Raw genomic sequence first — 57671 nt, forward strand, 5'->3', positions numbered from 1 at the left:
CCATCATCCCGCACCTCGAGCACCAGCCTGTCCCCCCGGCGCCAGGTTCGCACCCACACGTTCCCTCGAGACGCACGCCGCGAAGTCCCATGCTTGATGGCGTTCTCGACGAGTGGCTGGAGGACGAGCGCGGGAACCCGAGCCATCAACGTCTCTGGCTCCGGCTCCAGGTGGGACTCCAGCCGTCCACCGAAGCGAAGCTGCTCGATGCCCAGGTAGCGGCGGACCAGCTCCAGTTCCTCGGACAGCGGCACCTCGTGGTCCCCGCGTCCTTCCAGACTGGCCCGCAGCAAATCCCCCAGCTCCACGAGCGCCTCCACGGCCTCCGGGTTGCGCGACTGGCGAACCAACCCGACGACAGCGTTCAGCGTGTTGAAGAGGAAGTGTGGATCCAACTGCGCGCGCAGGGACTGGAGGCGGGACTCGGCCAGCCGCGCCATCAACCGGGACTCCGCCAGCTCCCGCTCCCGCGCCCGACGGACCGCGTTCAGCGCCGCCCAGGCCGCGAGAAACAGCAGGTACTCAAAATATCCCAGCGCTCCCCGCTCCAGAAGGAGCGCTCGCAGCCCCTCGCTGAACGCCACGCCCCGGGCGGCCCACTGTTCGAGCCCGGAGCGCACCAGGGCGAGCAGGAGCGCATGCACCAGGACGAAGCCACTCCCGATGGCGATGAGCGGCCCCACCTCGCGAACCCCAGGAGTCGCATCGCGCGTTACACGGCGAAAAGTGGCCAGGATGAGAGGCCCCAGGAGCGCCCAGACGCTGTAGGGCACCATCGCCAGCGCCAGCTTGAAGCCAAAGTCCCGAGGCTCGTGTGCATACGCGCCCACCGCATGAGGCAGCGCGGCGAGCAATCCCGCGCCCATGCCGAACATCCACACGCGCCGAGGGGACAGGACACGCGTCGGGGCTCGCGCGTCCGGCGCCTCCCCCTGGTTCACGGCATCCCTCGCGGCCACGGTGACGCAGCGTAGCGGAAGCGCCTGGTTTCGAGAGCCCCCCGCGAAGCGAAACACGTGCTTCGGCTATGCTGCTCGCGCTCCGTGAACAGGACCACTCCGGGCCACGAGCCCGATGAAACACGCCCGCCGTCTCCACCGTCCTCCCATGTGCGCGCCGGCACTCTGTACGCATTGGACGACACACCCGACACCGCCCCTCCTCCGAGCCAGGCCGCGCGAGGGCTCCGTGTCACGGGTATCGGCACGGCCTTGCTCATCGCCCTGGGACTCGCCGTCCCCGGCGTGGCCGCGTTCCTGCTCCGTCCCAGCACCACGCCCCCCCTCACCGCCACCCCGACCGGGAACACCGCGCCGGCGCGCGAGCCTCCGCCTCCCGCCCCCACGGGTCCCGTGCGGGTCTGCGTGTTGAAGTTCCGCAACCTGAGTGGAGACACCTCACTCACGCCCCTCGAACTGGCCCTGTCCGAAGCAGTGGTCACCGACGTGGGCCACCAACCCGGGATGCGACTCATCGAGCGCGGGCAGTTGGACCTCCCGATGGAGGAGCAGGACTTCACGCAGGGCGCGCGGGTGGACCCGGAGACCCGGGCCCGCCTGGGTCGCATCGTCGGCGCGGAGGTGGTGGTGCTCGGCGGCTTCCAGCAAGCGGGCGCCGTGCTGCGCATCTCCGCGAGGTTCGTCCACGTGGAGACCGGTGAAGTACTCGACACGGCGCGCGTGGAGGGGCCCGCGAGCAAGCCCTTCGAGGTCCAGGACGCGCTCACCGCCGAGGTGCGCGCGCTGCTGCCCCGCCTGCCCGCGAGGCTGAGACCATGAAGGCCCCACACGCGCTGCTGCTGCTCCTCTTCCTGTGCTCCCACCTGGCGCACGCGGCGGCACCCGCGAAGCCTCCGCCAGGGCCCGCGGCGGTGATGCCGTTCCGCAACCTCAACACGGACACCTCGCTGGACTGGCTCGCGCGTGGCATGACGGAGACGCTCATCTCCGACCTGCGCGCCAGCGGACGCATCCAATTGGTGGAGCGCGAGCAGCTCGACGCCGCCCTCGCCGAGCTGGACCTCCAGGAGCGAAAGCAGTCCACGGAGTCGACAGCGGTCCGCGTGGGCCGCCTCGTCGGAGCCCGCACCGTCGTGCTGGGCAGCATCCAGCGCGCGGAGCAACAGGTGCGCATCAACGCGCGCTTCATCGACGTGGAGACCGGCGTCGTGCTGGACACGGCGAAAGTCACGGGCCCCGTGGACCGCATCTTCTCGCTGCAGGACCAGGTGGCGGCCCGGCTGATCGGCTCGCCGGTGAAGCCGCGCGCGAAGCGTCCCTCGGGGAGAGAAGCGGTGCTGGCCCTGGAGACCTATGGTCGGGCACTCCAGGCCCCCACCGAGGACGAGCGCGCGTGGCTTCTTCGCGCGACGTTGGCGGGCAGCCCGAGCTTCGAGTACGCCCGAGAAGAGCTCTCTCGTCTGGAGAAGCGGCTTGCCGAGCACGCCCTGCGCGCCACCCCCGGTCGCGAGGCCGCCGACGCGGAGCTGCGGGCCATGATGCTGGACCCCCAACGCGCCTCCGAGGAGCGCTCCTCGGCCGCGTTGCGGTTGTTGGACGCGAACTACATCCGGGGCCGCTGGCGCACGCTGGTCCAGGACACCGAGCGGGTCCTGCCGCTGGGGCTTCCGCTGTATCAACTTCGCCTCCCAGCCGAGACGGCCTTGTGGTTTCGCATCATCGCGCTCGGCAAGCTCGATCAATTGGACGCCGCGCGGGACGCCGGTGACACCTTCCTGCGGACCTATCCCCAGAGCCTGATGGCAGACGGCGTCGACTCCATGATGCGAGCCTCCGCCCTGGCCCGCGCCGCCAACGAGCAATCCCACAAGGCGATGATCGAGGGGCTGGCGACCGAGGAACTCCTCTTCGCCCGGCGCATCGAGGAGCTCGAGCGGAAGGGCCAGCCCACCGTCTCCGTGCGGATGGAGCGCGACTACAACCGCTGCTTCAAGCCCGCCACCCATCACGTGAATGCCCAGACCCTGGTGGCCTGCCGGGCGTTCTACGAAACGTGGGGAGGCGGAGCCTCCGCCATCGAGAAGACCTACGCCAGGAACGCACGCGAAGCAGAGATTGCCGCCCTCGTCCGCCTGCGCCGCTACAACGAAGCACGTGAGCGGCTGGCCGCCTACCGCGCCATCGACCCCAATGGGGAACAGGCCAGTGTCGCGCGCGTCCTCGTGGTCAACATCCGCGCCAGCGACGAGGAATGAAGGCGCGGCACCTGTCCGGCGTGCCGCGCCTCCAGTGCCCTGGCTACGGGGCGATCTTCGTCAGGAACGAGTCGGGGGCACCCTGCAGCGTGTTGCCCTCGAAGTTCCCGTCCAGGTAGCCGCCGACGTACATGTTGTCGTTCTGGTCCACCACGACACCCATGCTGCGCACATCCTTCTCCACGCCGTTGAGCACCGCGGTGGGCTGCTGCTTGATCCACTGGAGCGTGCCGGAGAAGTCCACCTTCGCCACGTAGTTGTGGACCATGCCGCCCGTGGTGTCGGTCGTCTGCGTCACGTCCGCCACCCCGCCTCCCGTCACGTAGATGCCGTCGTCATGGGCGAAGATGCCCATGCCCCACGAGCCAGAGCCCGAGTCCAGCTCCCACACCCACTGCTTGACACCCGCCGGGTTGAACCGCGCGATGAAGACGTCGATGGCCGGGGTGACGTTGGGCACGCCATCCATGCCACCGCCGCTGTAGCCCGTCAGGTACACGTTGCCGTTCGCATCCAGCGTGGAGCCGTAGAGCCACACGGCCGTGGCGGGAGCACCCGCCAGCCGCGTCCACTGCTTCACGCCGTCCGCGTCGTACTTGGTGATGAAGGCGTCCTGAGGCCCGGTCAGCGTCTGGCCGTCCAGGTTGCCGTCCGTCCAGCCGGAGACGTAGACGTTGCCGGAGTTGTCGGCGGAGGCCCGCCGCGCATGGGTCGACTTCCCCGCCACGCCCAACAGGCGCGTCCACTGCTTCACGCCCGTCGCGTTGTACTTGGTGACGAACGCATCGTAGTTACCGGTGCGCACGTTGCCATCCAGGTTGCCGTTGGTGGAGCCCACCAGGAAGGCGTTGTCCGCCGAGTCGAGCGACACGCCGTAGCCCTCCGTCTGCGCTCCCGCCAGGCCAATCTGCCGCGTCCAGCCAAACACGCCGGTGTAGCGGTAGCGGGTGATGAACGCGTCCCGGCCCCCGCTGCTCGTCGCGCCCGGCAGGGCGCCATCCGTGAAGCCCGCGACGTAGATCTCCTCGAACGACCGGTTGCGCGCGATGCCGTAGCCCAGGGTGACAGTGCCCGCCACGCCGAGCTGCTTGTGGAACTGGAGGTTGCCGTTCCAGTCGCGGGCCGTGAGGAAGCCGTCCATCAATCCGGCCATGGGCTGCCCCTCCACGCCCACCGTCGTCATGCCCGTGGAGTACGTACGCCCCGCCGGGTCGCCGGCCAGGTCATGGATGCGGGTGAAGCCACCCGGGGCGCCGGACGTCTTCGTCCACAGGTCCACCACCGTGGGGAACGCGTCACACTGGTACAGCTCCAGCCGACCAATGGACAGGACGACGATGCCCGCGCGGTTGTCGTTGTCGTCCGACACGTTCAGCCGGTACTTCTTGTACTGACCGGGGTGGGCCACGTCGTACTCGCGCCGCTCGTTGGTCCAGCCCGTCACGTTCGTGCGCGTGTCCACCACCACCCAGGTGCTGCCGTTGGAGCCCTCCAGCGTCCAGTTCTTCGGGGACCGCGTGGTGATGGAGCCGTTGGAGTAGGAGATGGCGTAGCGGCGCACCGTCTTCATCACGCCACTGCCGAACTCGTACCCCAGCCATGCGGGCGTCTGGTTGGCCGTGGAGAGCCAGAAGGTGGTGGCGTTGTCGAACGCCTTCCAGGGCTCGTAGGCGGCCGGATTCGAGCCGTACACGCCCGAACTCGTGACGAAGCCCGAGGGCGCCGAGTTGCTCGTCATCACCGGCACCAGGCTGGTGCAGTTGGTGAGCTGCTGCTCCTGGCTCCCCGGAGCGTCCGTCGGGGCATCCTCGCCCGGCTCCCCACCCTGGCAGCCCACGAGCGCCAGCGCGCTCGCCAGGAACATCCCTCGTACCGCGTTCAAGAATCTCATGGTGTCTCCCCTCGTTCCGCGAGCGCGAAGGTGCGCGCGGCCATCCGGCGGCCCCGTGACTCCAGGCCCTCGGTGGACCAGGGAGATACCGACCCCGGGGCGACCTCTGGCGCGGGATGTGACGAAACCGCCCTGGCGAGGGACGAAACCGCCTCACCCGGGGATGAGACCTGAATCACGGTTCATATTTTCCGGCGCATTGCAAGCCAGCCCGTGTTGCACGCGCTGCGTCGAAAGAATCGGTCTTGCTCGCGACGAACCAAACCCATTGAATCGCGCCCATGAAATTCCTGCGTGAGCTGCGCTCGGTCCTGAACCTGACGGTGCTGGTGGCCGGGCTCGGTTACTTCGTCGACCTCTTCGACATCACGCTGTTCGGCGTGGTGCGCGCCGCGTCGCTCCGGGACATCGGCATCACCAGTCCGGAGGAGGTGCTGTCGAAGGGCATCCTCATCTACAACTGCCAGATGGTGGGGATGATGGTGGGCGGCCTCTTGTGGGGCGTGCTCGCCGACAAGCGCGGCCGGCTGTCGGTGATGTTCGGCTCCATCCTGCTCTACTCGTTCGCGAACCTGGCCAACGCGTTCGCCTGGGACGTGACGAGCTACGCGGTGTTCCGCTTCCTGGGCGGCGTGGGCCTTGCGGGCGAGCTGGGCGCGGCAATCACCCTGGTCGCCGAGTCGCTCCCCAAGGAGAAGCGCGGCCTGGGCACCACCATCGTCGCGACGCTCGGCATGCTGGGAATCGTGGCGGCGGCCTTCGTGGGCCAGCACCTGCACTGGAAGACGGCCTACTTCACCGGCGGCATCATGGGACTGGCGCTGCTGTTCGCCCGCTTCAAGGTCTCCGAGTCGGAGCTGTTCACCAAGAAGACGGACCCGTCGCGCGCCAACCCCTTCCTGCTGCTCCAGGGGGGCCGGTTCCTCAAGTACATCTGCTGCATCCTGATTGGCGTCCCCATCTACTTCACCACCGGCATCCTCTTCACCTTCGCGCCGGAGCTGACGGCGGGGCTCAACGTGCAGGGCACCGTCACGGCGGGCAACGCCATCCTCTATGGCTCCATCGGCCTGACGATTGGCGACCTGCTCGCCGGCCTGTTCAGCCAGTGGCTCAAGAGCCGCAAGCGCGCGGTGGCGCTGAACCTGGTGGGTGGCTTCCTGCTGATGCTCGTCTACGGGCTGGTGCCCGGGCTCACCAGCACGACGGTGTACCTCCTCAGCTTCCTCATCGGCATCATGGTGGGCTACTGGGCGGTGCTGGTGACGATGGCGGCCGAGCAGTTCGGCACCAACATCCGCGGCACGGTGGCGACGACGGTGCCCAACTTCGTCCGGGGCTCCGCCGCGATTGCCGCCAGCGGCTTCGCCGTCCTCAAGGGCTACATCTCCGTGCCCATGGCGGCCATCACCGTGGGCAGCATCTGCTTCGGACTCGCGCTGATCGCGCTCACGCGAATCGAAGAGACCTTCCACCGCGACCTCGACTTCGAGGAGGCCGGGCCGGACGCGGCCACCGAGGCCGCCGCGCGCTCCCAGCCCTCCTGAAGGGCCGGCGTCAGCCCTTGCGGGCGCTCACCCGCATGGGCATTCCCCGCTTGGGCACGAAGGTCAGCCGCGTCTGCCACTCCACGGGGTTCTTCCCCAGGTACTCCACGTCGCACTGCTGGAGCAGCGTGGCCAGCGTCTGCACCGTGTCCACCTGGGACATGTGCTGGCCCACGCAGATGCGCTGGCCGGCCCCGAAGGGCACGTAGGCGCACTTGTGCATTCCCGTCATGCGCTCCGGCAGGAAGCGGTCCGGGTCGAACGTGTCCGCGTCCTTCCAGTGGTCCGGGTGCCGGTGGATGGCGTACGGGCACATGAGGAGCTGGGTGCCCTTGGGCAGGAGCACCCCGCCCACCTCCACCTCGCCCGCCGTCTCCCGGAGGATGGTCCACGCGGGCGGGTTCAGCCGATTGATCTCCTGCACGACGCGGTTCGTATACGTCAGCTTCGCCACGTCCTCGTACTTCGGCGGCTCGCTGCCACAGACCGAGCTCACCTCCTCGCGGATGGCGCGCGTCACCTCCGGGTGCTGCGTACACGCGTGCACGGCCCACGTCAGGGAGGTGGCGATCATCTCGAAGCTGGCGCCGAAGAGGTTGACGATTTCGTCGCGCACCTGCTTGTCCTCCATCGGCTCGCTGGTGTCCCGGGCCCGCGCCTCCACGAGCGCGGACAGCAGGGTGATGTCTCCGTCCTGCGTCCCCCGCTCGCGCCGCCGGGAGAGCCGCGCGTAGATCCACCCGTTGATGAGCCACAGCGCCGTGCCTATCCGCTCGGGGTTCGGGTCGAGCCGGGGCAGCAGCTTGAAGTACAGCGTGCCCCAGGGCCCTCGCCGACGACCGAACACGTCGATGGCATCCATGATGCTCGCGAAGAACTCCTCGCGGGGCGTCTCATCGAAGCACGTGCGCCACATCACCCCGAACATCAGGCGGGCCGCCTCCGTGTACATGTCGAAGGACTCGCCCCTGGCGCCCAGGTCGGACCACCGCCGCACGCCCTTGGACAGCTCGTCGCTGAAGATGCCCGCCCACTGCCGGACCTTCTCCTTGTGAAACATGGGCTGAACCATGTGTCGCTGCCGCTTCCAGACGTCCCCCTGGCTCACGGTGAGCCCGTTGCCATTGAAGGGATTGACGATGCGCGGTTTGGGGAAGACCAGGGGCTCGTCGATGAGCACCCGCTTCACGTCCACCGGGTTCCTCAGGAACGCGATGGGGTAGCCGTAGACGCGAACCAGGGACACGTCGCCGTATTCGGCGTGGAGCTTGTTGGCCAGGGCCAACGGCTCTTGGAGCATGGGAAAAAAGCTACCCAGCACGGGCAATCCCCGAGGGCCGGCCTTGCGGCGCACGGAGGGCGAAGGAGCAGAGGTGTCCATGACCCCCGATTTGTTCCGGTCGGCTCCGCACCGTCAAGACCGCCATGCACTGACTTGAAACCGACGTCCCGAAACGGGCCAGTTGCGCTGGGAGGGGGAAGAGCCCTATCCCCTCTACCCAGCCATGGCTTCCGCCCCCATCCGACCCATCCAGAAAGTGCTGTGCGCCAACCGCGGTGAGATCGCCATCCGCGTGTTTCGCGCCTGCAACGAGCTTGGCATCCGCACCGTCGCCATCTACAGCGACGAGGACCGGACGCATGAGCACCGCCACAAGGCCGATGAGGCCTACCGGGTCGGTCACGGCAAGCGCCCCGTGGAAGCCTACCTGGGCATCGACGAAATCCTCGACGTGGCGGAGCGAGCCGGGGTGGACGCCATCCACCCGGGCTACGGCTTCCTGTCGGAGAACGCCGACTTCGCCGAGGCCTGCGAGCGCCGGGGCATCCGCTTCATCGGCCCCCGCTCCGCGGTCGTGCGGACCATGGGAGACAAGGTCGCCGCCAAGGCGCTCGCCCAGCAGGTCGGCGTGCCCACCGTGCCGGGCACGACGCTGGAGGGTGACGACGCCCAGGTACTGGCCCGCGCGCGGGAGTTCTTCTCCACGCACGGCGGTCCGGTGCTCGTGAAGGCGGCCCACGGCGGCGGCGGGCGCGGCATGCGCGTGGTGCGCGAGGAGAAGGAGCTGGAGGCGGCGCTCGCCTCGGCGCGCTCGGAGGCGAAGAGCGCCTTTGGCTCCTCGGCCGTGTTCCTGGAGAAGTTCCTGGAGCGGGTGCGACACATCGAGGTGCAGCTGCTCGGAGACCTGCATGGGCAGCTGGTCCACCTGCACGAGCGCGACTGCTCGGTGCAGCGGCGGCACCAGAAGGTCATCGAGATCGCTCCCGCGCCCAACCTGGCCCCGGCGCTCAAGCACGCCATCTGCGACGCGGCGGTGCGGCTGGCGAGGGAGGCGGGCTACAGCAGCGCGGGCACGGCGGAGTTCCTCGTCGGCGACGACCACTTCTACTTCATCGAGTGCAACGCACGACTCCAGGTGGAGCACACCGTCACGGAGCAGGTGACGGGCGTGGACCTGGTGCAGAGCCAGATTCGCATCGCGGAGGGCCACGCGCTGAACTCGCCCGAGGTGGGCATCCCCTCGCAGGAGTCCATCCAGCCACGAGGCTTCGCGGTACAGCTGCGCGTCACCACGGAGGACCCGTCCAACAACTTCATGCCGGACGCGGGAGTCATCACCGCCTGGCGCGCGGCCACCGGCTTCGGCATCCGCCTGGATGGCTCGAACGGCTACACCAACGCGCACATCTCCCCGTTCTACGACTCCATGCTGGTGAAGGTCATTGCCTACGCGCCCACCTTCCAGGGCGCGGTGATGAAGGGCCAGCGCGCCCTGCGCGAGTTCCGCATCCGAGGCGTGAAGACGAACCTCCCGTTCCTGGAGAACGTGCTGCACCACCCCGACTTCCAGGCGGGCAAGACGTACACGCGCTTCATCGACGAGACGCCGGAGCTGTTCCATCTGGCGCCCCGGAGAGACCGCGCCAGCAAGCTGCTCACCTACCTGGCCGAGGTCATCGTCAACGGCCACCCCACCATCAAGAGCCACCAGCGGCTCAAGCCCACGCAGTTCATGGAGCCGCGCCTGCCGGTGGCGCCTCCCGGCCCTCCGCCCCGAGGCACCGCGCAGATTCTCGCGGAGAAGGGTCCTCGGGGACTGGCCGAGTGGGTGCTCGCGCAGAAGCGCGTGCTGCTGACGGACACGACGATGCGGGACGCGCACCAGTCGCTGCTGGCGACGCGCATGCGCACCCGGGACGTGCTGCGGGTGGCCCCCGCCACGGCGCACCTGGCGTCGGACCTGTTCAGCCTGGAGAGCTGGGGCGGCGCGACGTTCGACACCGCGTACCGCTTCCTCAACGAGGACCCGTGGGCCCGGCTGCGGGCGCTGAAGGCCGCAGCGCCCAACCTGCTGCTCCAGATGCTGCTGCGTGGCGCCAACGCCGTGGGCTACACCAGCTATCCGAACAACGTGGTGGAGGCGTTCATCGACGAGGCGGCCGAGGCGGGCGTGGACGTCTTCCGCATCTTCGACAGCCTCAACGACCTGGGCAGCATGGACGTGTCCATCCGCCGTGTGATCAAGACGGGCAAGGTGGCCGAGGTGGCCATCTGCTACACGGGCGACGTCGCGAACCCCAAGCGCAAGAAGTACACGCTCGACTACTACGCGGACCTGGCGAAGCGCATCGAGGACTCGGGCGCGCACTTCCTGTGCATCAAGGACATGGCGGGCCTGTTGCGTCCGCGCGCGGCGGCCATGCTGATGGACCGGCTGCGCGAGGTGACGAAGCTGCCCATCCACCTGCACATGCACGACACCGCGGGCAATGGCATCGCCAGCTACCTGGAGGCCATCGAGCACGGGGTCCACATCGTCGACGTGGCCCTGGGCAGCATGGCGGGCCTCACCAGTCAGCCCAGCCTCAACGCGCTGGTGAGCGCCCTGCGCGGCCATCCGCGTGAGACGGGCCTGGCCAACGCACGGCTGCAGCCGCTCGCCAACTACTGGGAGGACGTGCGCGAGTACTACGCCCCCTTCGAAAGCGGCCTCAAGAGCACGACGAGCGAGGTCTACTACCACGAGATTCCGGGCGGTCAGTACTCCAACCTCCGGCCGCAGGTCGCGGAGATGGGCCTGCTCAGCCGATGGAACGACGTGAAGGACGCCTTCGCGCTGGTCAACGTGCTGGTGGGTGACATCCCCAAGGTGACGCCGTCGTCGAAGATGGTGGGCGACTTCGCCATCTTCCTCCTGAAGAACGACCTGATGGTGCGCGCGCCCACGCTGGCGGAGGCCGCCACGCTGACGCACGTGAAGCTCATCGCGGAGGCGCCCCGGTTGGACTTCCCCTCCAGCGTGGTGGGCTACTTCCGGGGCGAGCTGGGCCAGCCGCCCAACGGCTTCCCCGAGGATCTGCGCGCCGCGGTGCTCAAGGGCCTGCCGCGCGTGGAAGGCCGCCCGTCCGCGAGCCTCCCCGCGTTGGACCTGGAGGCCCTGCGCGCCGAGCTGTCGAAGAAGACAGGCCAGCCGCTGTCGCGCGTGGACGCCATCTCCAGCGCGCTCTACCCGCGCGTCATGGCGGGCTACCTGGACGATGCCGCGCGCTACGAGGACGTCTCCATCCTCGACACGCCCAACTACTTCTACGGCATGGAGGTGGGCCAGGAGATCTGGGTGGACCTGGAGCCGGGCAAGACGCTGGTCATCAGCCTGTCCGCGGTGGGCGAGCCGGACGAGGACGGCCTGCGCACCGTCTACTTCGCGCTCAACGGCCACAACCGCACGGTGCAGGTGAGGGACCGCAGCCGCGCGGCTCGCGTGGAGTCGCGCCGTCAGGCAGACCGCGCCAATCCCAACCACGTCGCCGCGAGCATGCCGGGCACGGTCATCGCCGTGCACATCAAGGCGGGGGCCAAGGTGGACGCGGGTGCGCCGCTCGTCACGCTGGAGGCGATGAAGATGGAGACGGTGGTGCGCGCCCCTCGCGCGGGCACCGTCGCGGAGGTGGCGACGACGCTGAAGGCCTCCGTCCAGGGCGGAGACCTGCTCGCGGTGCTCCAGTAGGGCCGCGAGAAGGAACAGCCGGCCGTTGAGTGTGGGCGCGGCCTTTGACATGGTCGCGCCCCATGAAGCGTGCACTCCTGTCCTTCCTGGCCCTGGTGTCCTGCGCCACTCCCTCCAACACGTCGCCGTCGACCTCCGAGACCGCGGCGAGCTCCGGCCCCGGAGGCACCGCGCCCCAGGTGCCCGCGCTCCCGGAAGAAGTCCGGCTGGCAGACCTGCGGCAGATGACCTTCGGCGGAGAGAACGCCGAGGCCTACTGGTCCTTCGACGGCAAGCAGCTGTCGCTCCAGGCCCGGCACGAGGGCATGGGCTGTGACCGCATCTACCGGATGGCTGTGGACCCCGCGAGCGGCGCCGCCGCCACGGTGACGCCGGTCTCCAGCGGCCAGGGCGCGACGACGTGCGCGCACTTCCTGCCCGGCGACCAGGCGATCATCTACGCCTCCACGCATTTGGGTGGCGAGGCGTGCCCGCCCAAGCCCGACCACTCCATGGGTTACGTCTGGGCCCTGTACGACACGTACGACATCTTCAAGTCGAACGCGGATGGCAGCGGGCTGACGCGACTGACGGAGACGCCGGGCTACGACGCGGAGGGCACTGTCTGCGGCAAGGACGGCTCCATCATCTTCACGTCCGTGCGGGATGGCGACCTGGAGCTGTACCGGATGGACCGCGACGGGAAGAACGTGAAGCGGCTGACGCACACGCCCGGCTATGACGGCGGCGCGTTCTTCAACGCGGACTGCTCCAAGATTGTCTGGCGCGCGTCGCGTCCGCAGGCCGGCAAGGCCCTGGACGACTACCAGGGACTACTCAAGCGCGGACTGGTGCGGCCGACGAAGCTGGAGCTGTACGTGGCCAACGCGGACGGCTCGGAGGCGAAGCAGATCACCTGGCTGAACGGCGCCGCCTTCGCTCCCTTCTTCCACCCCAATGGCCGGCGCATCCTGTTCGCCTCGAACCACGGCGACCCCAAGGGCCGCGAGTTCGACATCTGGGCGGTGGACGTGGACGGCTCCAACCTGGAGCGCATCACGTATGCGCCGGGCTTCGACGGCTTCCCCATGTTCTCGCCGGACGGCAAGTGGCTGGCCTTCTCCAGCAACCGCGCCACCGCGCAGGGAAAGAGCGACACCAACCTGTTCATTGCCCGCTGGGTGGATGACGTGAAGCCGGCCTCGGGTGCGCCGTCGGCCGCCGCGGACCGCATCCGCGAGGACGTCTCCTTCCTCGCGGCGCCCGCACAGGAGGGTCGGGGCATCGGCACGAAGGGCCTTGAGGCCGCCGGAGGACTCATCGAGACGCGGTTCCAGGAGCTGGGTCTGACGCCCGCGGGTGACACCGGGACGTTCCGGCAGGCGTTCCCCGTCACCACCGCCGTGCAGCCCGGGGCTGGGACTCAGGTGCGACTCGGGAAGACGGTGCTCCCGACGGATGCGTACACGGTGCTCGGCTTCTCCGGACAGGGACAGGCGCAGGGCGCGCTGGTGTTCGCGGGTTACGGAATCGTGGAGCCGTCGCTCAAGGTGGACGACTACGCGAAGCTGTCGGTGAAGGGGAAGATTGTCGTGGTGCGCCGCTTCGTCCCGGACGCCCCCGAGTTCTCCGACACGGACAAGCAGCGCCGCTTCGGTGACCTCCGCTACAAGGCCTGGCAGGCGGCGCAGCGTGGCGCGAAGGCGCTCATCGTCGTGGACTGGCCCCAGGCTCCCACGCCCGCGCCCAAGGAGTGGCGGATGCCTCCCGAGGCGACCCTGCCCGTCCTGCATCCCGAGGGGGTGGGCGACGCGGGGCTCCCGGTCGTCGTGGTGAAGCGCGCGGCGATGGAGCCGGTGATGGGCTCGCTGCTGGCGCGCAAGCGCGTGGACGCGCAGGTGGACGTGAAGCTCGAGTTCGAGCAGCGCGCGGCCTTCAACGTCGCGGCGGTGCTGGAGGCGGGCGAGGGCAAGCTGCCGGGCCTCGTCGTGGTGGGCGCGCACTATGACCACCTGGGCTTCGGTGGACGTGGCTCGCTGATGCCGGACCGGCACGAGGCGCATGGCGGCGCGGATGACAACGCCTCGGGCGTCGCGGCGCTGTTGGAGATTGCCCGCACGCTGAAGGAGCGCCGCGCGGAGCTGAAGCACGACGTGCTCTTCCTCGCGTTCTCGGGTGAGGAGACGGGCCTGCTCGGCTCCACGCACTTCACCCGGCAGCGGGGGGACGCGGGGATGAAGCAGGTCACCGCGATGCTGAACCTGGACATGGTGGGCCGGCTGCGGTCCGGTGGCCTGTCGGTGCTGGGCGCCGAGTCCGCCACCGAGTGGGGGCCACTGCTCGCGCGCGCGTGCGACGAGGCTCGCGTCACCTGCAACCCGAGCGGTGACGGGTACGGCCCGAGCGACCACTCGCCCTTCTACGCGGCGGGCGTGCCGGTGCTGCACTTCTTCACGGGAGCGCACTCGGACTACCACAAGCCCACGGACACGGTGGAGGGCATCAACGCGGTGGGCACCGCGCAGGTGGCGCGCATCGTGTCGGCCGTGACGGTGGGCCTGGATGGGACGGCGGCGTTGACCTACCGCAAGGTCCCCTCCCCCACTCCGCGCGGAGACCTGCGCAGCTTCAACGCGTCGCTGGGCACGGTGCCTGACTATGCGGGCCCGCCCAACGGGCAGAAGGGCATGTTGCTCGCGGGAGTGCGCGCGGGAGGCGCGGCGGACCAGGCTGGAATGCTGCGGGGTGACATCCTCGTGCGACTGGGCAAGCACGTCATCGGCGGCGTGGAGGACCTGATGTTCGTGCTCAACTCCTCCAAGCCGGGTGAGACGGTGGAGGCGCGAGTGCTGCGCGAGGGCAAGGAAGTCCCGCTCGAGGTGACGTTCCAGGAGAGCAAGCGCCCTCGCTGAGCTGATTTGTATTGGGGCTCGAGTCGAGCCCCCGAAGGTGAATCACAGCGCGGGCCCGGATGGCGTTCCAGCAGGACGCCCCGGGCCCGTGGTGCTTCCGCTGCACCTGAGTCAGCGGGACTCAACCCCACGGACCAGGTCCGGGCCGAAGCTTGAAAGCAAGACAGTGGGAACGGACACGAGGTCGACAGCCAAAAGCCATCGTCTCTCGTTGGGTCGATCACCCCTTGACTGCCGTTCCTTGACGCCTCGCCTGGACGGGCAGTTGCAGATAGGAGGCGTGCTTGCCGCCGGTGTGGACGACGTGCTGTCCGCTGTTGGCAGGCGTGTACTCGCGGATTCCGGGCATCATCGTTCCCAGAAGGCTCCTGCCGCTGATGACGAAGCGGAGCTGTTCGCCGGAGTGGAACGCGAGGCCGATCGGGAGCAGATCGATTTCGACCTCGACGACCTCACCAGGTGAGAGCTTCTCGACCCTGTCGAAGCTGTGGGCGGGCACCGCATCGGTCGACAGCGTCTCGTCCAGGTGGCGCAGAGAGACACGCAGGCGTCCGTCCGAGCCCTTGTACCGGAGAATCGATGCGCCGCGCTCGGTGATGTCCTGCACCAGCGCGCTCTGGTTGGGCACGGTGAACTGCTGCAGGGGCGTGCCGTACGCATCGAGCTTCTGGACGAGGATGAAGAGGTCCATGTCGTCCGAGCCGCGTGCTTGGACCCAGAGGTGCGCCTTCGGGTAGCCGACCAGGACGGTCTCCTTGTCGAAGCGCGTGATGAACGACACCGCATCGGGGTTGGAGCTCACGTCGTAGACCACCGTCGCTTCAGCGCTCGGGGCTGTTGTGGTCAAGGCGCGCGAGCGGCCGTCGAGGTAGTACTTCGTCGGCGTGACGTCCTTCGGGGGGAACTCGCCCGCACCGACCGCGACCTGATCGCCGCCTTCGAGATCCAGGACCGAGTACCGGACGCGCGGCGTCTGCTCCCACCCGTTGTTCTCGCCCTTCAGGTAGCGGTCGAAGAAGCGGCGCAGCTCCTCCCTGTTCGCTTCGTCGTAGTAGTCGGGCCACTCCTGGGAGTTGTGGATGCGGAGCCACTTCTCCTTCGAGGCCATCCGGCGCCATGCGCGGAACGTGCCCGCCGTGTGCAGGGTGTTCGAGTAGCTGGCCACCACGTATGCCGGAACGGTGATCTGCTCGAAGCGCGGGATCTTGTTCTCCCACAGTTCGGTCATGAGGGGATACCGCTCGGCCTCCGCGAGGATGTCCTCTTTGCGCCCCTTGCCCCAGTAGCTGTTGTCCTGCAACTGCCTCGCGAACCCCGTGTCGGGCATGCCGCCGCGCAGGACGAGGTCCCTGTAGACGTCACTGACGCCCTCCCAGGGGTTGATCGCCGCGAGGTGCGGGGGCTGTTCGGCGGCGGTGAACCACTGCGACACCGCGAGATAGGACGTCCCGCTCATCGCGACCTTACCGGTGCACCACTCCTGGACGGCCAGCCACTCGATCAGGTCGTAGCAGTCGCGTCCCTCCTGGCGATCCCAGATGACGCTGTCCCCGTCGGACTCGGCCACGCCCCGAATGTCGGGATTGCAGATCGCGTAGCCCCGCGCGCACCAGTACGCCGGGTCCGGCCCCTCGAACTTCTCCAGCCCCGACACAATCCCGTTGTCGAGCCCGACCATCTGGAAGATGCCCATCACGCTCGGGGAGGTCCCCTGGCCCTTCCCGTACGGGCTCCATGCCACGATGACCGGCACCTTCTGCGTTCCGGCGGGGCGAAGCACATCGACGTAGATCTTCACGCCGTCCCTCAAGGTGACGGCAACGTCCTTCTCGAGGACGATTTCGACCGGCACCGACTGGAACGGGGGCGCGATCTTGAATCCGGCCGGCAGGGTTCGCGTGCCTGGTTCGAACCCACTCAAGACGCCGTACCTGGCGCCCGGCTTCAACGGCTGGGACGGTACGAACACCTTCTGGTCATCGCTCATGACGAACTCCTCGTGTCTCTTCAACCAGGGACCAGCCCCGTGCCGGTCCGCGTCCTTCGGGCCCCGGACATGGATATCCGCGCTCCCGGCCTCCTCGACATAAAGAACGTTCATTCTGTTTGTCAAGTCGAACGGAGGTGTGACGAATCTGTCGTGAGTGGGATTAATCTTCCGTCATGCCCAAGCTGAGCGAAGGTTCGAGGCAGCGGCGGCGCGAGAGCATCGCGGCTGCAGCCATGCGCTGCTTTGCTCGTCAGGGCGTCACCAGCACCTCGATGGCGGACATCATCCGCGAGGCGGGCTCATCCGCCGGCTCGGTCTACTCGCACTTCTCGAGCAAGGCCGAGCTCTTGCGCTTCGCCGCCTCGATGGCGCTGAGCGAGCTGGTCGCGACGGTGAGTGACGAGCTGCCCGCGGAGCGCACTCCCGCCAGCGTCCTCGCGCACCTGCTGCGGTCGAGGAGCGACAAGGCGCACGCGCAGACCCTCCTTCAGATATGGGCGGACGTGCCTCGCGACGCGGAGATTGAAGAGATCGCTCGGGACAGTGTGATCGAGTTTCGCGCACTCGTGCGGTCAGCGTTGCTACCCTGGTGTCAGGCTCCCGCGCGAGCAAGAACGAGGAATCCGGACACTGCCGCGGACGAGATTTCCGACGCCGTCGTCACGGCCGTTCAAGGCTTCGTGGTCAGGGTCAGCATCGACCGTGACCTCGACAGTGAGCTCGTCGCAAGCCGCCTGGTCGCCTTCTTCGAGAAGGTCTGAGCCCATGTCCGAGGAGCGTGGGACCGCACCCGACGCCCGGGGCGTCCCGTTGACCGAGAGGCGCACTTTCCAAGGCTGCATGATTAACAGTGCGGGAGGAGTCCGCGTTGCGTGCGGCGGAACCGCTCAGGAGAGCGAGACATCATGGCCAAGAGCTGGTTCAAGATCCAAGTCAACACGGGCCACGAGAACAGGGTGAAGGACGCGCTCCTTGAACGGATGAAGGCCTATGACTTGCATTGCCAGACATGGATTCCCGCCGACGGAATGAACTCTCCAGGATACGTGCTCATCCAGCGAAGAGCCTGTCGCGGTATTCGTAGCGAGGGCTTGCCCGGCCGGGGATGAGGATGCTCAATGTTGGACCGGGCAGCCGCCCACCTCGAAGCGGTGCCCCGAAAGCTGAGCGCGGACGCAGGCTACTTCTCCGCGAAGAATGTCCACTGGCTGGAGTCAGTTGGCGTCGAGCCATCCATCGCTACCGGCCGCCAGAAGCATGGGGAAGCGCCACCGAAAGTCAGCGGCCGTCTGCCCGCGGGACGCACCCCGAAGGAGCGGATGGCCCGGAAGATGGCGGTGACCACGACGCCGTTGTCGTCGTTCACGGGAAGCTGCCCGAACGGGTTCTTCGCGCGGAACTCCGGTGAGTCCAGGTCGTGGTTGGGGTGATCCATGCCCACGATCTCGTATGGCATTCCGATCTCTTCGAGCGCCCAGTTCACGCGCAGGTCACGCGTGATGCCGCGCGCCATCTTGTCGACTCGCGAAAAGCTGTCGATCTTGAGCATGCGCCCACCCTACTTCTCGCGGGCACCCCTCTCCAGCCTCCGCTCTCGAGCTCGCACGCATACCGAGGGGACACCCCCACCAAGCGTTCACCCTTCTTCGCGATGCCCGTGGTGAGCACAATCGGATTGCGGCGCGCTGCATGCCCGGTCCTACCGTATCCGTTTGCCCGTCAGCAGCTTTCAGGAGGCCGGCCGATTGCGGAGCTCCTCGAACAGGGGACTCTCACCCGGTGCGCCGCGCGCGAAACACGCGGCGCACCGATTCTCCTATCGAGACCGCGCTGAAATCAGGGCACACCGCCCCATTGCGGCATCGCGGACAGCTCCTCAGAGTCCGTTCGGGACCACGGTCACGGTGCCGGAGCCCCTGTTGGTCAGGATGAGATCGGCGTACCCATCCGCGTCCATGTCCGCGGTGGCGATGGCGTTGAGGCCAGGCGAGGCGCCGGTCGTGACGACGGCGCCCGCGGTGAAGCCTCCGTTGCCGTTGCCGGTCATCGGGCGGACGCCGCCCGAGGCCGCTGTCACGAGGATGTAGGCGTCGAGCTTGCCATCGCCATTGAAGTCATCGGCCACGACGCCCAGCGCCGAGTTGGCGGCCGTATTGGCCGCGGCGGTTGACTGAACGCCGCTCGCGAAGGTGCCATTGCCGTTCCCTCTGAAGAAGAAGAGGAACCGGCCGGCCGCGCCGTTCGAGAGGATGTCGAGCGTGCCGTCGCCGTTGGCGTCGCCGAAGGCGATGCCCGCCGTCTGGCCGCTGGCGGAATTGCTGTAGGCGACGGGTGCGGCGAACGAGCCGTCGCCCTGGTTGATGAGGATCGACAGGCGTGCGCTGGCGGGGCTCGTCACCACGATATCGGAGACGCCATCGCTGTTCAGGTCACGGCAGGCGATGGTCGACTGCGCGCCGCCGGTGTTCGGGATGCCGATGAACGTCGGCGCGCCGAAGCTGCCCGCGCCGGTACCGAAGAGCACGCTCACCTGGCTCAGGGTCACGCTTGTCGTGGCGATGTCAGCCACCCCGTCGTGATTGAAGTCCCCGGTGCAGAGGTGGACGGAGCCCGGGGTGCCGGTGGTGAAACTCGTGGGCGCGCCGAAGGTCCCGGGCGCGCTCGGACCCAGGTTCTTGTACACGCTGATGTTTCCGTTGATGAGGAGCAGGTTGGTCTGTCCGTTGACGGTGACGGCGTCGAGCCACCCGTCGCCGTCCACGTCCACGGCCACGACCGCGTTGCTGGAGAGCGAGGCGCTCCCGTAGTTGACCTCCGGCTGGACGCTGGCGTCGCCGTTCCCCAGGAAAACGGAAAGCGAGCCAGAGGGGAACAGGATCGACCCCGATTCGGCGTTGGCCACCAGGATGTCGAGCTTGCCGTCGCCATTCACATCGGCGACCGCCGGGGCCAGCGGGTTGTGGTTCGCGGGGGTGCTGACCGGCGTGCCGGGGACCTGGCCGGGGGGGGCGGCCTGGCAGGTGGCGTTCGAGCAGATCTGGCCCGTCGCGCACACGATGCCGCAGGCGCCACAGCTATCGGCGTCGCTCTGGAGATTCACCTCGCAGCCGTCGGACGAGTCCCCGTTGCAGTCCCCGAGGGTGCCGGAGCAATCCTGGCAGTTGGGCCCCTCGTAGGTAGGCGCGCACTCGCAGGTGTAGCTACCCACGCCGTCGATGCAGGTGCCGCCATTCAGGCAGGGGCTTGCGGCGCACTCGTCGATGTTGGTGCAGGTCACGCCGTCGCCCTCGTAGCCCGCATTGCAGGCGCAGGTGAAGGAGCCCACGGTGTTGGTACAGGTGGCGTTTTCGCTACAGTTGTCGGTACCGGCGACGCACTCGTTGACGTCGACGCAGGTGCCGCTCTGGCACGTGAGGCCGTCGCAACAGGGGACCGTGGCGTCGCACGGCGCGTTCACGGACAGGCAGCCCTGGCCGCTGCACGTCGGGTCGTAGATCGGCGAGGTCGGGTCGAGGCTGGTGACGTAGTCGCCGTCGTGAGCGCTGTGCGCGTTGATACACGCCTGCTCGCTAACACGGACGATTGTGTAGGGATGAGTCGTCGAGCTGGTCTTGTGGCAGATATGGACCTTACCATTGACGTCGAAGTAGTCGCACTGGTCGGCGGTGAGGGCGGAGTCGGCCGAACCGACGTACGCGTCATTGTCTTCGACGGAAATCGGGCTGCAACCGCCGATGAGGCCGAGCAAACCGGCCCCCGTGATCATGATGACGAGCGAAATTGATTTGTGTTTCATTGAGTTCCCCCCTGAAAGGACGCACCACGGCCTCGCGACGGCTTGCGCGGAGCTCGCGGGCACCAAGCTAGACTGACGTTGAACGCGGGCTGTTTTTATTCACCCGCAGTGAAATTTATAACGCCCCGATGGTGGCCTGTCAATTACCAATTCATGACCGCGGTAAGATTCCTGCCGATTCGGCACAATGCCCGTAGTTTCGCACAGCCAAACCATGCATGAGTCAGCACAAACCCATCACAGATTCGACGCTGAGTCGCCCGCAGGTGGGCAGCGCCCCGACGACGCAGACGTCCTTGGGCGTCTTGCCCGCACGTCCCTTCGTGTGGAGACGAAGGCGAAGAGGTGACGAGCCGCCTGATCGCCTTCTTCGAGAAGGTCTGATCTCATGTCCGAGGAGCGTGGGATCACACCCGACGTCCGGGGCGTCCCGTGGACCGAGCGGGATGACGAGAGGCGCTCTTTCTACAGATGCATGATCCGATGCCTCCTTCCTGCGACGCTGCTCCCAGGAGGAAGTCCATGCACATCGCACGTGTCGTCGTCTCGCTGTCCGCGCTCTTCCTGGTCTTCGTCGGATGTGGGGGTGAATCGTCACCGGAGCTGGAGCCCAAACAAGAGGCTCACTCGACATCGCACGCCCTCGCTGGCGTCTGCGACGGCGTCACCTGCAGCGGTCATGGCGTCTGTCGTGACGAGGCAGGCACCGCGCGCTGCATCTGTGACGAGGGCTTCACCGACGCCGCCTGCGCCACGCGCGGTGGCGACTACGGACGGCGCACACTGCTCGTCCCGGGGATGGCGGACCCCGACGTCTACAAGGAACACGATGACCTGTTCTTCCTGTCCGGCACCGGCAACGGGTGGCAGTTACCCATCTACGAGACGCGAGACCTGACGAGCTTCCAGCTCAAGCGCTCCTATGACCCGTCCGTGGCCGACCCCGTGTATGACTATTGCTTCCTCTGGGCCCCGGACCTCGGCAAATACGAAGGCGTGTACCAGCTGTACTTCTCGGCGCACCGGGTCCCCAACGGCGCCGCGTGTCCTCCGTCCGGCCAGGAGGTGACCACCTTCGTGGCCACCGCTCCCGACCTGAACCTCCAGTTCGGCGCGCCCCAGCCCATCAACGCCAACACCACCTGGCCTCGCACCTCCACCGGCACCGGGTGCCTGCCTCAGGGCTGCAACCGGAACATCCGCATCGACTCGGCCACGTTCAATGACACATCGGGCCGCTGGTTCTTCTATGTCTGGTTCGACCGGGGCAACAACATCTCCTCCTTCAACACCGCCGCCCCCGGCACCGTCTACAACCACGCGGGCCCGGCCATCTTCTCGACGCCCGCCTACGAGGAAGGCATCAACGAGGCCCCCGAGGTCTTCAAGCGCAACGGCCAGTACTACCTGCTCCTCAGCGGTGGTTGGTACAACAGCCAGTACGCCATGTATTATGTGATGGGAGACTCCATCCCCCAGCTCACGCGAGCACGGGCGGTGCGGCGACTCTCCCAGCCCCTGCGCAACACCGCTGGCAGGCTGGTGCAGAGCCACGGCCACAACGTCATCGTCGAGCGCCGGGGTGAGTATTTCAACATCTTCCACGTCGGCGCCTTCGACGCCTCGGGCAACCTCACCTCGCGCAGCACGTACAAACAACGCGTCGCCTTCAAGCCGGACGGCTCGCTGCACTCGCTCAACCAGGTGAACGTCCGGTGGAACAAGCTGACCGGGTACAGCTACTCGCTCGACGTCGTGCTGCGCGACGGCACGGTGGTTGGCCCGTGCCTCTCCGTGGCCGTCCTGGGACAGGCCAACAAGACCGTCTTCGACGGGGTGTGCCGCAGCGCTGGAGACCGCGTGGTGACCAAAGGCGACATCGCCGCCTTCCGCATCTTCTATTCGAACAACAACGTCTGGGGCCCCTTCGTCGAGCGGGCCTATGACGGCATCTCCGACGACGTCACCCTGGACCTGCCGGGTGGCTACACGCCCTTCGTGGACTTGAGCTGGAGCGAGGAGGAGACCACCGCTCAGTACTCCATCGACGTGCAGCGACGAGACACCGGCGCGTGGATTGGCCCCTGCATCGGCGTCACCTCCGTCAACAAGAGCCTCTCCTGGACCTACCTGGGGCGCTGCGACACGCCCGGCATCAACGTGCCCTCCTCCAACATCCAGGCCTTCCGCATCTGCTCCGCGGTGAATGGCGACTGGGCCCGTGCCCGCTGCGGCGCCACGCCATATGACGGGCGCGGCATGCACTCGCACATCGTCATCCCCTGAGCCGCCTGTAGCTCCCCTCCGGGTGCGCAGGCACGACGATGCCACCCGGAGGCCCATACATGCCTCCCCAGGACGGCCTCGCAACCCATGGACTTCCCAGGGAGGTGCTGGCTCCAGGAGGCACGCAGCAGGCGCCCCGACGGTGACTGCGGTCATGAGGAGAATGGCGCCAGATATCTCACCGGGGCGCTGTTCTCCTCGCCATGTGACGGTCCACCTCACTAGCGTCTGGTCCGAGGCGCGCCACGTTCGGCGCGGGAGTGGACAGCCATGGCGCGGGACGAGGTCGAGGAAGCAAGCTCCAACGAGCTCAGCGAGAGCACGCCGGAGGGCAAATCCAATCCGGAGTTCGAAGCCACCCTCCTCAAGGACCCGGACAACGTAGAAACGTACCTCGTCTATGGAGACTGGCTCCAGAGCCAGGGCGACCCACGCGGTGAACTCATCGCGCTCCAGCACGCGGCATCGAAGGCCGAAGGCGCGGAGGCCAGCGACCTCAAGCGCCGGGTAACGGCGCTCATCCAGAAGCACCAGGCGCTGCTGCTCGGCTCGCTGGCGACACCGTGGGCCGATGAGGAACTCTCGCTGGAGTGGCACCTGGGGTTCATCCGCGCCGCGAGAGTGGGTCGCAAGGAATTCAACTCCACGCTCGATGTATCGGAGACGGTGTCGACGCTGCTTGCCCACCCTTCCGCGCGATTCCTCAAGTCACTCACCGTCGGCATCGTGACGGCGGACGGGGGGAACGACTACGAAGACGTCACCCAGGCCATCATCCAGGCCAAAGGCTCATCGACGATTCAGAGCCTCTTCCTCGGCGACTTCGACTACCCCAGGGAATTGGAAATCTCCTGGACCTACCTGAACGGCGTCTCGGGGCTCTACGCGGCGCTGCCCCACCTGCGCTCGCTGCGGCTGCGCGGCGCGGCCCTGGACCTGGGCGAAATGGACCTGCCAGAGCTGCGCGACTTCACCCTCGAGACAGGGCGTCTGCCGTTGGCGGTCGTCAAGTCCATTGCCAGCCCTCAAGGCCCTGGGCTTGTGCAACGCGGAGTTCACGGACGAGCTGGCGAAGGCGTTGCCCACCGCGAAGGTGCTCCCCCAGCTCGAGAAGCTGGACCTGTCCATGGGCTGTCTGTCTGACCTGGGCGCGAAGGTGCTCGCGGACAATGCCGAGGCGTTCAAACACCTCAAGCACCTGGACGTGACGGAGAACACGCTCACCCCGGAGGGGGCGAAGCTGGTGGCGAAGCTGGCGGACACCGTGGCGGCGGGCAACCAGCGCAACTACGACGAGGATGAGCGCTACGTCGCGGTGGGCGAGTAGCGGCCAGGTCTCGTCAGGGACGAATTTTCAGCAATCGCGGAAGCACCTCGCACATCGACAAACCGTGAAAGGGATACGACCGAAGCCAAAGGCTGGCGGCGTATCCCCTTTGTCATCGAGTCGGGCCGGCCCCTCTCGGCGGCACACACGTCTTGAACGGAGAATCCCTGTGCGCGTTGCCTCGTTCCTTGCATTCATTCCTCGCTTGATCGCCCTGGGGTTGGGCCTCTTCGGTGCCCAGGCACTCGCGGGCTATGCGCCCTACGCTGACGGTCATGTCCTTCGCGCCTCCGACACCACGAACCGCTATGTGGTGGCGGGTGGCGCGAGGTTCCTCATTCCCGCTGGGGAGTGGATCCACTACGTCTTCGCCCCCTCGGTGACGCAGCCCCAGGCCACCATCAACACCTATGAAGTGATTCCCAGAGACGGCACGCTGATCCGCGAGCTCAGCGAGACAGCCATCTACGTCGTGGTGGGCGCGAAGGACTGGTGGGTTCCGAATCCCACGGAGCTGGGCTTCTGGGATGACACCACGAGCGTCAACAACGTCCCGACCGGGTCGCGGGACGTCTTCCCCATGCTCGTGTACAGCGCGCTGATCCAGGACCGCACGTCGAGCGACATCTATCTCTTCGTCGCGGGCGCGGTGTTCCCCGTCACCACCCCCGCGGACCTCGCCTACTTCGGCGGCTCGTCCGCCGTGAAGGTCGTTCCCCTGGGCACGGTGGGTCAGTACACCAACGAGGTGTATTGCGGAACGCTCCTCCGCGAGCGCTCGAGCAGCACCGTGTACTACATGGGGTATCGCTCCAGCTCTCCCACCATGTGGAAGGGCGAAGTGACCGGAGTCACCGCGGATGGCGTCGTGCCGGATGGCGCGCTCTCCTCGTTCCCGCTGCTCCCCGGCATTCCGTCCTGCATCTGGTAGTGCGCTGACTCCGAGGGGGCCGGGAGTTCGCCGGCCCCCTCCTTCTCCGTGGAGCCACGAGGCCGCAGTTCACCGCAAATTCACGTATTACGACTCTCTCTTTCTTGGTAAACGAGTCACTGAAACCAGTGAAACCGACTCGGGAAGGACCCAAGAGAATGCGCGCGCTGAACAAGCTCTTCGTTGCGGCGGTGTTTGTCCTGATGTCTGGCGGCTGCGGAGTCACTGACACGGACCTGGGCGGCGATGGTGCCGCCCGTCAGCTCGAGCAGGACTTCGGCGGCCCGAGCGGTCTCATGGAGTTCTTCGAGCACCACACGGAGGAGGAGATCCGGGGGGCGCTGAAGCAGTACGGCGTCGGCTACGTCATCCACGGGGAAGTCTCAGAGGCAGCCATCCGCGACTGCCCGAAGTACTTCCCGTCGGCCGACCGGAACATCTGGCACAACTTCGACGGCGAGTACTACTTCATCGACACGGCGGGCCGACCGAGCCGGGCGTACAAGAACCTGCCGCCCATCACCGCCGCGCCGCGCGTCGACTCCTGTCAGACGACCGTCGGGCAGTGGGGCGACGCGGAGAACTCCAGCAACGACTATGACGGGGGACACCTCATCGGCTCGCAGCTTGGAGGATGGGGCGGGCGGGCGAACCTGGTGCCTCAGGATGCCAACTTCAACCGTGGCAACTGGGTGCAGCTCGAGAACAAGATGGCCAAGTGCGGGAGCCTCCCGAGCGGCCGTATCCGCTACACCATCGGCGCGAACTACCCGAACTCCACCACGCTCATCCCCAACAACATGACGATGGAACTCAGGAACCAGTCCTCGGGCGCCAGCGTGTCCCTGTCCTTTTCGAACACGGACGGCGGCGGTACGAGCGGCACGGCCACGCGGACCCGGGGCGTGGACTGGCTGACCAGCCAGGGCTGCAACTGAGCAGACCTTCGCAGTCGTACGCTATTCGCGCGCTTCACAACCGCGCGCAGGGAAGTCTGGTGTGCAGGCACCCTCCCGCGACACGCACGGGGGGGTGCTCGGAGCGAACGCGGAGGGACGGACATCGGCGAGGGCCGTGAGGACTGACGCCGTGTCGAGCGCCACCCTCTGAGTGCCGGGCGAGGCGTGGACCCCTGGGGACGATGAGTCCGAGGGGGCCGCGCCACAGCCCGTGTTGCTCGGCGACAGCAGCGCGAGGCCCGTGAGGCAGAGGGAATACAGCGCGCAGTCGACGACGTGTCGCAGGAGATGCACCGAGGCAGGTCTTTCGCGAGAGGAACCGCGGCCCAGTGCAAGTGAAGCGCCACGCGGCCTCCCGTCAGGTGTCGTGCAGGCACGTCCTCGCGTCGCGTGCGCGAGGGACGCAGCGCGCAGGCAGGGCGTTCCTCCAGGACGCACACCTCCCGCGATGTGACAAAGCCGCCCTCTGACGGGAGCGGCCGGCCAGGACATGCGCCGGGCCACGCACGCCACAAGAACGACTCCCCGTACGGGTACCTGTCCCTGGCGGAAGTCCGCGACCGCGCCACGGCGCCGCTCGAAACGAGCGCCATGAAACCCCATTGACAGGTTACGGATTCTCGAACATACCTCCGTCCGTAACCTTCTTATCGGGTTACGGAGTTCATCCGACGCGGAGGCGCACCCATGCAGTTGGAAGGCAGGAAGGTGATTGTCGTTGGGGCTGGCTCAGGCATCGGCCGGGGCGTGGCCATCGTGGCATCCGAGGCAGGCGCCCACGTGGTGCTGGCGGGCCGCAAGCGCGAGACACTGGAGGCCACCTCGGAGTTGATGAAGGGCCCCCGTGAGGTCCGTGTCCTGGACGCCACGGTGGAAGCAGAGGTGGCGGCCTTCTGTGAAGGGGTGGGCTCCTTCGACCATCTGGTGAGCACCGTGAGCCAGGGCGCCGTCGGCCCCCTCTCCGGACTGGGCGCCGCCGCCATCGAGCGAGCCTTCGCCGCGAAGCTCTGGGCTCCCCTCTTCCTGGTGAAACATGCCGCGCCGCGCATCTCCCCGGAGGGCTCCTTCACCTTCTTCTCCGGGTTCCGCGCCTGGAAGCCCGCGGTCGGCACCTCCATCACCAGCCTGGTCAATGGAGGGCTCGAAGCCTTCACCAAGGCCATGGCCGTGGAGCTGGCGCCGGTGCGGCTCAACGCCATCTCTCCGGGCGTCGTGGACTCCGGCTCCTTCTGGGACCGGCTCGGTGCCGAGGCCCGCGAGCGACTCTTCGCGGACTACGCCAGCAAGGCTCCTGCCCGCCGCGTGGGGAGGACGGAGGACCTGGCCGCCGCCACCCTCTTCGCCATGACCAACCCCTTCCTCACTGGCACCGTCCTCAGCGTGGACGGCGGTGGGGTGCTGATGTGAACGGACGGAACCCGATGACTCGAAGCCAATTGCGCGCCCTCCCCACCGTGTCCCTGCTGCTCCTGGCGGTGTTGCTCCCCTCACGCGAGGCGGACGCCGGGGAGAAGTCCTTCAAGGAGCAGCTCGTGGGGTCCTGGACGCTCGTCCTGGTCGACAACGTGATCCCGGATGGGAAACGCGTGCAGCTCTACGGTGCCGAGCCCCAGGGCCTGCTCATGTTCGATGGCCAGGGGCGCTACTCCATCCAGATCCTCCGAGCGGGACGCGCCCGGTTCGCGTCCAGCGACAAGAACCAGGGGACGCCGGAGGAGAATCAGGCCACCGTGCGCGGGACCAACTCCCACTTCGGCCGGTACTCGGTGAACGAGGTGGAGCGCACCGTCACCTTCCACATCGACCACGCCTCGTTCCCGAACTGGGAGGGAACGCAGCAGCGGCGCACCTTCACGCTGACGGGCGACGAGCTGAAGTACATCGTCCCCGCGCCGACGACCGGTGGAACGGGCGCCGTCGGCGAGGTGAAGTGGCGGCGCGCGAGGTAGCCGCGACGTCCGCGAGCCCCCAGCCCTTTTCTTCCAGGGGGCCTACCCCTGGAGGAAGCAGGCGCCAGCAGGCGGCGAGTTCCCACCGCAGAGGCGTGTCAGCCGACCAGGAGGCGAGGCTGATCGACGAGGTGCTCCGTGTTGGACTCGTTGCTCGGCCGCTCCCGCCTCGCGTTGGGGCGGCGGGCCACGACAGGGGCGCTCCCGCCGAGCCAGTCCCACTTCTCTCCGTCCCAGAGCTGCTCGCGCCAGGTGAGCTGTGCCGCGGCCTCGCGCGCCTTGTCTCCGTGCGCGATGAGCGCCCAGCCCGCGCGTGACTGCTTGCACTCACCACTCTTGAACTTGAGCAGGCGGCGGTGCCCCTGGGCTTCCTCGCGGTCCGCGTCCCAGAGCGCCTGCTGCTTGCCGCCCGGCCCCTCGTAGTCCACGCCGTTCCACTCACACCAGGCGATGACGTCCTTGAGCCGGACCAGCTTCGCGCTCCTCGACAGCGAGAGTTCCGTCACGGCCGCCACGAGGAGGCCTGGGGAGATGACACGCATGGAAGAAGCCCCGTTGCAGGTCAGCGAATGCAGCCAACCTACTGCGGCGGTATAGGTGGAAGGTCCATGGCGACTCCATGCCTTTGTCATGGTTCTGTCATGGCGCACTGAGCACTTGACTCACGGCGTTGAAATCAGCGCGCGGCGTCATCGCACGACGCACTCCGACAGGGCCCGCGAGCCCCCACTGCCGGTGGCACCTGCGCGCAGCGAGGGTGAGGGCCGGACTGGTGGCACAGGCCGAACACACCTGGAGTCCACGAGCCATCCGCGGCCCCCGCCCTCCCTGGGTGGTGGCTGGAACCGACTCAAGCAGTGATCGGCTGTCTGCCAAAAGGCGTGCGCTCACGGGCTTCAATCAAAGACTGTGATTGCCTATCTCCCTGCCCTTCCTGGATACCCTCCGCATCCTCTCACCGGGCGGGCCCCTCTGGCGCGTTCCCGTCGTCGGCACGAAGGCGGTGAGGGCCGCCTGAGACGGTGGGTGAGTTCATGGGGGCTCGAAGGACTCGGACGGAGACTCGGGGCGAACCCCGCGAGAACGAGGGACTGTCACTTTCATGGAGTGCTAGCATTCGCCGCCGCCGCGCCGCCAAGGCTCGCACTCCCTCCCGCGTCATGAGCTGGCGCTGGGAGTCAGGTGGGGTCCTGGCGCGCTTCGAGGGTGGGGACTGAATGAGCACAGGTCGTGTGATGGGATTCGAGGCGCGTTGCGCCCTGCTTGCGGTATGGGTCTGTGTCCTGGGGGTGTCGTGTGTGAAGCGCCCCGTGGACTACGCGCGGGAACATGCACAAACCCTCGCGCCAGCGAAGCTGGAGACTTCGTCGCAGTCCTCGGCGGGTCCGGTTCGGAAGGTTCGGGTCCGCGTCTACGCGGATGCGGACTACCGGGAACAGGTGATTCGCTGGCGAAGCAGCATCGTGTCCCAGTTGCAACGCGCGAGCGCGGTGGTGCGAGGGCCGCTGGGCGTTGTCTTCGAACTCGAGTCGACGCGCGAGTGGGCGCATCGCGGCGTCGAGGGCGAGCTGGAGGGCTCCCTGGCCGCGCTGGAGCTGGCGGACCCGGGTGAGGACGTGGACCTGGTGGTGGGCTTCGTCTCCTCGCTCAAGTTCTTCTCCTCCGCGCAGCATGAGCTGGGCATGGCCCGGATGTTCGGGCGCCACTGTGTGCTGCGCGAGATGGGAAACCCGGAGGAGGTCCGCGCCATGATGGAAGCGCTGATCCACCTGCCGGCGGACGAACAGCAGACGCTCTACCAGCAGCGCAAGGCGCACAAGGAGACGTCCGTCTTCCTCCATGAGTGGGCGCACACGCTGGGGGCCTTCCACGTGCGCAGCTCGCACTGGATGATGTTCCCGAGCTACGCGCCGAATCAGGCGGCCTTCGCGTCGCAGACCCTGGCGTTGCTCGCCACCAGCCTTCGCCATGCGTCCGCGGGTCGTCGAGATGACGAAGCCGCGCGGGCCTGGGCGACCGAGCTGGGTGGGCAACTGGCCTCGACGACCTCACCGGACTGGGAAGGTCCGGAGAAGCAGGCCGTGGTCGACTGGCTCGCGAAGGTCCGCGAAGGCAAGGCGCCGCTGGTCCAGCACGAGCCCAAGACAACCCTGTCGCCGGACGACCGGCGTCGGCTCAACGAAATCCTCGCGCTCGAAAAAGAGGGGCGTGTCGAGGTCGCCGCCCAGCAGATGGAGCCCCTCGCTCGACGCTACCCGGAGGACGCCCACCTCCAAGGTCTTGCCTGCTACCTGGACACGCGGGTCGCCCCCAAGCTGCCGGCGACCCGCGAGAAGTGCGAGTCCGCCGCCGAGAAGTTCCCCGACCAGGCCGCCGCCCTGCTTCAGCTCGCCGTCCTGGAGCTCCACCAGGAGCGTCACCTGGAGGCGCAAGGCCACCTCGTGCGCGCGCGGCAGCGGATGGAAGCGAACGCCGGAACGCCGCCGGAAGGCTGGGGAGACCTCGCGGCGCTCTTCAAGCAGACCTCCGCGCTCACCTGGGCCGAGCAGGCCACCCTGAAGATGGGCAATGGGTCCCGGACCGAGCCGTTGCGGACGTGGGCCCTGCAGACGCGACGATGGATGGCGCTGCCGGTGGATGCGACCGTGAGCGGTGTCGCGGTGGAGCGGGAGGGAGAGCTCATCCGCGCGGTGAAGGACATCGAGGTGTACCTGGAGAAGGGGCCGGCGACGAAGGCGCAGGCGCGGCTCGCCTGGCTGAAGCGGGAGTTCCCGCGCGCGGCGGTGCAGCACGTGCTCGACTGCGAGGTCCACATGCGCGCGGGCAGGTCGGGGCCCGCGCGAGCGGCATGTCGGCGGGCGGTGGCCGCGCACGAGGAGGCGGTGCAGGCGCACTTCATCCTCGGCTGGCTGGCCTCCACGTCCGGCCCTCGCGAGGAAGCACGGACGCACCTGGAGCGCGTCGTGGCGCTGGAGCCCCAGCACATGGAGGCGTGGCGACTCCTGGCGGACCAGTACCGTGCCGTGGGGATGACGGAAGCGCTGAAGTCGCTCCAGGGGCGCTATCGCGAGCGGTTCTCCCAGGAGCTGCGCTGACGCTCGACGCGCCGATAGAAAGCGGAAGCGGGCCCGGCTGGCGTTCCAACAGGACGCCCCGGGCCCGCGGTGTTTCCTGGAGCCAGCGCCGGGCTACGGAGTGCCGGGCACCGTGAAGGCGAAGCGGATGTACTGCGAGTTGGTGCTGGAGCTATGGGCGACGCAGCTCCGAGCCACGCTCGACGCGGGAATCGCGATGTTGAGTTGCTGCGTGTCGGAGTACGTCACCGTGGCGCTCACCGGCGAGCCATTGCAGACAATCTGCCCCACCGAGAATCCGTTGACGCAGCTGAGCGAGTTGAAGCTCGCCGTCCCGATGCTCGGGTTCGAGCTGGTGAAGTTGGAGTAGTAGAGCTCCAGGTAGTGCAGCCCTCCCGCCGCGCCCCGGTCCACCGCGCTCCCCACCGGAAGGGCGGCACAGGGACACCCCTGGGGACTGGTGTTGGACTGACACTGCGTCGCGTTGACCGTTCCCCCACCGCAGAAGCCGCAGCTCAGGTTGCAGACGAACGCGATGGCGGAGAAGCCCGCGGGGCACCCCAGCCCGCATTGCGTGATGGTTCCGCAGTTGGGCGTCACCGCGCACGTCGTCGCGTTCGAGTTGTTGAAGTTGCAGGCCAGCGCGCCACAGGCGAAGCGATCACAGTAATAGGCCGTGGGATGCTGCCCAGGCGGACAGCCAATGCCACAGATGGCCTGCTCGGAGCTCTCCTCGAAGGACGCCTCGTCCTCCAGGTTGGAGTCGGTGCCGACACAGCCCACCAGGAGAGACGCCAACAGGACACAGCCAAGGTACTTGAACATGGGTGCCTTTCCGCGCGAACGCGAAGGACGCCCGTTCAGTCAATCCCAGCCCGAGCGCCTTAATTCCAATTTATCATGAAATTCAGGCATTCTCCGTTGGAGGGCATTTCCATCAAGCGTTGCGAGGGAGCAGCTCCTGGAGGGCCTCGGCGACGAGCCCCTTCGCGCCCCGCGCCGCCGCCGCCAGCGTGTCGCGGATGCGGCCGAGGGTGGCGGGCTCCACGCCCTCCAGCGCGCTGAGCGCGGCGCCGACCTTGTCCGGGTTCTCGGCGGACGCCAGTTGGGCTGCCAGGAGCGAGGCAGCCTCCTGGGGAGGAGCCCCGACGCGCAGCAGGGCCACGGCGGCGCAGGCAGCCACCGCGGGGCTCTCATCCTGGAGGCGCTTGCGCAGCGCGGCCACGGTAGACAGCGAGGACAGGCGCCCCAGGCCCAGCAGGGACACCGCCTCCAGGCGGACGGGCGGCTGGGGGTCCTCGGCCGTCTTCAGCAAGACGGGCTCCAGGGAGGCCAGCTCCGGGGCGGGCTTGCCCTCTCGGCGGCCCTCTTCCACCAGGCTCCGGAGCGAGGTCAGCGCCAGGTACTGCCGCGTCCCCTCCGCCCGGCTCACCTGGTCGAACAACGCGGGCAGGGCCACCTCCGGCGCGGCGGAGGCGAGCGAGCCCAGCGACTCCAGCGCGGCCCCCGCCACGGACTCCGAGTCGTCCAACACCGTGAGCAGGCGAGGAAGCAATGACACCGCCGCCTTGCCCACGCGGCCCACACAGCCCGCGGCGACTCGACGGACCGAGGCCTTCGCGTGGCCCAGGGCTCCCTCCAGCGCGCTCAGCGGCAACGGGGCTGCCCGGTAGAGGTTCGCGATGAGCAGCGCCGCTTCATCCAGCTCGGGCGCATCAACGTCGATTCGAGCCACCGCGGTCAGCACCGCCTCCAGCGCGGGCTCGGCCAGTTGCACCTGCGGCGGCCACCAGGACGTCTGGAGCAGGCGGAGGATGGGACCGTGGGCGGCCGAGCCAGCCCGGGCCAGCTCCTTCACCAGCAGTTGTGCCGCTCGCTCCCGGACCGCCTCATCGTCCGCGCAGAGCGCCTCGCCCAGCACTTCGAGTGCCGCCGCCACGTCCTTCGGGTTCGAGGTGGAAAGGCGGGATACCCACTCATCCAGGGGACGGACACGGTTCACCAAGGCTCCTCGAAGAGAATCACCCGGGTGGTACCACGGGCGGGTGCGCCGAGGGTGCCAACCGTTCCCTTGCGGCGGAACTGTCCGTCAATCCCCTGCACGCGAGCGATAGGCACGAGGCGAGACGCCGAACGCTCGCGTGAAGCTCGCCGTGAAGTGGGACAGGTCACCGAAGCCGGCCTCCAGGGCGACGTCAGTGACTCGAGCGCGCGTCATCCGCAGTGCCGTCGCCGCCGCTCGAAGCCGCGTGGCGATGACGAACTGTCGAGGCGTCTGCCCTGTCATCGCCCGGAACACGCGCAGGAAGTGGAAGCTCGCGAGCCCCGCGACGTGGGCCAGGGTCTCCAGGGAACAGTCCTCCGCGCTGTGGGTCTCGATGTAGCGCAGGCTCCGCGCAATCCGGCGCGCCTGCGGCTCCGAGACCGCCAGCGACGCCTCCCCCGGCTCACACCCCAGCGTCAGCGCCGTCCCCATCACCGTCAGCGCCGCCTCACGCAGGGCCTCTGGTTCTCCACTCGCCAGGGCGTGATGCGTGAGCAGGACGGCCTCCGCCGAGGCGACCGAAGCGGGGATGCAGACCCGCTCGAAGGGACGCTCGACATGCGCGTGGCGCCCCAGCGAACGCAACGCATCCTCCAACAGCGACTCCGAACAGTCGAACACGATGGAGCGGTCTCCCCCATCATCGACATGTCGGTACTCGTACGGGGCGGAGCGGTTTCCCAGCAGCAATGCTCCGGGCCCCACCACGGCGGCCCCCTCGCGAGCACGGACGTGGAAGACGCCTGACAACACCACGCTGATCCGGACGCGAGGATGCTGACCGCCGAAGGCCGGGCTCCCCGCGCCCTCCTGACAGACACAGTCCCTGACGTCGAAGGCCTCGCCCTGCCCGAGCAGGTGATAGCCACCAGGGCGCCCGGGCAGCGTGGACGGAGCCGACGCAAGATTCCCAAAGTTTCGCCTCATGCCCGGATGCTACCGCTGACCTCCCAACGACGGAATGCACGTCCAGGAGGGACTGACGATGACCGGAAGGCAGTGGATGCGAGGGGTTCTCGGAGTGCTGAGCCTCACGACGCTGGCATGTGGCGCCCATTCGGGACGCACGGCGATGCCTCGCGCCGCCTGTACGCCCGAGCTCTACGGCGCGGGCCTCTTCACCACGGGCGCCTGGGACTTCTTCATGGCCTTCTCGCCAGACCAGCGCCGCGTCCTCTTCGGGAGGGCCGACGACAGCTTCGAGCGGTACACGATGTACGAGACGCGGCTCGGGGACGACGGGGTCTGGTCTCGCCCCGTGCTCCCTCGCTTCGCGGACCAGTGGAGCAACGCGGATCCCCACCTGTCGCCCGATGGGCGTACTGTGTACTTCATCTCCAATCGTCCCCAGCCCGGCGAGCCCGGTCCGCGCGCGTCGTATGACATCTGGGCCGCATCCCTGGGCACGAACGGCAAATGGGAAGACGCACGAAGACTGCCCGCGCCCGTCAACGACGCGAGCCTCGACGAGTGGTCACCCGCGGTCGCCGCCAACGGCAACCTCTACTTCGGAGGCGAGCGCGTGGGCACGCTCGGAGGGAGCGACCTCTGGGTCTCCCGTTGGGTCGACGGCGCATACCAACCGCCAGAGAACCTGGGCGCGGCCATCAACTCCACGGTCCACGAGCTGGAGCCCTGGATTGCTCCGGACGAGAGCTATCTGCTCTTCAGCGCCCTGCGCCGCGCGGACGGGCTGGGAGGTTATGACCTGTTCCTCAGCCGCCAGGTGAACGGCACCTGGGAGCCCGCGCGGCGCCTCTGTGAAGGGCTGAACACGCGCGCGAGTGAGTACAACCACAGCGTGTCTCCCGACGGGAAGTGGCTCTATTTCAGCAGCACCCGCCCCTTCACGGGGGACGTCGGCGAGCGCTTCGACACGCCTCGGGACGATGGCTCGCTCAAAGGCATCGGGAGCGGCACCGGGGACATGTACCGCATCCCCATGAGCGAGCTGGGGCTGTAGGTCAGTCGTTCGGGCATGAGCCTGGGTGAAGACCTGACGAACGAGGCGGCCTCCTCGGAAGGAAGCCGCCTCGCGGCCATGCTCCGTACGCCTACTGCAACGCGCTCGCAGGCAGCTCGACCACGTACGAATCGATGTCCGTGTCGCTGCCATTGCCCCAGTTGGAGTTGAAGAGCACCCGCGTGAAGTCACGGTTGACGCTGGCGACCGGCTCCGTCCAGTAGCCGTTCGAGGCGGTGCGGTGGTGCGCGAGCGTGTAGACCGTCGGATTGGCCTTGAGCTGCACGGCCATCACCTTGCGGTGCAGCCACTGCTGGGCGCCGCCGTAGTCGGCATAGGTGCTGACCACCACCCATCCGGGTTTGGCAAACGCCTTGCCGGAGATGTGCAACGCCGTCGCGGTGCCGCTCACGTACGTCGGGAACAACGCCGTGCGAACACCCGTGCGAATGTTCAGCATGAACACGTCGCCCGCGTTCGATTGGTAGTCGACGGCCACGAAGATGTCGTCGCCATTGGCGTCCAGCGCGATGTCCGAGTGCTCGGACTTCGAGAGCAGCTGAGTCCTCGCGCTGAAGTCGCGCGAGAACGCCGCCGTGCCCCGCGCCCCGTCGCCAGACACCACGCAGTAGTTCCCACTGGGGGTCATGCTCACGTGGTCGGGACGCTCGCCCAGCGTGTCATATGTGCCCAGGATGGTGTTCGTGTCGCGGTCCCAGGTGAACACGCCCACGCTGCTCCAGTCGCTCGTGTCGACCATGAAGCACCAGTAGCGACCATCCGCCGAGGGAGAGCCCTCCGACTTCGTCCAGGCCGCGTTCGCCGTCGGCCAGCGGGCCTTCAACCGCGCGGCAAAGTCCCCCACGACGCGGGTGGCCCCGGTCGTGACGTTCAGCTCGTGGAGCTTCATGCCGACGCCGTTGGTGGGCAGGTAGTACAGCAGGTCCGGGCTCGTCGGGTGCCACTGCGGCTCCGCGTCCCCAGCCGGACCCGACAGCTGCCTCAGCCGCGCACGGGTGTTGGCGTCGTACACATGCCAGGCCCCGTCCAGGGCGTACACCAGCTGCTTCGTGTTGTTCGCGTTGAAGGCCTGACGGCGCGAGTAGTCGTTTCGGGCAAAGCCGGAGACGCCATCCGCGGCGTGGTCGGTGGTCCGTACGAGACACGTCTTGTACGTGGGCTCCGTAACCGCGACGCCCTTGGCGGGCTCCGCCAAGGTGGGAATCGGGTGGGCCTGACGAACGCTGGAGAGCGCGAACCCCGAGGGATAGAACGTGGCACACGCGGGGCTGAGCGCCGGCTCCGGCACCGGCTGAATCTTGCGCTGGCACGTCTTGAACCTGCCGGGCGCCGGGTCCGGATTGAAGAAACAATACACACTGCCCGCGGCCAGCTCCTTCGTCACCCAGGTCTCGCCGAGTCCAAACCTGACGGTCGACGGCTGGGTCAACGTGAACGACTGATACTGGTTCGCGACCGTCTCCCATCCCTCCGGGGCGAGCGTCGAGTCGACCGCCCCGGGGAGTGAGCCAGGAGGCACACCGCCCTCGTCCGCTCCGCCGCCGCAACCCATCAACGCCAGACACACCAATGCCATCACGTCATGCTTCAATGCAGGACTCATGTTGAACGCTCCTCGTTGAGTGGAGACCACGGCACCGCGCCACGCGCGGACACGCGTGGGCCAAGGGTTCGGACTGAAGAAGCGGGCCCCCTACCCGCTCGAGCGCGGGGGCCCCAAGTGCGCCGCGTCGTTACTGCAGCGCGTTCGCCGGCAGCTCGACCACGTACGTGTCGACGTCCGTATCGCTGCCGTTGCCCCAGTTGGAGTTGAAGACCACCCGCGTGAAGTCGCGGTTGACGCTGGCGACGGGCGTCGTCCAGTAGCCGTTCGGCGAGGAGCGGTGGTGCGCGAGCGTGTAGACCGTCGGATTGGCCTTGAGCTGCACGGCCAGCAGCTTGCGGTGCAGCCACTGCAGTGAGCCACCACCGTCGGCATAGGTGCTGACCACCACCCAGCCCGGCCGGGCGAACGCCTTGCCCGAGACGTGCAGCGCCGTCGCGGTGCCGCTCAGGTAGGTCGCGAACAGCGCCGTGCGCACGCCCGTGCGCAGGTTCACCATGAACACGTCCCCCTCGTTGGAGCCATAGTCGATGGCCACGTAGACATCCTCGCCATTGGCATCCAGCGCGAGGTCCGAATGCTGGGAGATGCCGAGCAACTGGGTCCTCGTGCTGAAGTCACGCGAGAACGCCGCCGTTCCCCCCGCCCCGTCGCCGGACACCACACAGTAGTTCCCGCTGGGGGACATGCTCACGTGGTCGGGCCGGTCGCCGTGGGTGTCGTACATGCCCAGGATGGTGTTGGTGTCGCGGTCCCAGGTGAACACGCCCGCGCTCACCCAGTCCGTCGCATCGACCATGAAGCACCAGTAGCGACCATCCGCCGAGGGGGAACCTTCCGCCTTCGTCCAGGCCGCCATCGCGGCCGGCCACCGGGCCTTCAGCCTCGCGGCGAAGTCACCCACGACGCGGGTCGCCCCGGTCGCGATGTTCAGCTCGTGGAGCTTCATCCCGATGCCGTTGGTGGGCAGGTAGTACAGCAGGTCCGGGTTTGTCGGGTGCCATTGCGGCTCCGCGTCCCCGGCCGGCCCCGACAGTTGCTTCAGGCGCGCGCGGGTGTTCGCGTCATACACATGCCAGTACCCGTCGAGGGCATACACGAGTTGCTTCGTACTGTTCGAGTTGAAGGCCTGACGGCGGGAGTAGTCGTTCCGGGCAAAGCCGGAGACGCCGTCAGCGGTATGGTCCGTGGCGCGTACGAGACACGTCTTGTAGGTCGGCTCCGAAACCGCGACACCCTTCGCGGGCTTCGCCAAGGCGGGAACCGCCGGGGCCTGACGAACGCTGGAGAGCGCGAAACCCGAGGGGTAGAACGTGGCACACGCGGGGCTGAGTGCCGGCTCCGGCACCGGGTTCTGCTGCGTCTTGCGCTGGCACGTCTTGAACTTGCCGGGCGCGGGGTCCGGATTGAAGAAACAATACACACTGCCCGCGGCCAGCTCCTTCGTCACCCAGGTCTCGCCGAGTCCGAACCGGACAGTCGAGGGCTGGGTCAGCGTGAACGACTGATACTGATTCGCGACCGTCTCCCAGCCCTCCGGGACGATTGTCGAGTCGACCACTTCAGGGATGGATTCTGGAGGCACGCCGCCCTCAGGCACCGCGTCTCCGCAGCCCATCAAGGCGAGACACACCAACGCCACCGCGTTGCACTTCGAATCAGGATTCACGTTGAGTTCTCCTCGTTGTTTCAACTTCGAAACTTCGACGAGACTATTCGTGAATAATCTGATCTTCAAGTCTTAGCTGTCTTTCTTGGATTATGAGATATGCGTTGTTTCACTCTGCGGAATGACTGTAATTGCCGCCGTGAGACGGGATGCCCGGCGCGACCCTCCGGTTGTGCAACCTGAATCGCAAAGCAAGCGTCAGACCAACCAGGGGGCGCAGCCCACCCCTGTGAAAACAGGTCGCTCATGCCCGGTGCGACAGGATCATGGGGTGGACTGCTCCCCCCAGACTGCCGGGTGGTCCCCTCATTCTCGGCCCCGGCGGCGACACCGGCACGCACGGAACCGCGAATTGCGTCTGACGCGATGTTTACAGCATGCGCATACCAACAGTTTCTGAGATGCATCTCGACAGGGATGACGCTCCAGCAGGCCGGTCCGCCACCAGAACCGTCCGGAGAGTGGGAGTGCCACCACGGGCCCGACTGGCCGGCTGGCGTTCTCCGCACCACCCTGGTCGGCACCCGCCTTCCAGGCGAGGCATGCGAAGCCGCCGGGTCCTGCAAGCGCGCTCGCGAATGAATATCGATTCCAGAGCCCATGTGGATCCAGATCGGAAAGAGCAACTCACCCGATTGCGAAGCCGCCGCCCATGAAGCCATCCAGGAGGCGCTTCGCGAAGGGGATGACGCGCGCTTCGCCCTCGTCCTGTGCACGGACCAGTACGACGCGGCGTCCCTGGCGTCCGCGGTTCAGCGGGAGCTGGGGGATATTCCCTGGGCCGGGTGCAGCGCGGCGGGCGTCTTCGCGGGAGCCGAGCTGTTGCTCCAAGGGCTGGTGGTCGCGCTCTTCCGCGGGAAGGACTTCCAGGTGGGCGTGGGAATGGGCGGGCCCGTCAGCGAGGCCCCCAGGCTGGCCGGACGCTCCGCGGTGGCGCAAGCCGTCGGAAAGCTGCCCCCCAAGCCCCCCGAACATCGACGCGCGTTGATCATCCTCCCAGACGCGCTCAGCGGAAACCCCACCGAGGTCGTACGAGGGGCTCAGCAGGAAGCAGGCGCGGGCATCGGCTGGGTGGGTGGCGGCGCTGGCAACAACCTCCAGCTCGTCAAGGCGGCCCAGTTCACCGAGGGCCAGGCCTACCGGGACCAGGTGGTGGTGATTGCCCTCGACACCCTGGCCCCCATCGGCGTCGGGATTCAGCATGGGTGGCATCCTTACGGCCCACCCACCCAGGTCACGAAGGCCCGAGGAGCGACCGCTGTCGAGCTCGAGTACGAGTGCGCGTTCGAGGTCTACCGGCGCACCGCCGCGAGTCGAGGAGACGTGCTCGACGAAAAGGGCTTCGCGCGCTTCGCGATGACGCACCCGCTGGGGATTCCCCAGGCCAATGGGGAGTTCGTGATTCGAGACCCGCTCGCCGTCGAGCCCGACGGCGCTGTCCGCTGCGTCGCAGAGGTTCCGGACGGCTCGCTGGTCCGGGTGATGGAGGGCGAGCGCGCGGACCTGCTCGACGCCGCGGCCCGCGCCGCCACCCTGGCGCGGGAAGCCACCTCAGGCACGCTGGGCGGCGCGGTGGTGTTCGATTGCATCTCCCGGTACCACATCCTGGGCGAGGAGTTCCGCGACGAACTGGCGCGCTTCCAGGATGCACTCGGGGAGGACACCCCGGTCGTGGGCTGCCTCACGCTCGGCGAGGTGGGGGCCCTGGGGGGAGGAGTTCCACAGTTCCACAACAAGACGGCGGTGGTGCTCGCCCTTCCGGGGTGATGGACCCATGCGGGACATGGTGGACCACGAGGCGAACACGGACCAGAAGCTCACCGAGGAACGCCTCGCGCTCCTGAGTGTGCTCCAGGAGCTCACCGTCGCGGCGCTCGACCTGTTCGATCCGAACAAGTCCGCGGACACGTTCCTGGACCGTCTCGCGGAGCGCTTGAGCTGCACCGTGGCCCTCTGGCTCCAGGAGGATGCGCGGGGGCGGGTCCATCTGCTGGGCGCGAGCGGCCTCTCCGCCGCCTCCCGCCGCCTGCCGATTCCGGGTCCCCTGGAGCAGCCCCTGGCGCCATGCCCCGCCTCGGTGGACCTGCCCTACCCGGAGCTGACCTCGCCGGAACTCGCGTGCTGGTCCGTGCCCGTCATCCCCGGAACGACAGACGCGGGACGCGGAACCAGCGTGCTCCTGCTGTACTTCGACCAGGAGCCTCGGCTGCCGCGCCAGTACCGGGGCATGGTGGAGCGCCTCGGCGGCGTCCTCCGCACCGCGCTCGTCCACCGGCGACTCTTCGCGCGCACCCTGGACAGCGAGCGCGACCTCCACCAACAAAAGACGCTGTGGGAGTCCCTGAGCGAAGCCTCCGTCGAGGGCATCCTGATCTCCTCCCCTGGCGGCGGGACGCTCACGCACAACCGCCGCTTCGCGCAGATGTGGGGACTGGAAGAAGACATTCAATCCGCCTCCCGCGAGGCCTTGCTCCGCGCGATGGCGGAGCGCGTGGAAGAGCCCGCACGGTTCACCGCGCGCTCCCGCGCCTTCTCCGAACACGAGAACGCGTCGGGACAGGACGAACTGCGGCTCAAGGATGGCCGGGTGTTCGAGCAGTACAACGCCCCGGTGGTGAGCGAGGACGGTGTCTATTATGGGAGGGCCGTCTACTTCCGGGACATCACCGCTCGACAGCGCACGGAGCGGGAGCTCCAACGTGAGCGCGACTTCAGCTCCACGGTCCTGGATACGGCCCGCGCGCTGGTGATTGTGCTGGATCCAGAAGGGCGCATCGTCCGCTTCAACCGGGCGTGCCAGGAGGTGACGGGCTTCTCCTTCGAGGAGCTCCGCGGTGCGTATTTCTGGAAGCGGCTCCAGCCTCCCGAGGAAGCCGCGCGCGTCGAGACGGACTTCGCCGTGCTGGCCTCGGGCATGGGGAACGAACAATACGAGAGCTTCTGGCTGACGCGGGACGGAGAGCGGCGCCTCATCTCCTGGGCCAGCAACGTGCTGCGTGGCGAGACGGGAGAGATTGAGTATGTCATTGGCACCGGCATCGACATCACCGAGCAGCGCCGGGCCGAGCAGGAGCGCGACCAGACGTTCCAACGCGAGCAGCAGGCACGCGCCAGGGCCGAGGAGCAGGAAGGGAGATCCGCGTTCCTGGCGACGGCCTCCGGAATGCTCGCCGGCTCGCTGGCCCCCGAGGACTCCTTGCGGAGCGTGGCGGAGCTGACCGTCCAGCGGTTCGCGGACTGGTGCGCGTTCGATCTCCTGGAGCCGGATCACACGGTCCGGCGAATCACGCAGGCCCAATCCGAAGCGCTTCTCGCCAGGTCCCCGGCAAAGGTCTATCCGCCGCCACCCGACCTCAAGGCAGCGCAGGGCCCTGGCAAGGTGCTGCGCACCGGCGAGCCGGCGTTCTTCCCGATGGGAGACACCTCGGCGCCCTCGGGAGACGTCCCGTTCCAGTCCTGGATTTCAGTGCCGCTGCTCGCCCGGGGCCGGACGCTCGGCGCGCTCACGCTCGCCCGCGAGTGCGAGGGCTGCCAGTACGGCCCGGCGTCGCTGGTCCTCGCCCAGGAGCTTGCCCGCCGCGCGGCGATGGCCGTGGACAATGCCCGGCTCTATCAGCAGGCCCAGACGGCGATCGGCCTGCGCGATGAGTTCCTCTCCATTGCGTCCCACGAGCTGAAGACCCCGGTGACGTCCCTTCAACTGTCAGTGCAGGGCCTGCTGCGCCTCGCCCGGCTGGGGACGCTCCGTGCCGCGCCGATGGAAACCGTGGCCCACTCGCTCGAAACCATCGAGCGACAGGCGAAGCGGATGGCCAAGCTCGTCACCACGCTGCTTGATGTCTCACGCATCCATGCGGGGCGGCTCGACCTCGAACTCGAGGAGGTGGACCTCGCGGCGCTGGTCCGCGACATCGCGGCCCGCTTCGCCCCCGAGCTGGCCACCTCGGGAGCCCGGCTTCGAGTGCATGCCGACACGCCGATGCCTGGCGTGTGGGACCGCTCACGGCTCGATCAAATCGTCACCAACCTGCTCGCCAACGCCATCAAGTACGGCGAAGGAAGGCCCATCGACATCGTGGTCGAAGGCAACGCCGCGACAGCGCTGCTGGAAGTGAGGGACCAGGGGATTGGAATCCCACCGGAGCGACAGACGCGAATCTTCCGGGCTTTCGAGCGTGCGGTGTCGTCGCGACATTACGGAGGTCTGGGATTGGGCCTCCACATCGTGAGCCAGCTCGTCGAAAGGCTGGGCGGGTCGGTTCGGGTCGAGAGCGAGGCTGGACGTGGGTCCACCTTCACGGTGGAGCTTCCGCGTCAGGGCCCTCCCGTGCCCCCGTTCACCGCGAGCCGTGGGGCGCCAGGTCATGTCTGACGGATGCAAGCGGCGTAAGTAGGAGAAGATGAGCGCCATCTGCACCATGGCAAGGTTGTTGACGGCGAGCTTGCCGTAGCGCGTGCCAGTGGTTTGCTTGTCCTTGAGGTGCCCGAAAGCGCGCTCGATGACATTGCGCTGGCGGTCGAGGCCCGGGTCGAATCGAGCACGGCACCGCGCCGCCGCTTGATGGCGAAACCTCGGGACGCCCTGCGGAACCGGGGCAACTTCAATCAAGCACGCGCGCATCTGCCCCGAAAAAGAATGTTGGAGGTCGGACGGAGTCGAAGTGGACGCGGCTGCACGGTTGCAAACGGTTGCGTCATCGTCTGCCAAAGCGCGGCCTCGAATCGGCGCGGGGGGAGCCCATGAGTCTGAAGACAGTGACGTGGATGGCGGTCCTGATGACCGCATGCGCATCCATGCCGGAGCAGGTCGGCGACGCAGCGTTGCTCGACAATGGCGTGGAGGACTCCGCGGATTCCTGCGCCAGGTCGGCAGCGTCCGGGGAGGAAGGCGGATGCTATGCGCCCGCCTGTGGCGAGGAGGCGTGTGGACTGTTCCGATGCGAGGACCTCGCGTCGCCTCCGCTCGCGCTGCGGTTTCCACCCGCGCAGACTGGCGGCGCTACAGCCCGCATTCAGCGGTACTGGGGTGGCGCAGTGCCGTTACCAGGGCGGCAGCCCGTCTTCGTCATCCCATGGTACCAGCGCGAGGAGCTGCCGAGCGTCAAGGCGGCGCGGAAGGCCATCGCCGAGTGGACGAGGAGGCCGAAGGAACGTCACCACATCTTCCCCCGCGCCTTCGCTGGGTACTTCGAGTTCGTCGGCATCAACATCCACCAGTACACTCTGCTGGTCGCGGTCGATGAACACCATCGAGTCCACGCGGGCGAGAATGGTGGCCCGTGGAATCGGGACTGGAGGAAGTGGATTGATGCGAACAGGTTCACGGCCACGCGCGACGACCACTTCAAGCAGGGGGCGCGGATGATTTCAAAGTATGGGCTCATCGGAATGCCAATGACGTACTGGCAGACCCTGCGGCTGTACTCCGCCGGAGAATGAGTGATGCGGTACTACACACTGCAGGAACGCGAAACGGTGCGGTGGAGTGGGGGGTACGACATGGGCAGGCGCTGGCAGCTGCCCGGCGTTTCGTGCCCCACATGCGGCAACACGTGGGGAGGAGGAGGCTACGACTACCCAGCAGTGGATTTGTCGAAGCTCGGTGGGGGAGCAAAGGCCCTTGAGCGCCCACGGTGCGTCCCGTGGGCCGAATTCACGGCGCTGCGAGCGAACGTGTTGCCGCTGGTGCCGCGCGGCGCGGTGGTGACGCCGGGGTCGGGCTTTGGCCCGTTGACGGGGCGGGCACAGGGACGGTTCGGTCCCGTGAGCGTCCACATGCCGTGGACACTGCTGGTGCGACCGGACGTCGTGCGGTGTCTCGACGGACTGACCGGAGCTGTCCCGGTCCCAGCGACTTTCCGGCGTGCTCGGAGCGACGGCGAACTGTTCGAGTTGCAGGTGATGCCGGGCGGCAAGCTGGTTGGCGAGGACCGCCACAAGCCGTGCACGACCTGTGGACGTGCCAGTTGGGTCCTTCCGCCGCCCGAGAGGCGGCGCCTGGCTGTTCCACCATCGACCGATTTCGCCCGAGCAACAGCGAGTGTAGTGGTTGTAAGCGAACGTGTTGTTGAGCAGCTTGAGCGGCAGTTGGAAGAGTCCGACGTCGTCGCGCTCGATGTGAGTGGCTCACCAGGGTACGCGAGGCGGTCCAACGTCGTCCCGCCCGCATGATGTCGGGGACTGAAACGGTGCCGCTGCTCTGGAAGGTGGCCGACCACTCACGCGGACATTCCCAGGGACGGGAGCGACGTCGCATCGCCCCTGCGCACGGCTCCGGGTGACACGCCCATGAAGCGCTTGAACGCGCGACTGAAGGCCGCTTCGGACTGATACCCCATGCGCTCCGCGAGCTCAGCCAGCCCGGGGCGCTCCTCCTTCAGTGCCGTATGCGCGACGTACATCCGCCACCGCGCGAGGTAGTGCATGGGCGGCTCGCCCACCATCCGCGTGAAGCGCGCCGAGAACGCCGAACGGGACATCGCGACCCGCGAGGCCAGCGAGGCCACCGTCCACGGACTCGTCGGCTCGCGGTGGATGAGCGCGAGCGCGCGCCCCAGTTCGGGGTCCTGCAGCGCCCCCAACCAGCCCGTGCGCGCGCCGGAACCCTGGGCCATCCACTCTCGGAGCGCCTGGACCACCAGCACGTCCGCGAGCCGGGTGATGACCGTCTCGCCTCCGGGCCTCAACTCCTTCGCCTCGTCGGCGATGAAGCGCAACGTGCTCTGGAGCCAGTCCATGCGGGGTGAGCCCGAAGGCTCCACGCGGATGACGCTCGGCAGCAGCGTGACGAGGTGCCGGGCGGCGGGATGGTCCAACCGCACGACCCCACAGATGAGCGTCGTGGGTGCCCCTCCTCCACCGTGCCGCAGGACGGAGTAGCGCTCGCTCACGAGTTCCTCGGGGAGCTCCTCCAGCTTCCGCGTCGGCCCCCCTCGCTCGCTCGACACGCGATGTCCCTCGCCATGAGGCAAGAGCACGAACGTGCCCGGCTGGAGCAGCTGGTCTTCCACACCATCGACCTCGAGCCAGCACTGTCCCGACGTCACGACATGGAACATCAGGCTGCCCTTCATCACCGGCAGCGCGAGCCCCCACGGCGCCGTCAGCTCCGAGCGGCAATAGAACGTGCCGCTCATCCGCAGGAAGTGCAGGGCCTCGCCGAGCGAGTCCACCGAGGGCATCAGGTTCTTCATGTCCCGAGTATCCGCCCCCACCCTCCCCGTCGTCCACCCCAGTCTGGACGAACGAGCATGAATCAGCGACTTCGCATCATTGAGGGTCCTGCCTCGTGCCCCGATATTGGACTCCAGGCAAGCCAATGCCACGGGGCTGATGGCCCCAGGGAGCACACATGTTGACGGTGATGGGAGCGACCGGGAACACCGGCAAGAAGGTGGTGGAGTTGCTGCTCGCGGCCGGGCAGGACGTCCGAGCATTGGGCCGCTCCGAGAGTCGACTGGCGGAGCTCGCCGCGCGCGGCGCGCAGGTGCTCGTGGGAGACCCGGGCGACGCCGCGTTCCTGGCGAAGGCCTTCGCCGGCGCCGAGGCCGTCTACACGCTGCTGCCGGCGGACCGGGAGTCGCCGGACTACCACGGGGACCAGCGGCGCAAGGGCGAGGCCATTGTCCAGGCCCTCCGGGACAGCGGCGTGCGACACGTCGTCGCCTTGAGCAGCCTGGGCGCGGAGCAACGGGAGGGGACGGGGCTGCTCGCCACGCTCCATGCGCAGGAGGAGCGCCTGAAGACGCTTGCGGACACGAACGTGCTGCTGCTGCGTCCGGTGTCCTTCTTCGAGAACTTCTTCGATGCGCTCGCCGTCATCGAGCACCAGGGCGTCAACGCGGACTCCGTCGAGCCGGACCTCGCCGTTCCGATGATTGCGACCCGGGACATCGCCGACGTCGCGGCGAAGGCGATGCTGCATCGGGACTGGAAGGGCCTCACCATTCGGGAGCTGCTGGGCCCCAGGGACCTCAGCTATCGCGAGGCCACCCACATACTCGGAGCGCGCCTGGGCAAGCCTGGGCTCGAGTATGTCCGGCTCGCCCCCGCGGAGATGACCCAGGCGCTCGTGCAGGCCGGAATGTCAGAGACGTTCGCCGGGCTCTATGTCGAGATGACCCTCGCCTTCAACGAAGGACGCGTCAGGCCTCGTGCGGGGCGGACCGCGCACAACACGACACCGACACGGTTCGAGGACTTCGTGGAAGAGCTCGCGCTCGCCGCCACGACGAAGTGAATGGAGACGGGACGGATGATGGAGACGGTGCTGCGAATCCTGACGTGGGTGTCCGTGCTCGGCTGCGGGCTGATGGCGGGCGTGTTCTTCGCCTTCTCGACGTTCGTGATGAACGGCCTGGCACGGTTGCCCGCGGCGCGGGGCATCGCCGCGATGCAGGCCATCAACGTCTCGGCGGTGTCGGGCCTGTTCATCGCGGCGTTCATCGGCACCGCGCTGACCTGCGCGGGATTGGTGCTGTCCTCGCCAGGCACCTGGAGTGACCCTCACTCGCGAGAGCGGCTCCTGGGAGGCGCCATCTTCCTCGTCGGCTGCTTCGGGGTGACCGCCGCGTTCAACGTGCCGCGCAACGACGCGCTGGCCGCGCTGAACCCGGACAGCGCGGACGCCGCGCTCCACTGGGCACGCTATGTGTCCAGTTGGACCGCGTGGAATCACGTGCGGACGGTGGCGTGCCTCGCGGCGACGGTGCTCCTGACGCGCGCGCTCCGCTGAAGACTCTCGACTCGCGCGCTGGCGACGTGGGAACCCCGCCCCGTCGCCAGCACCCGTCAGTCGATCTTCGCCACGCGGCTGCGGTCGCCGAGGAACTCCTCGACACCGTGGGCAATCGCCTTGGCCACGTCCGTCTGGTAGGCGCTGGTGGCCAGGCGCTTCTCCTCGTCCAGGTTGGACAGGAACGCGGTCTCCACGAGGATGGCCGGCATCTTCACGCCGAGCAGCACGTAGAACAGGGCCTCCTTGTGGCCCAGGCCCTTGATGTCCGTGTATTTGGTCGACAGGGACGTCACCAGGCTGCGCTGCACCTGGTTGGCGAGCCGCGAGGACTCCTCGGTGTTCGCCTTCGTCGCCAGGTCCGCCAGGATGAACTGGAGGTCGCTGATGCCCTTCTCGGACGACGCGTTCTCCCGCGCGGCCAGCCGGATGGAGTACCGGTCCGCCGACGTGTTGAGCGTGTACGTCTCGATGCCGCGCAGCTTCCGGCTCGTCGCCGCGTTGCAGTGGACGGAGATGAACAAGTCACCCCGCTCCGTGTTGGCGAACTTCGCGCGGTCCTCCAGGCGGATGAAGCGATCATCCTCTCGCGTCAGGACGACTTCCAACCCGCGCTCGCGCAGCTCGTCCGCCAGCTTGAGGGAGATGGAGAGCGCCACGTCCTTCTCGCGCGTCCCCTCCTTGCCGATGGCGCCCGTGTCGTGACCGCCGTGGCCCGGGTCGATGACCACGCGCCGCACCTTGAGGCCCAGCTGCTCCGCCAACGTCAGCTCCGCCCGGCGCGACTGCTTCGCCACCGCCTTGAGCCGCGCCTGCGCGACCTCGTCATCCACGGGACGGGTAATGGGCTTGGGCGGCTCGACCACCGCGGCGGCGGCGACCTCGATGCTCTTCGGCGCCACCTCGGCCTTCGGCTTCTCCGCGACAGTCGACATGGCCTGGACGGGCTCGGCCTCCGGGCGACGCTCCTGCGGACGCGGCGTGGAGACCTTCGACGAGGCCACCTCGACCGGAGCCACCACGGGCTTCGACGCCACGGCGACAGCGGGGGCCTTGGAGGACTGCTCCTTCGCGGCCAGCGCGGCGGCGACGGCTTCATCCAGCCCCTTGCCCTCACCGGACGACTCACCGCTCACGGGAGCGCTGGGGTCCAGGCGGGGAATCATCGGGGACGGCTCGCGTGCCAGTTTCTCGATGGCGCCCACCAGCGCGGACGCCGGGCGCTCCGACGGCGTCTCCACCCGAGCGACCGCCGTGGCCTTCTCCTCCTGCACGGGCGTCTTGTTCGGCGCCGGCGTGGCGGCCTTGCCGCGCGACGGAGCGGGCGCGACGGGAGCGCCCTTGGGCGTCGGCAGCGAAGCCAGCAGCGTCTTCATCTCCTTCGCCTGGTCGCCCTTGCTGTTGAGGGCGAGCATGTCCGCCAGGACGCGGCGCGCGTCCTCGGGCCGGTCCATCCGGTGGACGTGGATGCGCGCCAGCGCCAGCGCGGCGTCGTCCGCCAGCCGGTGCTTGGGGTAGTCGCGGCTCAGCTTGTCGTAGTCGGCGATGGCCGACTTCAGGTCCTCTTCGACGAAGGAGATGCGGCTGAGCTCCTGGAGCAGCTCGCCCGCGGTGAAAAGGGCGTCGGGCGCGCGCTCGGACTTGGGGTGGCTCTTCGCCACCGCCTCGAACTTGTGCACCACGTTGAGCCAGTGGTGGCGCAGCTTGCGCCGGGCCGCGTCGTCCTTCAGCGCGTAGTACGCGCGGCGAGCCCCCTGGTACGCGGCCTCCGCCTCATCCCGCTTCGCGGCCCCCACCGTGCCCGGGACGAGCAACAGCAGCATGGGCAGCGCGAGCAAAAGGCGTGGGCACATGAAGAACCTCCGGCGAACTGGGAGCTACAGGCGTGTGTCACACGGCCCCACGTCACCGGCAAATTTTCGGCCCCACCCGTCAGCTCAGCGCAGCCAGCCGAGCACGCCCGCCAGGTCCTGGTCGATGACCCGCGCCCAGCCGGGCTCCCGAGGCACCACCGCCGCGAGCACCTTCGTCCCGTTGCGCACCGGCGCCCGGCCCGGACGCACCCGCGCGCGGACCTCTAATTTGACGTCCTGCCGGAAGTAGTGGGCGGGGAAGACCACCTCGCCCCGAGCCTCCGGCAAGGGCGCATCCGGCGTGAGCCACACCAGCGCGCCCAGTCGCAGCGGCTCCACTTCCGAGCGCACCAGTCGCCGGGCCTCGCGGGTGAACATGGCCACCGCCCCGAGCGCGCCCAGCCCCAGCCCAAATGGCAACCACCCCATGCGGGAGGCCCGGGTCCGCGCGAAGCCGGCTTCACGGGGACTGCCCGGCGCGGCCGGGTCCACCAGCAGCTTCACCACCGCGCCATGGCCCAGCCCCTCCGCGTACTCCGCGAAGGTGCGGACGTCCGACACGGAGTGCTCCACGTTCTGGAAGGTGTAGAGGACCTCGAGCAGGCCCTCGGCGCCGTCGCGCTTGTCCGTCGGGGGGAGCCGCGTGGCGACCAGCACCCCGTCCACTTCCTCCGCCCGCGCGTTGAAGCCGTGCTCCTCCACGAAGAAGCGGCCCGCCCAGGTGGCCCCGGCGCCGAGCAACGCCATGAAGGCCAGCCCGAGCACGGCATCTCGCGCGAGACGACCCACCGCGCCGGGAACCTGCGTCAGTCGCACCTTTCGAGGTGCATGAGGAATGGCCAGCTGCATTGGGCCGACAGCCTACACGTGATCCGCGTATCCGCGCGCTACTCGCCTCGGGCGCGCTTCTGGGCCTCCCCCACCATGTGGAAGATGCTGTTGGTACCGGTCTTGTAGTCCTGGCTCAACGTCGAGTGGCGCTTGAGCTGACGCAACTCATCCGCCTTGCCAGGCACCGTGGCGGGGGGATTCTTGTACTCCCCACACAGGCTGCCCCACACACGCCGGAAGTTGCCCTCGGCGACGAGGGTGATGCGCAGGCCCAGCGAGGCGCTCTCCTTGGACGGAAGGGTCACCTTGAAGACGTCCTTTTCGGGAGTCTGGATGGTGACCTCCGAGCCCTTCACCTTCGCCTCGATCTCCGCGTCCTCGCAATCCAGCTTCGAGCCGTACTGGACCCCTTTGGCGTCGACGGAGATGAGACATTCCGACTTCAAATGCCAGAAGCCCACCGCTTCGAGCCGAGGCTCCGTCGCGCCCTCCGGCTGGGAGACCAACACCTGCACCTGGCTGCGCGAGCGTGAGAAGAAATAGAGGGCCGGCTCCTTGAGGTCGAAAGAGCCGCCGCCCAGCATGGTGAGGCGCAGCGCGGGGGTGAGTTCACAGGTCGCCTCCGGTGTGGCGGGGGTGAGCTCCTTGCGTTGCGCGAGCGCGGCCGACGAGACACAGACGCAGAGCAACGCCAGCAGACCAGAGACACGATTCACGGAGACTCCCCGGCGGAAAAGCGGTGATTCTCGCGACGCCGCCGTGGGCCCGTCAATGAGGGAGGACGCTCGTCAGCCCTGTTCCCCCGGGCGAACCCAGATGCCACGGAAGCGCTTGCGCGCGGGGTCCTTGAGCTTCTTGCACGCCACGCCGTCGAGCGGCCTCGAGCCATCGTCACTGAGCAGCAGAATCTCCTCCGCGTCCTCGGGTGTGAAGAAGGCCTCCGGGTTGAAGCCCGCCAGGTCCACGTCGCTCGCCAGGACGGGCGCATCGTCTCCGCCAGCCCAGGTGAACAGGTGCGAGGTGCCCCCGCCATCCGTGCCCCCGCTGATGATGAGATAGCGCCCGCGCCACCAGGACATGGAGCGGACGCCCATTCCGCCCAGGTCCACCAGCCGAGGCTCACCCACGCGCGCGGAGGCGCCCTCCAGCACCATCTCCTTCGGATTGAGGAGCGGAACGAGCAGCGCCTTGCCTTGAGGCACGGGACTGCGGAAGCCGATGAGGATGGACGCGCCGTCAGCCATCGCCGTCATGCCCTCGATGTTGAGCCCACCTGGAGCCTTGGGGGCCAGGCCCTCGGCGTCCGCGAGTCGGAACGCGCCGAGCTGCGGCGCCGCGAGCAGGTCATCCAGCAGTTGCGTGTAGGGACGGCCCACGAGTTGGGGCAGGCCTTCCTTCTCCTCGGTGGCGAAGAAGCGCAGGCGGCTGGGCGCCTTCTTCCCGGAGCTGTTGCGGCCGTGGGACGTGAGCCAGAAGGAGTACGAGCCCAGGCCCGTGGCGGCCTCGATGTCCGCCTCCGGGGCCTTCTTCTTGTGGGCCGGAAGCGCCAGCTCCGGTGACAGGTCCACGCTGCGCACCGGGGCGCCACCGCGCCGGGCGTCATAGACGCGGAGGATGTTGTCCTCGTCGTCACCCACCACGAACAACGAGCCACCCAGCGCCACCGCGCCCGACGCGTCGCACATGCCCTCGAACACGAGCACGTCGCGCCCGGAGCCACCCTCGGCCGGAACACTCTCCGGCCCTGCCTGGACGCCCCGGGCCGCGCAGCCCGCGATACCGATTCCGACGATGATGGAGGCCAGCCTCATAGACCCCCAGATCTCGTCACGCCTCCCGCATCCGGGAAGCCCCCTGCACTCGATGTGGGCCGCGAAACAGCCCTGAATGCCAACAAGGCCAAGCACCAGAAAGGCTCGATTTTACAGGAAGTCCAACTTTGCATTGTCAGGTTTTGATAGCTTGTCTTCATGAAGCGTCGAAACGCATCCGCCGCCCCAGCGGAGGTCGTCATCCTTCGCCCGTCCTCAGCCCTCTTTTCGACCCCTCACGTGGGACGCCTCACGGGAATGTCGGAGGAGGGCCTTCCGCTGGTGGACTTCGAGGGGAATCCTTCCGGCCCGGTGCCCGCTCGCGTGCTCGCCGGCGCGAGCACGACAAACCTGGAGGAAGTGGCGCCTCAGACGGAGGTCCTCCTCACCTTCGAGGGAGGACTGCCCGGCCGCCCCATCCTCATGGGACTCCTGGAGCCGAGGAAGAACCTCCTGCGCTCGGTGGAAGCCAAGATCCCCGCGCTGCCTGTCTCCGCCAGCGTGGATGGCCAGCGCATCGTCCTCGAAGGCCAGGACGAAATCGTGCTGCTCTGCGGCGAGGCCAGCATCACCCTGCGTCGGAATGGACGTGTCGTCATCCGAGGCACCCAGATTGAATCGCACGCGTCAGGCGTCCAGCGCATCAAGGGTGCCGCGGTGAAGGTGAATTGATGGAGGCTCCACGCCGACGCCCCGTCATGTGGGACATCGTGGAGGAACACCTGGAGGAGGCTGCCTTTCTCGCGAGTCAATGGCAGCGGGCCCGCCATTCTCCTGACTATCGCTTGCACGAAGTGGCGCAGGGGCCCGAGGCCCGTTTGATGGCCCATCTGGACGGGCTGGCGTGCGCGGGCCCGGAAGCCCCCGAGCGACTCTTCATTCCCTGGCTGGAGAGCACCCGGCCCGAGGAGGTCTTCGTCGCGGCCCTCGCGCTGATGGCGACGGGCGCGCCGCTGGACTGGCTCCTCCCATTCTTCTCGGAGGCGCCAGGTCCGCGACAGACAGCCCTCTTCAAGGCGCTGCGCCTGGCACCCACCGCCGAGGTCTCGAAATTCCTGCGACGTCGTGAGCTTCAAGCGACACCAGGACTCCAGGCCGCGGCGGTGGGCCTCCTGAGTCTTCGTGGCGAAGCGCTGGGGGCCGAGGCCTTGTTGCCGCTGCTGCGCAGCGAGTCCGCCGAAATCAAGGCAGCGGCCCTGAGCGCGCTCCGCGAAGACCTTCCAGCCGCGCGTCCCCTGCTGGAATCAGCCCTTGGCGCGCAAAGCCCCGACGTGCGCATCGCCGCCGGTGAGACGGCGTTGGCCCTGGGATATCCCGCCGCGCTCCAGGCCCTCCGCAAGCCCGTCGCGAGCACGGCGCCCGAAGCCGCGCGGGTCCTCGCGGTGCTCGCGGCGGCAGGTCACGCCGAGGACGTGTCCCGGATGGCCGCCGCGCTGGACGTGCCCGCCTTGGAGTCAGAGGCCCTGTGGGCGCTGGGGCACTCCGGCTGGCGTCACGCCGCGGAGCTCTGCCTGGAAGCCATGAAGCACGACAGGACCGCTCGCCTCGCGGGCGAGGCCTTCTCTCGCGTGACGGGGCTGCGGCTGGAAGGCGACTTCGCACGGCCCGCCAACGCCGACGAGGAGAACGGCCTCCCGCCCCTCGAGGAGGACGACCTGGACGCGGACCTCGTCCCATCTCCTGAAGCCACCCTGCCCCTCCCGGACGCGGCCGCCGTCGCCCGGTGGTGGGTGAAGGAGAAGGACCGCTTCTCCCCGAAGACGCGCTACCTGCGGGGCCAGCCCCTTTCCCCCGAGGTCGCGTGGAAGGCCCTCTCCACCGAGCCCATGCGCGGGCGCGAACAGCTCGCGCTCGACCTGGCGGTCCAGACGCAGGGCGCCGTGCGCTTCGACACGCGGACGTGGGCGAACCGGCAGACCGCGACCCTGGCCATGGGCCTGACAGCCGCCAGGACGGGCCGACCGCGACTCACGACGCGATGAGCATGCCAGCCAGGGGAACACCGCCATGCTGCAACTCGAGAACACCACCCCCTTCGCGTCGTCGCTCTACCTGTTTCCAGACGAGAAGGGCGTGGACACGCTGTACGTGGTCCTCAAGGCGACCTTCGCCATGACCTCCAGCGGGCTCCACGTCGCCGAGACACAGCAGGCCGTCGCGCACGTGGACGAGCACTGGGGCCCTCCCGGAGAGACCAGCCTCAAGTACTCGGGCGAATCACACCTCATGAAGCGCGGCACGGACGTCGTCCTCGTCGGAGACGCCCACGCCCCCAAGGGACGTCCGGCGTCGGACTTTGGCCTGTCCATGTCGGTGGGTACTCTCAAGAAGCTGGTGCAGGTCCACGGAGACAGGGCCTGGAAGGCGGGCCTGCTGGGCGCATCACCCACGACGCCCATTCCGACGACGCGGGTGCCCCTGACGTGGGAGCGCGCCTACGGAGGCCGTCACCAGACGGGCCCTCACGGCTTCCTCGCGGAGATGCGAAACCCGGTGGGCGTGGGCTTTCGGGGGCAGCGCGCCGTCAAGGAGATGAACGGCACGCCGCTGCCCAACCTCACGCACCCCGGCTTCCCCCTCGCCAGCCTGTCCGACAAGACACCGCCACACGGCGTGGGTTTCATCGCTCCGTCCTGGCAGCCGCGCATGGGGTTCGCGGGGACGTATGACGAAGCCTGGAAGAAGCATCGCGCGCCCTATCTCCCGCGAGACTTCGACACGCGTTTCTTCCAGGCCGCCCCCGAGGGGCAGATCTACCCGACCTGGCTGAAGGGCGGCGAGCCCGTGGAGCTCATCAACGCGGCGCCCGAAGGCGTGCAGCGCTTCCATCTGCCCGAGGTGGACCTGGACGCCTCCGTGCGCATCGCCGGCAAGGAGGAGAAGCCGCGCCTCCACATCGAGACCCTGCTCCTGGAGCCAGACCAGCACCGCTTCTCGTTGACGTGGCGCGGATGCGTTCCTTGCGACAAGCGCGCCTTGAAGGTCGAGCAGGTGACGCTCGCGGTGAAGCGCATGACGGGGGCGCGCTCGTGAGCGGCGCCATGCCTGGCGTGGAGGTCGTGGGGCTGGGAGCCACCACCCCGGTGGGGCTCGATGTGCCCACCACGGCGACGTCCGTCCGCGCGGGGCTCGTGCGGTTCGCGGAGGCGGGCCTCTTGAACCGTGCCCATGAACGGCAGGTGGTGTCGTTCCTCTCCGAGCACTACCTGCCGCCCCTGGAGGTCGACGGGACGCGCCTCTCCAACACCTGGATTCGCCTGTTGCGCCTGTCCACGTACGCCCTCGCCGAGGCCTGCGCGGGCCTCACGGGTGCGGCGCCCCTGCTCCTGGCCCTCCCCGAGGACCGATGGGGGATTCAGCTCCCCTCCTCACGGGTGATGATGGAGCAGCTCGCCCGCCAATCGGGAGTGCGGCTCGATGTCGCCAGCAGCCGGGTGTACCGACACGGCGGAGCGGGCGGCCTCATGGCCCTGCGCGACGCGATGCGACTGCTGTCCACGGGACATGCCTCCACCGTCATCGTCGGTGGGCTGGACACCTTCAACCATCCCCGGAGGCTGGCCGTGCTGGACTCGGAGGACCGACTGCGCCCCCGGGGCACGGACGGCTTCATTCCGGGAGAGGCCGCGAGCTTCCTGCTCCTGTCTACTCCTGGTGGCGCGCGACGCTTCGGCCTCGAGCCCGTGGCCCGCATCACCCACGTGGGAGTCGGCACGGAGCAGGGGCACCGCTACTCCGAGGAGCCCTATCTTGGAGACGGTCTCGCCCACGCGTTTCAAGCGCTCTTCGCGGGGATGCCGGGCAACGCGCCCAAGGTGCAGTGCGTGTTCGCGGGCTTCAATGGAGAGAGCCTGCCCACCAAGGAATGGGGCGTGGCCTACCTGCGAAACACGGAGCGCTTCCAGGAGGCACATCGCATCGAACATCCCGCGGACTGCGTGGGCGACGCCGGCGCGGCGTTGGGACCCCTGATGCTGGTGCTGGCCGCGGAGCGCCTGCGCGCCGGGCACGAGAAGGGCCCCACCCTGGTCTGGAGCACCTCCGACCTGGAGGCCCGTGCGGCGGCGCTCCTGCTGCCCACCTGAACTGGAACTTGGAAGGAGGAGTACCATGGAGATCGGTGAAGAAGTGGCCGTCTCGGAATTCGTCTCGGAGGAGTTACACAACGAGAAGACCTGCCCCTGGCACGAGCAAGGCGACGCGCACTCCCAGAAGATGTTGCTGCAGAATCCCGACGATGACGCCGTGGGAGGCATGGCGCCGACGGACGGCGGCGTGCTGGGCAAGAAGATGAAGGCAGCCAAGAACCTCGAGCCCGCGGCGAACAAGGTCTCCCTGCTGTTCAAGAGGGGGGAAGTCGTGACCTATGGAACGGTCAAGCGCCCGAAGCTGATTCAGACCTACGCGGAGGACAAGGAGGAGGAGGAATACCCCCTCCAGTACGCACCCCATCACCTCATCCCGGGAAACGAGTCGCTCAAGGGGTCCTCCGTCGTTCCTTTCATGGGAGACGACAACTGCATCGCGGACTACCTCCCTGACAAGGGCGGGCCAGCCATGTCGAGCTACATCAAGAAGGGATATTCCATTGGCTACGATGTCAACGCCGCCGAGAATGGGGAATGGTTACCAAGCCCCTACGCCCTCTCCAACTGCAACGAATGGCCCGCGGACCTGGGCCTCAAATACCTCAAGAAGCGCAGGGATGACGTGTTAGGCGAAGAGACAGAAGCCTTCAAACCCGCCTACGTCGCGGCCGCCATCGAAGCCTCCGGTGGCAGGCAGTTCCACATGCGTCACAAACCATACTCGGACAAGGCAAGAGCGATTCTTCAGTCGATTGGCGAGCGCCTGTCGGTGATGGCCACCGAGTCGTGCTCCATCGCGATGGAGAGCAAGGCTGAGAACGAGGATAGGTTCGCACCTCCCGTGGGACTCACCGCACGCCTGAATTCGCTCTCCGAGAACCTCCGCGGACTCCTGACGAAGTCCGTCTGGCGCCCCCCACTGTATACGGACTCCCTCACTCAAGATTATGCGGATGAAATGGTAGGAATCGGGAAGTTCACCAAGTCCAAAGCCAAGGGCAGCGTCACCAGGGTTTTCTGAGCCCTCACGATGCAAGCGACCCCGAAATATTACATCCTGGCGTCGTCCAGCCATGACATGATGCTCATCTATCCCGTGCCAAACCTGAGTCTTCGAGACCGATGGTGGGCCGGCAAACCCTTCCAACGTCCGCCCTCACAACTCATCGTCGTCGGAATCATCCCTGGCAATGAGCGGGGAGAACTGCTGGACTTCTTCAATACGGCCAACCTCATGAGCAATGCGTTCCATGCGGCGCTGCTCGAGGCAGGTGTGGACAACCTCGACGTCTATGACGCCGTCATCCAGAGCGAGGATGGAGCCGTCATCCACCGGGGCTACAAGGCCTTCAATGTCATCGGGCTGGTGCGGGCCGCGAACCTCGCGGAGACCGTCTTCCATTCTCCCGACAGCTCGCGCCTCATCGATGCGAGCATCGACCATCTGGCCATTGACGGCGACAAGCCCCGCGGCCTCAAGTTGTTCCGGCTCGCGGAGAACGTCAGCGCGGTCCTCGTCCACGAGGACGTCAAGCGCGTGCTGGAGTCAAAAGCCTTCCCACACCTTCGCTTCCTGGAGCCTCAGGATTTCGTGAGCGCGTGACGGGCTCACGCCAGGCTGTGCCTCCTCGAGAAAGGACCTTCCCGTGCCCACCTTCGTCAACGGTCGAGGCGTCACCCATGGTGGAAGCAAGGGACAGAGCATCGTCCTGCCAGACGTCTGCAAGACTCCGTCTCCCGCCGGCCCGGTCCCCATCCCCTACCCGAACGTGGGTCGCTCCGCGGACGCAGCGGATGGCCCCAAGACAATCACCATCGAAGGGCACATGCCCATGGTGAAGGGGGCCACCTACAGCGTCTCGTCAGGCAACGAGGCCGGCACCGCGGGCGGCGGCGTGGCCAGCAGCGCCACCAAGGGCCCCTGCGAGTTCATGATGTACTCCTTCGACGTGAAGTTCGAAGGCAAGAACGTGTGCCGCCTGGGCGACCCGCTCTTTCACAACAAGAAGAACACCCTGGGCTGACCGCGCGTCGCTCAGCCCTCCACCTCGCACTGGAGCTTCGCCAGCAGGTTGAGCGCCTCCAGCGGCGTCAGCGTGTTGACGGACACCGCCCTGAGCGTCTCCAGCGCCTGCTGGCGCGAAACAGATAGTTGCGCCGTGAAGGGCAGTCTTCATCCCACTGCGCGGG

46 protein-coding genes are annotated in these 57671 nt (G+C 67.7%); 29 read left to right on the plus strand and 17 right to left on the minus strand.

Annotation, left to right across the window (positions count from 1 at the left end; genetic code table 11):
• A partial coding sequence (locus HR086_RS49520; protein ID WP_174464961.1) for a histidine kinase occupies positions 1 to 941 on the minus strand: 941 nt, incomplete at its 3' end.
• A 192-nt stretch (positions 942 to 1133) separates the two neighbouring features.
• Between HR086_RS49520 and HR086_RS04555 the strand changes: the two genes are divergently transcribed.
• Both HR086_RS04555 and HR086_RS04560 read left to right on the plus strand, forming a co-directional pair.
• Positions 1134 to 1778, plus strand: a complete 645-nt coding sequence (locus tag HR086_RS04555; RefSeq protein WP_174458331.1) for a CsgG/HfaB family protein — start codon at positions 1134 to 1136, stop codon at positions 1776 to 1778.
• On the plus strand, positions 1775 to 3214 hold the full coding sequence (locus HR086_RS04560; protein WP_174464962.1) for a FlgO family outer membrane protein: 1440 nt from the start codon (positions 1775 to 1777) through the stop codon (positions 3212 to 3214). The genes HR086_RS04555 and HR086_RS04560 overlap by 4 nt, the downstream gene beginning before the upstream one ends.
• Before the next feature lie 43 nt (positions 3215 to 3257).
• Here HR086_RS04560 and HR086_RS04565 read toward each other — a convergent pair whose 3' ends face one another.
• The gene (locus tag HR086_RS04565) at positions 3258 to 5105 is read right to left on the minus strand and encodes an SBBP repeat-containing protein (RefSeq protein WP_141646525.1); all 1848 of its coding nucleotides are present in this window, start codon (positions 5103 to 5105) and stop codon (positions 3258 to 3260) included.
• A 281-nt stretch (positions 5106 to 5386) separates the two neighbouring features.
• On the opposite strand from HR086_RS04565, the gene HR086_RS04570 reads away from it, so the two are divergent.
• Positions 5387 to 6652 (plus strand): MFS transporter, encoded by a 1266-nt coding sequence (locus tag HR086_RS04570; RefSeq protein ID WP_174458328.1) that lies wholly within the window; start codon positions 5387 to 5389, stop codon positions 6650 to 6652.
• 10 nt (positions 6653 to 6662) lie between these two features.
• On the opposite strand, the gene HR086_RS04575 is transcribed toward HR086_RS04570, so the two are convergent.
• The gene (locus tag HR086_RS04575) at positions 6663 to 8033 is read right to left on the minus strand and encodes a cytochrome P450 (RefSeq protein ID WP_174486445.1); all 1371 of its coding nucleotides are present in this window, start codon (positions 8031 to 8033) and stop codon (positions 6663 to 6665) included.
• Between the two features lie 124 nt (positions 8034 to 8157).
• Between HR086_RS04575 and HR086_RS04580 the strand changes: the two genes are divergently transcribed.
• Positions 8158 to 11661: a pyruvate carboxylase gene (locus HR086_RS04580; RefSeq protein WP_174464963.1), complete on the plus strand. Its 3504-nt coding sequence runs from the start codon at positions 8158 to 8160 to the stop codon at positions 11659 to 11661.
• 62 nt (positions 11662 to 11723) lie between these two features.
• Positions 11724 to 14552: a M20/M25/M40 family metallo-hydrolase gene (locus tag HR086_RS04585; protein ID WP_174464964.1), complete on the plus strand. Its 2829-nt coding sequence runs from the start codon at positions 11724 to 11726 to the stop codon at positions 14550 to 14552.
• A gap of 220 nt (positions 14553 to 14772) precedes the next feature.
• On the opposite strand, the gene HR086_RS04590 is transcribed toward HR086_RS04585, so the two are convergent.
• A complete protein-coding gene (locus tag HR086_RS04590; protein ID WP_174464965.1) occupies positions 14773 to 16539 on the minus strand; it encodes a CocE/NonD family hydrolase in 1767 nt (588 codons plus the stop codon).
• A gap of 176 nt (positions 16540 to 16715) precedes the next feature.
• Here HR086_RS04590 and HR086_RS04595 point away from each other — a divergent pair, with 176 nt between their 5' ends.
• Positions 16716 to 17303: a TetR/AcrR family transcriptional regulator gene (locus HR086_RS04595; RefSeq protein WP_174458323.1), complete on the plus strand. Its 588-nt coding sequence runs from the start codon at positions 16716 to 16718 to the stop codon at positions 17301 to 17303.
• Positions 17304 to 17447: 144 nt separating this feature from the next.
• Positions 17448 to 17651 carry a transcription termination/antitermination NusG family protein gene (locus HR086_RS04600; RefSeq protein WP_174458322.1) on the plus strand — a complete coding sequence of 68 codons (204 nt, stop codon included), beginning with the start codon at positions 17448 to 17450 and terminating at the stop codon, positions 17649 to 17651.
• A 71-nt stretch (positions 17652 to 17722) separates the two neighbouring features.
• Here the strand turns inward: HR086_RS04600 and HR086_RS04605 are convergent, their stop codons facing one another.
• Entirely contained in the window at positions 17723 to 18091 is a 369-nt protein-coding gene (locus HR086_RS04605) for a glutathione S-transferase N-terminal domain-containing protein (RefSeq protein WP_174463876.1), read from the minus strand.
• Between the two features lie 327 nt (positions 18092 to 18418).
• Positions 18419 to 20338, minus strand: a complete 1920-nt coding sequence (locus HR086_RS04610; protein ID WP_174463877.1) for an FG-GAP-like repeat-containing protein — start codon at positions 20336 to 20338, stop codon at positions 18419 to 18421.
• Positions 20339 to 20860: 522 nt separating this feature from the next.
• Between HR086_RS04610 and HR086_RS04615 the strand changes: the two genes are divergently transcribed.
• The 7 genes from HR086_RS04615 (at position 20861) to HR086_RS04640 (ending at position 27790) form a co-directional block, all read left to right on the plus strand.
• On the plus strand, positions 20861 to 22624 hold the full coding sequence (locus HR086_RS04615) for a family 43 glycosylhydrolase (RefSeq protein WP_254626171.1): 1764 nt from the start codon (positions 20861 to 20863) through the stop codon (positions 22622 to 22624).
• 270 nt (positions 22625 to 22894) lie between these two features.
• Positions 22895 to 23767: a TIGR02996 domain-containing protein gene (locus HR086_RS04620; RefSeq protein WP_254626172.1), complete on the plus strand. Its 873-nt coding sequence runs from the start codon at positions 22895 to 22897 to the stop codon at positions 23765 to 23767.
• The gene (locus HR086_RS48305) at positions 23751 to 23951 is read left to right on the plus strand and encodes a hypothetical protein (protein ID WP_254614784.1); all 201 of its coding nucleotides are present in this window, start codon (positions 23751 to 23753) and stop codon (positions 23949 to 23951) included. The genes HR086_RS04620 and HR086_RS48305 overlap by 17 nt, the downstream gene beginning before the upstream one ends.
• Positions 23952 to 24120: 169 nt before the next feature.
• On the plus strand, positions 24121 to 24882 hold the full coding sequence (locus tag HR086_RS04625) for a hypothetical protein (RefSeq protein ID WP_174458319.1): 762 nt from the start codon (positions 24121 to 24123) through the stop codon (positions 24880 to 24882).
• Positions 24883 to 25040: 158 nt separating this feature from the next.
• On the plus strand, positions 25041 to 25820 hold the full coding sequence (locus HR086_RS04630; RefSeq protein WP_174464966.1) for a DNA/RNA non-specific endonuclease: 780 nt from the start codon (positions 25041 to 25043) through the stop codon (positions 25818 to 25820).
• Positions 25821 to 26528: 708 nt separating this feature from the next.
• Positions 26529 to 27248 carry an SDR family oxidoreductase gene (locus tag HR086_RS04635; protein WP_174458317.1) on the plus strand — a complete coding sequence of 240 codons (720 nt, stop codon included), beginning with the start codon at positions 26529 to 26531 and terminating at the stop codon, positions 27246 to 27248.
• Between the two features lie 14 nt (positions 27249 to 27262).
• Positions 27263 to 27790: a lipocalin-like domain-containing protein gene (locus HR086_RS04640; RefSeq protein ID WP_217441674.1), complete on the plus strand. Its 528-nt coding sequence runs from the start codon at positions 27263 to 27265 to the stop codon at positions 27788 to 27790.
• A gap of 98 nt (positions 27791 to 27888) precedes the next feature.
• On the opposite strand, the gene HR086_RS04645 is transcribed toward HR086_RS04640, so the two are convergent.
• Positions 27889 to 28332 carry a hypothetical protein gene (locus HR086_RS04645; protein ID WP_174464967.1) on the minus strand — a complete coding sequence of 148 codons (444 nt, stop codon included), beginning with the start codon at positions 28330 to 28332 and terminating at the stop codon, positions 27889 to 27891.
• A gap of 756 nt (positions 28333 to 29088) precedes the next feature.
• On the opposite strand from HR086_RS04645, the gene HR086_RS04650 reads away from it, so the two are divergent.
• Entirely contained in the window at positions 29089 to 30885 is a 1797-nt protein-coding gene (locus tag HR086_RS04650; protein ID WP_174464968.1) for a matrixin family metalloprotease, read from the plus strand.
• 93 nt (positions 30886 to 30978) lie between these two features.
• Here the strand turns inward: HR086_RS04650 and HR086_RS04655 are convergent, their stop codons facing one another.
• The 3 genes from HR086_RS04655 to HR086_RS04665 form a co-directional block, all read right to left on the minus strand.
• Complete coding sequence (locus HR086_RS04655) at positions 30979 to 31689, minus strand: hypothetical protein (protein WP_174464389.1); 711 nt, start codon at positions 31687 to 31689, stop codon at positions 30979 to 30981.
• A 112-nt stretch (positions 31690 to 31801) separates the two neighbouring features.
• Entirely contained in the window at positions 31802 to 32866 is a 1065-nt protein-coding gene (locus HR086_RS49525) for a HEAT repeat domain-containing protein (RefSeq protein WP_174464969.1), read from the minus strand.
• Between the two features lie 87 nt (positions 32867 to 32953).
• A complete protein-coding gene (locus tag HR086_RS04665) occupies positions 32954 to 33835 on the minus strand; it encodes an AraC family transcriptional regulator (protein WP_174464970.1) in 882 nt (293 codons plus the stop codon).
• Positions 33836 to 33911: 76 nt separating this feature from the next.
• Here HR086_RS04665 and HR086_RS04670 point away from each other — a divergent pair, with 76 nt between their 5' ends.
• Positions 33912 to 34871, plus strand: coding sequence for a Xaa-Pro aminopeptidase (locus HR086_RS04670; protein WP_254626173.1), 960 nt, complete (start codon positions 33912 to 33914; stop codon positions 34869 to 34871).
• Between the two features lie 91 nt (positions 34872 to 34962).
• Here HR086_RS04670 and HR086_RS04675 read toward each other — a convergent pair whose 3' ends face one another.
• Positions 34963 to 36495, minus strand: coding sequence for a hypothetical protein (locus HR086_RS04675; protein ID WP_174464972.1), 1533 nt, complete (start codon positions 36493 to 36495; stop codon positions 34963 to 34965).
• Positions 36496 to 36625: 130 nt separating this feature from the next.
• Positions 36626 to 38164, minus strand: a complete 1539-nt coding sequence (locus HR086_RS04680; protein ID WP_373564259.1) for a hypothetical protein — start codon at positions 38162 to 38164, stop codon at positions 36626 to 36628.
• 600 nt (positions 38165 to 38764) lie between these two features.
• Here HR086_RS04680 and HR086_RS04685 point away from each other — a divergent pair.
• The 4 genes from HR086_RS04685 (at position 38765) to HR086_RS49710 (ending at position 44335) form a co-directional block, all read left to right on the plus strand.
• The gene (locus HR086_RS04685) at positions 38765 to 39931 is read left to right on the plus strand and encodes an FIST signal transduction protein (protein WP_174458309.1); all 1167 of its coding nucleotides are present in this window, start codon (positions 38765 to 38767) and stop codon (positions 39929 to 39931) included.
• Between the two features lie 7 nt (positions 39932 to 39938).
• Positions 39939 to 42536: an ATP-binding protein gene (locus HR086_RS04690; protein WP_254626174.1), complete on the plus strand. Its 2598-nt coding sequence runs from the start codon at positions 39939 to 39941 to the stop codon at positions 42534 to 42536.
• A 368-nt stretch (positions 42537 to 42904) separates the two neighbouring features.
• Complete coding sequence (locus HR086_RS04695; protein ID WP_174464385.1) at positions 42905 to 43603, plus strand: TIGR02269 family lipoprotein; 699 nt, start codon at positions 42905 to 42907, stop codon at positions 43601 to 43603.
• Positions 43604 to 43606: 3 nt separating this feature from the next.
• Positions 43607 to 44335 (plus strand): double-CXXCG motif protein, encoded by a 729-nt coding sequence (locus HR086_RS49710; protein ID WP_174464384.1) that lies wholly within the window; start codon positions 43607 to 43609, stop codon positions 44333 to 44335.
• 47 nt (positions 44336 to 44382) lie between these two features.
• Here the strand turns inward: HR086_RS49710 and HR086_RS04705 are convergent, their stop codons facing one another.
• Entirely contained in the window at positions 44383 to 45357 is a 975-nt protein-coding gene (locus HR086_RS04705; RefSeq protein WP_174458306.1) for an AraC family transcriptional regulator, read from the minus strand.
• Between the two features lie 158 nt (positions 45358 to 45515).
• Between HR086_RS04705 and HR086_RS04710 the strand changes: the two genes are divergently transcribed.
• A complete protein-coding gene (locus HR086_RS04710) occupies positions 45516 to 46403 on the plus strand; it encodes an NAD(P)H-binding protein (protein ID WP_174458305.1) in 888 nt (295 codons plus the stop codon).
• A 15-nt stretch (positions 46404 to 46418) separates the two neighbouring features.
• Positions 46419 to 46898: a DUF1772 domain-containing protein gene (locus HR086_RS04715; protein WP_174458304.1), complete on the plus strand. Its 480-nt coding sequence runs from the start codon at positions 46419 to 46421 to the stop codon at positions 46896 to 46898.
• A 56-nt stretch (positions 46899 to 46954) separates the two neighbouring features.
• On the opposite strand, the gene HR086_RS04720 is transcribed toward HR086_RS04715, so the two are convergent.
• From HR086_RS04720 to HR086_RS04735, 4 genes are all read right to left on the minus strand, one after another.
• Positions 46955 to 48751, minus strand: coding sequence for an N-acetylmuramoyl-L-alanine amidase (locus HR086_RS04720; RefSeq protein WP_174464973.1), 1797 nt, complete (start codon positions 48749 to 48751; stop codon positions 46955 to 46957).
• An 84-nt stretch (positions 48752 to 48835) separates the two neighbouring features.
• Complete coding sequence (locus HR086_RS04725) at positions 48836 to 49600, minus strand: DUF3592 domain-containing protein (protein WP_174464974.1); 765 nt, start codon at positions 49598 to 49600, stop codon at positions 48836 to 48838.
• Between the two features lie 38 nt (positions 49601 to 49638).
• Positions 49639 to 50298 carry a hypothetical protein gene (locus tag HR086_RS04730; RefSeq protein WP_141644642.1) on the minus strand — a complete coding sequence of 220 codons (660 nt, stop codon included), beginning with the start codon at positions 50296 to 50298 and terminating at the stop codon, positions 49639 to 49641.
• 72 nt (positions 50299 to 50370) lie between these two features.
• Positions 50371 to 51393 carry a DUF3616 domain-containing protein gene (locus HR086_RS04735; RefSeq protein ID WP_174464975.1) on the minus strand — a complete coding sequence of 341 codons (1023 nt, stop codon included), beginning with the start codon at positions 51391 to 51393 and terminating at the stop codon, positions 50371 to 50373.
• A 159-nt stretch (positions 51394 to 51552) separates the two neighbouring features.
• On the opposite strand from HR086_RS04735, the gene HR086_RS04740 reads away from it, so the two are divergent.
• The 7 genes from HR086_RS04740 to HR086_RS04770 are packed head-to-tail and all read left to right on the plus strand — an operon-like array spanning position 51553 to position 57505.
• A complete protein-coding gene (locus HR086_RS04740) occupies positions 51553 to 52065 on the plus strand; it encodes a DUF6484 domain-containing protein (RefSeq protein WP_256433604.1) in 513 nt (170 codons plus the stop codon).
• A gap of 26 nt (positions 52066 to 52091) precedes the next feature.
• Positions 52092 to 53375 (plus strand): TIGR02270 family protein, encoded by a 1284-nt coding sequence (locus HR086_RS04745; RefSeq protein ID WP_174464977.1) that lies wholly within the window; start codon positions 52092 to 52094, stop codon positions 53373 to 53375.
• Positions 53376 to 53400: 25 nt separating this feature from the next.
• A complete protein-coding gene (locus tag HR086_RS04750) occupies positions 53401 to 54426 on the plus strand; it encodes a DUF2169 domain-containing protein (RefSeq protein WP_174464978.1) in 1026 nt (341 codons plus the stop codon).
• A gap of 8 nt (positions 54427 to 54434) precedes the next feature.
• The gene (locus HR086_RS04755; protein WP_174464979.1) at positions 54435 to 55478 is read left to right on the plus strand and encodes a beta-ketoacyl synthase N-terminal-like domain-containing protein; all 1044 of its coding nucleotides are present in this window, start codon (positions 54435 to 54437) and stop codon (positions 55476 to 55478) included.
• A gap of 25 nt (positions 55479 to 55503) precedes the next feature.
• Positions 55504 to 56502, plus strand: coding sequence for a hypothetical protein (locus tag HR086_RS04760; RefSeq protein WP_174464980.1), 999 nt, complete (start codon positions 55504 to 55506; stop codon positions 56500 to 56502).
• A gap of 9 nt (positions 56503 to 56511) precedes the next feature.
• The gene (locus HR086_RS04765) at positions 56512 to 57084 is read left to right on the plus strand and encodes a hypothetical protein (RefSeq protein ID WP_174464981.1); all 573 of its coding nucleotides are present in this window, start codon (positions 56512 to 56514) and stop codon (positions 57082 to 57084) included.
• A gap of 43 nt (positions 57085 to 57127) precedes the next feature.
• On the plus strand, positions 57128 to 57505 hold the full coding sequence (locus HR086_RS04770) for a DUF4150 domain-containing protein (RefSeq protein ID WP_174464982.1): 378 nt from the start codon (positions 57128 to 57130) through the stop codon (positions 57503 to 57505).
• Positions 57506 to 57671 lie beyond the last annotated feature (166 nt).

The organism is Myxococcus sp. CA039A (genome assembly GCF_013336645.1).
Classification (GTDB): Bacteria; Myxococcota; Myxococcia; order Myxococcales; family Myxococcaceae; genus Myxococcus; species Myxococcus llanfairpwllgwyngyllgogerychwyrndrobwllllantysiliogogogochensis.

Bases quoted from the DNA above. Each gene is read 5' to 3' on its own strand.
- HR086_RS04560 (WP_174464962.1), top strand. From the start codon at position 1,775: ATGAAGGCCCCACACGCGCTGCTGCTGCTCCTCTTCCTGTGCTCCCAC.
- HR086_RS04565 (WP_141646525.1), bottom strand. From the start codon at position 5,105: ATGAGATTCTTGAACGCGGTACGAGGGATGTTCCTGGCGAGCGCGCTG.
- HR086_RS04570 (WP_174458328.1), top strand. From the start codon at position 5,387: ATGAAATTCCTGCGTGAGCTGCGCTCGGTCCTGAACCTGACGGTGCTG.
- HR086_RS04575 (WP_174486445.1), bottom strand. From the start codon at position 8,033: ATGGACACCTCTGCTCCTTCGCCCTCCGTGCGCCGCAAGGCCGGCCCT.
- HR086_RS04580 (WP_174464963.1), top strand. From the start codon at position 8,158: ATGGCTTCCGCCCCCATCCGACCCATCCAGAAAGTGCTGTGCGCCAAC.
- HR086_RS04585 (WP_174464964.1), top strand. From the start codon at position 11,724: ATGAAGCGTGCACTCCTGTCCTTCCTGGCCCTGGTGTCCTGCGCCACT.
- HR086_RS04590 (WP_174464965.1), bottom strand. From the start codon at position 16,539: ATGAGCGATGACCAGAAGGTGTTCGTACCGTCCCAGCCGTTGAAGCCG.
- HR086_RS04595 (WP_174458323.1), top strand. From the start codon at position 16,716: ATGCCCAAGCTGAGCGAAGGTTCGAGGCAGCGGCGGCGCGAGAGCATC.
- HR086_RS04600 (WP_174458322.1), top strand. From the start codon at position 17,448: ATGGCCAAGAGCTGGTTCAAGATCCAAGTCAACACGGGCCACGAGAAC.
- HR086_RS04605 (WP_174463876.1), bottom strand. From the start codon at position 18,091: ATGCTCAAGATCGACAGCTTTTCGCGAGTCGACAAGATGGCGCGCGGC.
- HR086_RS04610 (WP_174463877.1), bottom strand. From the start codon at position 20,338: ATGAAACACAAATCAATTTCGCTCGTCATCATGATCACGGGGGCCGGT.
- HR086_RS04615 (WP_254626171.1), top strand. From the start codon at position 20,861: ATGCACATCGCACGTGTCGTCGTCTCGCTGTCCGCGCTCTTCCTGGTC.
- HR086_RS04620 (WP_254626172.1), top strand. From the start codon at position 22,895: ATGGCGCGGGACGAGGTCGAGGAAGCAAGCTCCAACGAGCTCAGCGAG.
- HR086_RS48305 (WP_254614784.1), top strand. From the start codon at position 23,751: ATGGGCTGTCTGTCTGACCTGGGCGCGAAGGTGCTCGCGGACAATGCC.
- HR086_RS04630 (WP_174464966.1), top strand. From the start codon at position 25,041: ATGCGCGCGCTGAACAAGCTCTTCGTTGCGGCGGTGTTTGTCCTGATG.
- HR086_RS04635 (WP_174458317.1), top strand. From the start codon at position 26,529: ATGCAGTTGGAAGGCAGGAAGGTGATTGTCGTTGGGGCTGGCTCAGGC.
- HR086_RS04640 (WP_217441674.1), top strand. From the start codon at position 27,263: ATGACTCGAAGCCAATTGCGCGCCCTCCCCACCGTGTCCCTGCTGCTC.
- HR086_RS04645 (WP_174464967.1), bottom strand. From the start codon at position 28,332: ATGCGTGTCATCTCCCCAGGCCTCCTCGTGGCGGCCGTGACGGAACTC.
- HR086_RS04655 (WP_174464389.1), bottom strand. From the start codon at position 31,689: ATGTTCAAGTACCTTGGCTGTGTCCTGTTGGCGTCTCTCCTGGTGGGC.
- HR086_RS04665 (WP_174464970.1), bottom strand. From the start codon at position 33,835: ATGAGGCGAAACTTTGGGAATCTTGCGTCGGCTCCGTCCACGCTGCCC.
- HR086_RS04670 (WP_254626173.1), top strand. From the start codon at position 33,912: ATGCGAGGGGTTCTCGGAGTGCTGAGCCTCACGACGCTGGCATGTGGC.
- HR086_RS04675 (WP_174464972.1), bottom strand. From the start codon at position 36,495: ATGAGTCCTGCATTGAAGCATGACGTGATGGCATTGGTGTGTCTGGCG.
- HR086_RS04685 (WP_174458309.1), top strand. From the start codon at position 38,765: ATGTGGATCCAGATCGGAAAGAGCAACTCACCCGATTGCGAAGCCGCC.
- HR086_RS04690 (WP_254626174.1), top strand. From the start codon at position 39,939: ATGCGGGACATGGTGGACCACGAGGCGAACACGGACCAGAAGCTCACC.
- HR086_RS04695 (WP_174464385.1), top strand. From the start codon at position 42,905: ATGAGTCTGAAGACAGTGACGTGGATGGCGGTCCTGATGACCGCATGC.
- HR086_RS49710 (WP_174464384.1), top strand. From the start codon at position 43,607: ATGCGGTACTACACACTGCAGGAACGCGAAACGGTGCGGTGGAGTGGG.
- HR086_RS04705 (WP_174458306.1), bottom strand. From the start codon at position 45,357: ATGAAGAACCTGATGCCCTCGGTGGACTCGCTCGGCGAGGCCCTGCAC.
- HR086_RS04710 (WP_174458305.1), top strand. From the start codon at position 45,516: ATGTTGACGGTGATGGGAGCGACCGGGAACACCGGCAAGAAGGTGGTG.
- HR086_RS04715 (WP_174458304.1), top strand. From the start codon at position 46,419: ATGATGGAGACGGTGCTGCGAATCCTGACGTGGGTGTCCGTGCTCGGC.
- HR086_RS04720 (WP_174464973.1), bottom strand. From the start codon at position 48,751: ATGTGCCCACGCCTTTTGCTCGCGCTGCCCATGCTGCTGTTGCTCGTC.
- HR086_RS04725 (WP_174464974.1), bottom strand. From the start codon at position 49,600: ATGCAGCTGGCCATTCCTCATGCACCTCGAAAGGTGCGACTGACGCAG.
- HR086_RS04735 (WP_174464975.1), bottom strand. From the start codon at position 51,393: ATGAGGCTGGCCTCCATCATCGTCGGAATCGGTATCGCGGGCTGCGCG.
- HR086_RS04740 (WP_256433604.1), top strand. From the start codon at position 51,553: ATGAAGCGTCGAAACGCATCCGCCGCCCCAGCGGAGGTCGTCATCCTT.
- HR086_RS04745 (WP_174464977.1), top strand. From the start codon at position 52,092: ATGTGGGACATCGTGGAGGAACACCTGGAGGAGGCTGCCTTTCTCGCG.
- HR086_RS04750 (WP_174464978.1), top strand. From the start codon at position 53,401: ATGCTGCAACTCGAGAACACCACCCCCTTCGCGTCGTCGCTCTACCTG.
- HR086_RS04755 (WP_174464979.1), top strand. From the start codon at position 54,435: ATGCCTGGCGTGGAGGTCGTGGGGCTGGGAGCCACCACCCCGGTGGGG.
- HR086_RS04760 (WP_174464980.1), top strand. From the start codon at position 55,504: ATGGAGATCGGTGAAGAAGTGGCCGTCTCGGAATTCGTCTCGGAGGAG.
- HR086_RS04765 (WP_174464981.1), top strand. From the start codon at position 56,512: ATGCAAGCGACCCCGAAATATTACATCCTGGCGTCGTCCAGCCATGAC.